A 57,671-nucleotide genomic window follows, 5' to 3' on the forward strand; every position below is an offset into this window, starting at 1 on the left:
TCTTTTATTATGAGGTAGACAGCATGGAGCGCTTGTCCCTAGGGGATGAGCTTGAATTCCGAGGCAAACGGATGGTGGTCGGCGAAGTTACCGGTCGCATGAATCGCGGACAGTTCGTGTACACGTACCGTTTGTCACGGGCAGAGGGGATTCGCAGGAGCCCTATCTACAACGAGAAGTTGACGGGCATCTCGCTGGAAGGGGAAGTGCTGGAGGTCAAGGGCGAGCAGGTGAAGCTGCATCTGAGCGTGGACCGCGAGCAGCCGAAGGACAAGGCGCATTGGTTCCCGTTCGCACCGGCAACCGGCAGCGCCATGTACTGCATGCCGAAGGCGGGGACTCGCGCGAGTCTGTACATTCCCGATGCCGAGGGAAAGCAGGCGATCGTCGTAGGGGCGGTGCGCACCAATGGCGGCAGCTGCGCCAAAACAGGCGACCCGAGCAAACGCTACTTCGGGACGGAGCACGGGAGCGAACTGGAGCTGACACCGACAGCGATCAACCTGACGGGCGGGAGCAAAGAGCCGCTGAAGCTGAGCTTCGACGACGCGGTGGGCGTGACGATGACGAGCCACAAGAAGCTGACGCTAAACGCGAAGGCGGACATCTCGCTTTACACGCCCAAGCGTGTGGTCATCTACGCGCAGAGTCAGCTCATGGCGAAGAAGCTGAGCGCGCAAAGCGGCTTCTCGATCGAGAGCGAGTACCACTTTCTCGGAGCGAACGTAAGAGCGGAAGGAAGAGACCGCACCTCGTATGCGCCGTTTGACGACGAGCCGAAGCAAGGGACGCCTCCTCCACCGCCCCCGCCGCCGGAGAAAAAGAAGTTTAGCTGGGGGAAGCTGGCGGGCAACGTGTTGGGCGCACTCGCTGTTGTGGCCGTGGTAGCGGTAGTTGCGGCGGTTACCGTAGCGACGTTAGGAGCCGGAGCGGTGGTGATCGGAGCCGTGGCAGCCGGCGTGATGGCAGCGGGAGCCGTCGCAGTAGGAGCGAAAGCCGTCTCGGATGTTCAGCGAGGGGAAGTGAGCGACTTTAGCGAGTATTCCCCCGCCGATGCGTTCCGGGAATTGATGAGCGGCGCGGCATCCGGTGCGCTTTTCGGACCCATCAAGAAAGCATGGGAAGCGTACAAGGAATTTGATCCGATGAGCGCTGGCATCCTGGCAGGCATCGGCACGGTTGTAGAGGAAACCGTTCTGGGATTGGCAGACTTGTTATATAAGGAATTGGATTTTGCCGTAAAGAATCCTCTGGAGGCCTTGGAGTTTGTCGCGAACCCCATCGTTTATGTAGGCAAATACTATTCCAACAAGGAGCATCGAGATGAGCTGCTGAGAACACTGGCGGGAGTCTGGGAAGGCGTAAAGCGGGATGTCAAGGAAGACGTCATAAATGGAGATACCTATAGTCGAAGCAAATATGGAACGGAATTGGTACTTACCATAGCCTCCTTTTTCGTCGGTGGCGAGGCAGGAGCAGCATCCAGGGCGATGCAAGCTGAAAAGTTGGTGCTGAGTGGCACGAAGTCGGTGCAGGTGACAGAGGTTGCAAGTATAAGCGCAAAATCCGATCAGTTTGCACAATTGCTGAGTAAAGAGGGCACAACCCTAGGTAAAAGTTACGCAAAGCTTACCCAGGATATGAATAAGATTTTGGATGCAGAATTTATTAACCCGTTTGCGCCGCAGAAGGCAGGAGTGCTTGGAGGTATACCTGAAACAACAACGTTAAGGGAACTCTTCCAGGAAGCAACGGGGAAAATATCGAATTATATGAAAAGCGAGGGAGATTCAGTCAGCCATGGAAAGGGTGGAGGTGGTTCAGGCTCTAGGGGGACGGGTGATGTTGGTTCGAGTACTAATGGGGCTAGACTAGCTAAACCTAATAATTCTCCAGATCCGAATGCTGTTCCAAAGGGAAATCCAGCAAAAATTCGACCTCAGGACGATTTAGAAACTGTAAGAGGACGTACACGAGAAAATGAAGCAGCAAAAACCTTAGCGGAAAATGGATATGACATTGAGCAAAGCCCTAAGATACCTGGACAGACTAAAAACCCAGATTATTTAATTGAGGGGAATGTGTTTGACTGTTTTTCACCGAAAGGGAAAAAGTCGCCGAGAAATATATGGTCAAAAATAGTGGAAGAAAAATTAGCTGAAGGACAAGCAAATCGATTTGTATTAAATTTAGATGATTGGGTTGGAGATGTTGAAGCATTAAAAAAACAATTTTTAGACTGGCCTGCTGAGGGACTTGAAGAAATAATAGCAATAAAAGATGGAAACATAACTCACATATATCCATGATATGAGGGGGACTATATATTGGCAATTGAATGTTCTTTAAAGTTAGAAGAAGCGTTTTTAACTAAAGAGATAATTTTGAACCAACTAGAGGAAATGGGCGTCACTTGTACAAAAGTAACTAATTTGTCAAAAGGATTTCGAGTAGATGAGATATTAAATATACTTGGTTTTTCACTTTCGTTGATTGATACATCAAGTAACCCATTTGGGTATGAGTCAGAGTTTCTTTCTGATGATTTTTACTATAAACAAAATCTAAACCTTCGATTAGGGAATGATTACGATAGTGTTAAGGCAATTACAAACATTCTTGTATTGGTATTTAGTATTATTGACTTAACAAAAGTTAATGTATTGTTTTTGTTTAATGATAATGAATGTTTATATAGAATTAATGGTATTTTAAGCATTAACAATGAAGACGGGTTTTGGGATAGGCAGGATTATAAATTATTGATTACAAACAGGGATTACAAACTAGTGTCAATACACTAGTAATTGACCTCAGTCAAGAAATAGACACAGAATTAATTACGGGGCTGTAAAAATTTATATTTATGTAAGTACATTTACAACGACCGTACCAGTGCCGAATGAACCTATCATTTAACCATGAAGACATCTAACCCATGCAATACCCGTATAAAGATTTCTCTATTTTGTTTGTACGCACATCAACGCTTGAATTTGTAACCTAAATAACGCTATTGCGATACAAGGCGCAGGTTGATTATGGTCAGGTACACCATGATTGACCTGCTTTTTATTAGCTTCGTTTTCTTGCAGTTTTTTGAAATCATTCGCAACTATTGTCAGGGATGCACCGATATTTACTTTGCCAGAAGTCAACTGAGTATTTTCAAAACTAGCAAACGATAGTGTCGCGGCTTGACCCGGAACCTCTGGCGGGCCTGATGCTCCCCGCGATGGGCGAAGTGGCCCAAGGGCCTTTTTCGCTCCCGACATCAGCCTACCAGGCCTGCACCTCCGCCTCAAGCCCCTGGATACGCTCAGGATAAAGCAGCGATTCATCTGTAGGGAAGATGCTTTTGCCCTTGGTGACCTTTCACGAGGGTTTCCGAGAAATTGCCAGTCAAACGGAAAAAGCCATTGCATCGGGCGTCATGAAGATCGAGAGCGAAGCAGCGCAAGCTGCGGCAAAGGCTGCGACCCGCAGTGCGTGGAAGGACCCCGGTAATGGTGAACCTCATTCGGGTAAGGCGACTGAGGGGACGGGTAAAATCGATGATTTTGCTAAAGAGCCGTTTTTACCAGATGAGTACTATCAAAAAATTGATAATTATCTTGCTAAAGCTACAGCGGCTAGAGATGCTGAGGTAGCAAGAATACAAGCATTAAGTAAAACCCAGCAAAGTAAGTTTACAACAGTAGTTGCAGGTGTGGATTTAAGAACAGGAGAAGTAATAGTAGGTTCTAAAAATAGTATAATATATAAAGGGCATGCTATCTGTGCAGAGGATTTAGTAATTAGTAAGTTTATTCCGCCTAGTAATGCGAATATTATAATGACTTCTGCAATTAGACCAAGGACAGGAGAAGTTATTGCAGTATGTACTAGATGCCAGACAAAGTTTCCAGTAAATCAGTTTATAAAAGGGACGGTGTTTGATTAATGCAAGAAGAAGTGAATTATGGTTCAAAGGTGTCTATGCAATTTTCTAATGAAGAACTTTGGAAATATCTTATAACTAAATTTGAAAATAATCCAGCTGTAGCTATAAGAACATTGTCTGATGATGATAGAGAGATTGAAATAACCTCAAGTACACCAATTCAATTTATATGTTTTGATGGAGAGAAACAAGATTTGTTTATTAGTTTCAATGGAAATCAAACATCAATTTTTGTTAACGATGAAGAGATAATGTTTATTGATGAAAATACAAAAGGTACATATACAACAAGTGATACTTTTGGAAATGTTGTATATGAGGGGAATTTACGTAATCTCTCACATGTTGAGATACTATCTTTATTTGCTGATGTTATTTCATGCTTTATTGGTGCAGAAGAAGTTGAAATAATTGAGAAAGAAGCTCCTTACGATGAAGAGAATAAGCAATACAAGTATTATAAACCGCATATTTATAAAATAAATGTAAAAAATAAAAATTTGGACCAAAAGATTAAATCTTTTGAAAATATCACTATAAGTTGTTAATTGAGCATTCTACATGGGTCTGTCAAGGTTTTTGTGTGAACCTATTTACAAGCCCAACAACAAGATTGTACAAAATGACCAATAATGCTACAAAGGAGTTAACCGTCGTATAGAGGTTTTTTGGCGCTTGGCCCTGTCTCGGTTGTTGATGAATATACCCCAACCATTACCGAATGAGTAGGGCGGCTGAGTCTATGAGACCGCACCTCGTATGCGCCATTTGACGACGAGCCGAAGCAAGGAACGCCTCCGCCTCCGCCCCCGCCGCCGGAGAAAAAGAAGTTTAGCTGGGGGAAGCTGGCGGGCAACGTGTTGGGCGCACTGGCGGTTGTGGCCGTAGTAGCGGTAGTTGCGGCAGTTACCGTAGCGACGTTAGGAGCTGGCGCGGTGGTAATCGGAGCCGTGGCAGCCGGCGTGATGGCAGCGGGAGCCGTCGCAGTAGGAGCGAAAGCAGCCTCGGATATCCAGCGAGGGGAAGTGAGCGACTTTAGCGATTATTCCCCCGCCGATGCGTTCCGGGAGTTGATGAGCGGCGCGACATCCGGTGCGCTTTTCGGACCCATCAAGAAAGTATGGGAAGCGTACAAGGAATTTGATCCGATGAGCGCCGGCATCCTGGCAGGCATCGGCACGGTTGTAGAGGAAACCGTCCTGGGGTTAGCAGACTTGTTATATAAGGAATTGGATTTTGCCGTAAAGAATCCTCTAGAGGCCTTGGAGTTTGTCGCGAACCCCATCGTTTATGTAGGCAAATACTATTCCAACAAGGAGCATCGAGATGAGCTGCTGAGAACACTGGCGGGAGTCTGGGAAGGCGTAAAGCGGGATTTCAAGGAAGACGTCATCAATGGAGATACCTATTGCCTGTAACCGATATTCCGTTTCATACTTGCCCACATTGCAATTATATTTTAAAAGGTTTTCCTATCCTTTCTGATTTATAAAAATAGCGGTAATTAGAGGAGGGTATACAAGTGGAAGATATCGACATTTTGCCTGTGGAATTTGTACTATCTAAAGGCATAGAATTCACTGGGGACGTTTGTTTTTCTGGGGTACACGGGCAAGAAGTTTTTGACAAACCCCTAAAAGAAGGGGGGAACCTATATCAGGTCTACTGTATGAAAGGTATAAAAATGGTAATCTATCATATTATGCATACTACAAAAATGGTATATCTGATGGAGATTATATTAATTATTATGAAAATGGTAAAGTTGCGAGTTTTCAACAAATGAGCAATGGGGTTATTTCTGGGAAAAAAATCACTTGGTTTGAGAATGGTAACATAAAATCAAAAGAGGAATACAAATATGGATTTTGTGTAGCATATAGAGAATGGAGTAAAGAAGGAGAATTAGTCACTGAAAAAACAGAGCCTAGTGAATTTGAAAAAAAAATGATTGAAAAGTATGATACAAGGGCTGAAAAGCTGGAGGAAAAAAAATAAAGAATGGAATGCAGGGAACTTTCAAAGCTTTTTTTGTAAGGACGAGTGGGAATTTGAGAATTACTTAGCTGAATTAAATAATAGGCTAGTGTCCCATCAGTTAATATTAACCTGAATTTAGTCACAAAAGCGGGTTAAAGTTGCCTAGATGGGGCACTGGCATCAGATGGGCGACCTTCGCCCATCTTTTATTTAATTAAGTGAATTTTTGTTAAGTGACAAAGTTTTTTTCACGATATGATCTGCTTGTCGAGTCGTTTCTGGCAACCGATATTTCGGTGACAATCTGAGTATCAATTCGCAGGCAGTGTCTAAGGATATACGATGACCGATTGAAACAAAGATGGGTTTAATATTCATCTGTATTCTTAATACATTTCCGATGATTTCATTGTTATCAACTAATGGTGACCGGTCCCCTCTATTTTGATCAGGTTCTATAAAATGACCTAACAGCTTAGTTTTCCCACATCCAATTGTAGGAATATCATAAAGAACCCCTAAATGACAGGCTAAACCAAACCGTCTAGGGTGGGCAAGCCCTTGTCCATCGCAAACGACATTTATCTTTTCAAATGCTTTGATAATTGGAGGAAGTTCTCTGAATGAAAACAATCCCGGGATATATGGGAATTGAACTGTATCTTCAATAACAACTGACTCTACTAATTTCAATGAATCTGATTCTAAAATGACAATTGCTGCAATTAATTTGTCATTGGTTTTGCTATAAGCAACGTCTACTCCCGCAACATAGCGGATTTGATCGAACAAATCTTCTTTAATAACTTTTCGGGCTAATTCCTGTTGTAATTTAATGGCTTCCATTTGACATAAATTCCACCGATGCTGTTTAATTGTTTCCACTTTTAGTTCCTCCGAGTGTTAATAAGCAACATATCTATTTTAACAAATATCTTATTATATTTCAGTCCGTTTTCTTTTTATGGGGACGGGTGAACCTGATGCTAAAATCCTAAAACAAGTTGGGTACGGTGAAACAGATTTAAGTTCCATGGCGAAAAAATATCGAATTGAAAATAAAGCTTTCGATTTGAGAAATCTTGTTGTAGCGGAAATTGAAATAGATGGTGTTACTACTCTGAAAGTTTTTGAAAGCACAAGGCGACCAGTAGTAAGACCGAGTGGAAAAATAGAAGAGAAAAATGTTCATTCCGAAATGGTTTTGATTGAGGATAAAATTGCTGCAGAAAAAAATGGGCAGACATATATAGTCAAACGTGTTTATACTGAGAGAGAACCTTGTGTTCTTGGTGGTCATAATTGTAAAGAACTACTTGCTAATGAACTTCCTGATACTGAAGTAACCTATAGTGTTGAGTATGGGGACAAGGCATCAAGAGATACCGTTAACATGAGGGTGAAGACCCATCGGATTTATATTTCGGACCATAAAAGGATGATGAAAAGTGGAAGTTACAAATCAAATGAAGGAAATTGCAAAATTTTTAGCTGATTTAAACGGTGGTCGCCCAAAAATATCAAGATTTTATGATGATAAAAAAGAAAGCATTATTGATATTGTGATTATGGATAATAACCCTAATGAATATGAAACTACATTTGCTACAATAGGCTTAAATAATTATGATATTGGATACGCAGTAGAAAGCAAGTCATTAAGAGTTGAGTTCATTGGAACATGTATGGATGAATATGTATTATTTGGAAACCTACTTAGTACATGTGCTTTTAATATAATTAATTCAGGATATTCTTGTTCCCCTGGTGCAATTTATCCGAATGTCATAAAAATGTATTACCCTGAGTTAAATATGAAGCATGTTATGTTTGTAAGTCCATTCTTATGGGGCGAAAACCTCACTCCATTTGATTTTGAAGATAAACATGTCTCTTGGTTGCAAGCTATACCGATATCGGAAGAAGAGTATGTTTACGCGGAACAAAACGGGAGCGAGGCATTAGAAGATTTATTGGAAGAATCGGATGTTGACATTTTGAATTTGAATAGGCCATCCGTTATTTGATCGTAGTGATATGACAAGCGGAAGGATTAATTTTCGGATCGTTCTACCAGCAAAAGCCTGCCCAAGCTCTCCGTACCGCGGGGAGACTGTGGACAGGCTTCTTTTGTCAATCAGTCATTCAGTAATTGTAGCGTTTGAAGGTGGCATCACTTTTATCCGTTGCAGTGCTTGATGAACCGATCGGATCGAGCCGCAGCGCATAGTTGTAATGGCGCATGTAATATCCGGGTTGGTTGTAGGATTCGAGCGATATTTGCGAGCTGTCCGCCCAGCCGGCCGCGAGGTTGAAGGTGGCGTCCTGTTTGAATGCGTCGGTGCCGTCGTATTGTTGGAGGACGATTTGGTTGCTCGCGTTTCGTTTGATAAAGTAGCCGGGATAGTTGATCGATTCCAGCGAAACGCTTGACGCATTGGCCAGACCCGGTTCGACGCGGAACTGCGAATCCAGCGCCGGGGATACGTTCTGGTCGATGCGGAGGGCTAAGTTGTAGTGTCTGAAATAATATCCTGCGTAATTGTTCGACTCGAATCTGCTGTAGCCTGTGGCGTCCGGGTTGGAAGGTCCGAACAGGCGGACTTCGTACAACGTCGGGGTGTACCAGTTGTTCGGATTGTTCCACAGGACGGCGTTCACGAGGTTGATCCGCACGTAGCGCGCCGTAAAATGCACAGCATCGGTCGTAAAGCCGTACGTCGTGTTGCTTGTGCGGTCGATGGCCGCGTAGTTGACGCCGTCGTTGCTGACTTCGATTTTGTACTTGTAATAGCCTTCGGAGCCTTTGTACATAAACCATGAAATGTCCACTTCCGTAATCGTTTTGGGCGCTCCGAAATCGACCTGCCACCAGGCCGGCCATGTGCTGCTGGAAGCGGCCCATGAGCTTTGCGCATTTCCGTCGTTGGCATTGCCCGGAGACGAGGAGGAAGCGGTCGAGCTGGCGGTAGCCGTTTTGCCCAACGCGTGGTTGACCAAGGAGGGCAGCGTCACGGTTCCCGTGCCGGCATCCAGGCTCCAGCTGCTGTACCAGTCCAGCGAAGCGGTTCCGCTCGCATCGTTCAGCGAGAGCGGCAGCCAGATGTAGTGATGATCGCTCAGGTTGAGCGGGTTCCAGCGGTCGGCCATATAGATGTAGGAGGTGGAGGAGCTTCCCGTTACCGTCAGGATCGAATGAATTTGCGAGCTGTAAGCAGCGGGATCGCCGAACGGCGAGAGCGCCGACCAGGTTCCGGTCATTGAACTGGCGGTCGAGTAGCCGCCCTGATTCGGGTACCAACCGGAAGCTTGCGAGGTGAACAAATAGTATTTGTTGTTCTTTTTCACGACGGCGGGCGCTTCCCGGTAGCCATTTTCATATACCCATCCGACAAAAGACTGCACGCTCGTATAATCGCTGCTCAGTTGGAAGATAGCCATGGTGTCGTTGGCTCCGCCGTTCTTTTTGGAGGCGGTGATCAGGTAGGCGCTGCCGTCGGTATCGGCAAACACGGTCATATCGCGGGATTCGTAATTCAGCGGCCGAAAGCTTCCCTGATACGTAAAGTTGCCGTCAGGCGTGCTGCTCGTAGCGACGGCCACGCGGGCGAGAGAGTAGTCTGTTCCGTTCTCGTAATGCATCCACAGCACGTATTTGCCGGTCGAAGCATTATAGATGACTTTTGGCCGTTCGATTTTGCTTGAATTTAGTTCCGATGCGGAATTTTTGGTCAGGATGCTGTTGCCGAACGTCCAGTTTTTCAAGTCTGTCGAGGTGTAGACGTTGACTTTGTCGAAAGTGCCGTTGGAGTGCTTTTCGCCGTACCAGTAATAAGTCGAACCTACTTTTAAAATATTGCCGCTGTACGCCTCGATCGGGTTCCCCGACGTATCTTTCCAGTCGATCCCATTGCTGATGCTGACGCTGGCTGCGCTGGCCGGGACAGGTTGAACCCCTGCCCAAAACGCGGTGAGCAGCAAGCAGGCGAGCACTGCGTACAAGCACCTCCAATACAATCTTTTCATCAATCATATTCCTCCTTCATTAAGATGATGGCTCGCTCGAGCCTCAAAGTTTAGTTTAATCGAATAGTAAACGCTTACAACTGTAAAATGTCAAGATTTATGAACATTCATGCGATCGGTTCGGAGCCATATCCGCGGGATTGACGACGATGAGCGCCGCGGCGGCAGCCTTAGCCACACCGCATCGGGAAAGAACGGACGCTACGCTGCCCGAAGTGGGAAAGGGCCGACGGTGCGAGTCCGTGCGCGCCTCCAATGCGCGGAGTTCAATCGTGCCGGAGCCGCCTGAAGCATTGCAGGCAAGAAAATATAAGATTTGGCGCATGTGGCATAGACGCTTTAACTTCCGGGATGGAGGTGCAACTGTTGTGAGTTGAGTAGACTGGAGGGTTTTGAAGAATTCGGAGAAACGCAGTTGCTAGTATATGGTTCCTGTGAAGCGTTAAACCAATTGATTTATACAAACGGTAAACGGTGCTTTAGAGACCGCTTAAACACTAGAAACACTAGCTGTTGCCCATACGCAGAAAACCTGCAAAAGCTCACCATACCGCTGGCGGCATCAAAATAGTGCATCGCTAGCTAGAAAGCCTGCAAAAGTACATGCTTTTGCCTACAGCCCACGCTGGAAAGGAAAAATTCCTGCAAATCTGCAGCTTTTTCGCTGAGATTTGGGGATCGGGCCCGCCGTGATCGGGAATTCCTGCACATTTGCAGGTATTTCCCGAAAATGGACGGCCTATCGCGAAAAAGCCTGCACTTTCGCAGGCTTTCCGACTTCCCGGCCGCCCGCCCACGGCCACCCCGCGCCCGTCCGTCCCGCCACCGGTGGCCGTACGCCACGTGCACCACACGCAGCCAAGGCTGCCCAAGGGAAGCCCTTTCTTTTATTTTCCTAAATGCACTTTTTTCTCATAGATTATATAATAATGGATGGCAGGCCAATCGGAAAACGAAAAAAATGACGAAGGACGGGGCAGCATGAACATCAAACGAATTAGCCGGGAAATGGCGTGGGAGCTAAGACATGCGGTCATGTGGCCGGACAAGGATTTGGATTTCGTCAAATTGAAGGATGATCGGGACGGGGTTCATTACGGTCTTTTCTCGGAAGAACGGCTGCTCTCCGTGATTTCCCTGTTTATCGACCGGAATTCGGCACAATTTCGTAAATTCGCGACGCTTGAGGAAGAACAGGGCAAAGGGTACGGCAGCAAACTGCTGCAATTTTTGATGGATGAAGCGCAAGCGCTGCATGTCCGGAGGATTTGGTGCAATGCCAGAAAAAATAAAGCCGGCTTTTATGCGAAGTTTGGAATGAAAGAGACGGTGGAGGCGTTTGTCAAAGACGGGCTGGAGTATGTCGTGATGGAGAAATACTTCGAGTAGCTTGAAGGGTGGCTTGAAACAGGAGAAACGGCCGGTCTTTTCGTGAAGGAGATTTCATAAAACGATAAGAAGGAGGATATCGAATTTCGTCGAATTTTAGAATGTGCCCATAATTTGATGTCGCTACTCCAAGGGGTGGTTCTAAATGAATCCTGTTCAACGCATTGCTTTTGTCGTATGTCTGATCGTACTACTGCTGTTTGCAAACGGGATCATTGCTTCCGGCATCAAAGCAGCCCAAGTAAAAAACATAGACACAAATACGGAGTGGGCGATTCTATGGGGAGACCCTTCCGGAAGCGCGCAGGAGCAGCCTCCTTCGTCCGAAGCGGCGAACTGGATGACCGTTCCCGTTATGGCGCCGATGCCCATGAAGCCTGACGGCGTCACTTCAGCCTGGATCAAAATTCAGCTTCCGGCGTCGGTCGGGGACCATTCCGGGATCTTGATCGGCGAACTTTACGCGCAGCATCTGACCGTATATGTCGACGGGAACAAAGTTCAAGAGAGCATCCACGATTTTCCATATGACCTTCAGCGGATTTTAGTCCCTCTCAGCCATGAAGACGCCGGCAAAACGGTATACTTAAAAATGGAAACGGGGATGGATCGGATGGGAATCCGTTCAAATATCGAAATCGGCAGCTATTCGGATTTACTGCCCCATTTTGTCGTACGTGATTTGGGGGACGTCATTCTTGGATGCGCTTTGATTTTTATCGCCGCCGTCATGTTCATATGCGCAATTTTTCTGAAAAAAATCCAACTGCCCAGCTGGATTTCGCTCGGTATCGTCATTTTGACGATGGGGACAATTTTTGTCACCTATTCTCCGTTTATGTATGCCATTTTTGGGGAATACGGCGCTGTGCTGGTCGATTTTTTCGATCTTTCGCTAGTCGTTTTTTTGCCTGCACTCAGTTATTTTTTCGAAAAAATATTCGACGACGGCAACCTGAAACTGATCAAAATGTTCAGAAAATTTCAGATCGGCTACTCCGCTTTCTCCGCCCTATGCATGGTCATCAACCAGTTGTCCGGCTACCGGTTCGCAGATGAGTATTTTTTCATATCCGTTACGCTGCTGGGCTGCATCATGCTCGTTCAACTGTCGCTGCTGATCACGTTTTCCGTCAAATACGCGATGAGAGGCAACAAGGATGCCGTTATTTTTACGAGCGGTTTTGCATTCTTCGGACTGTTGGGCGTTATCGATCTGATCTGGTTTTACGCCTCCAATCAAACCCATCAAATTTTCTTGTGGAAATGGGGGATCGTAGGCTTCGTCATTTCGCTGATCACACTGCTGGGACGAAGATTCGCCGCTTATCAGGAGCTGATGGCCAATTACTCCAAAGAGCTCGAATTTTACAACAACCAGCTGCAATTGTCCGAAAAAATGGAAATCATCAGCTCGCTGGCCGCTTCCGTTGCGCATGAAGTGAGAAACCCGCTGCAGGTGACCCGCGGTTTTTTGCAGCTGCTGTCGCATAAATCCGATATGAAGCAAAAGGAATACATGTCGCTGGCCATCGAGGAGCTGGATCGCGCGTCAGGCATTATTACCGATTTTTTAACGTTCGCCAAGCCCCAGTTGGAGGAGGTTACCGTCCTCAACGTCTCCAAGGAGCTGAAGCAAATCGAAGGCATTATCGTTCCGCTGGCCACTTTGCACGGCGGAGGCGTGTTTCTCAGCATCCCTCAGGAACTGTACATTCACGGCAATTCTTCCAAATTGAAGCAGGCACTCATTAACATTATTAAAAATAGCATCGAGGCGTTCCGCGATCAGGGACAGATCAATATTTGGGCTTATGAGGAGAGCGAGGAAGTCGTCATTCACATTAAAGACAACGGCGAAGGCATTGAGCCCGCGACGCTGGCCAAATTGGGCGAACCGTATTTTTCGACGAAAACAAAAGGGACGGGGCTCGGATTGATGGTGACGTTCCGGATTATCGAGGTCATGAAAGGCAGGCTTGAGTTCAAAAGCGAAAAAAACAAAGGCACGGAGGCAATCATACGCTTCCCTTCCGTCATCAATTAAAAAATCCCCCAAAAGCGGAGGAAAGCGGTTGCCTGCTTCCGAAGCTTTCCGGGGGATTTGTCATTTTGCGATTACCAGATGCTGACCGGCCCGGGGGTCCCGTCGAGCACATCGGCAGGATTGGCCGGAATAACGAGCACTAATTGTTTGGAAGTTTCCTCTACCACGTTCAATTCGATGTTGTCAGGAATCACGATGCCAAATGCTTCTTTGAGAGCCGCTTTCGGATCGGCGAGAAGCTGCTGTTTGAAGGATGGATCTTCCCATGCTTTTTGGATAATTTTGGATCTCAGAATTTCTTCAGCTGACAAATCGATCACTCTCCAAACAAATTAGTAGAATAGTTCTACATGAGCATACCATAAACTGACATGTTAATCTATCATTTTTACTTCATATTCGACAAATAATAGTTAAATCCGCCTAGTTCCAAAGACTTTCTCCCGCACTCGATGCGATCCGCCTCCTCCAGCAAATTGCGCACCATCGATTCATGAAAAGAAAGCAGATGAGGTGCGTTCAACTGCAGCTCCTCCAGCCGGACATGATTCGCTGCGGCAATTTGCGCGTACCGGGCAAGAGCATCGTGAACGTACACCTGCCGCTTCACGATTTCGGCGGTCAGGGCGCTGTCAGGCGGCAGCCGCAGCTCTTCCCGAATCATCGCGTGCAGGCAGTTGTAGCTGCCCTCTTCCAAATCTTCCTGCCAGTCGGCCCAATCGTCCGCCATTTGCAGCGTCACGAGCACCTGACAGACCGCTTCGGATACGGCTGCAATGAGCTCGGGGCGGCCGGCTAAAACCATGGCGCCGGTGCTTGCGAACTGAACCGGGCTCGCCTTGGCGGCCACTTTCAACATGTCATGGATGAAATCATTGCGGCGCAGCTCATTGGAGACGGCATCGGACCACTCCCTGACATACCGGTCAAACCATGTCCAGAAGGGGGAATCCGAAGGGAAGAGCTCCCGGTAAATGTCCAGAAACTGCAAATAAAACAAGTTGCCGAGCGGCAGCTTTTCTTTGTGCTGTCCCGACGCGGAATCCATAATATCGTCCTGGATAAAAAAGTACAGCATCACGAAGACGTTCGCGAGCGCCAGCTTGCTCACGGAATTTGCCGGCAGCTCCGCCAGATCCGATACCCAGAACGGCAGCAAATAGCAAATATAATTTTTGGTGCTGTCTTTGCGGTTAGGGTCAAATTTGGCCAAATAGTCCAGGCCGAGCCGGTCCATAGGTTCCGGAAACCGGGAGACGGCCGTTTCGGCTTGCGCAAAGACGTCTTTCAGCTCTTCTTCAAATACATGATGCCAGTTCATCGTTCACCCGCCCTTTTCAGATTGGCCCGGCGCCCCGGGCAAAAGCCGTGCCGAACATATGGACCGCGTGCGTGCTTGCCGGATTCCGCAGCCAGTCGTTCAGCTCGTCCTTCCGTTCGGGAGGGAGCGATTCGCCCAGCAAATATTGCGAAACGAGCCGCATGTACGCATGCAGCCGATGTTTATCATCCTGCCGGGAAGCATCTATGCTATAATTCCGAGTATATAGATGCCGAAGCCCGGCATGTTCGAATTCGAGCTTCAGGCTGTCTTTCGCATCCAGGAGCCTGTTTTTGAGCAGAGCTTGCCGGGAGCTTTCGTACAAGGAGCCGAACAGCGGAAGGCTGCTATTCACATGCAGACGCTCGCTTTCAACTTCCAGAACGACAATGACCGAGCGCTCATGCGTGATCCGCTTCAGCGTGCGGCAGAGGCTTGGCTTGTCGGGGATGTGATGAACGACGAGGCGCAAAATCACAAGGTCGTAGAGCGTGTCCTGCGGCAAATCCTCGAAGCTCATGCAGTGAAATTCGAGCCCGGGCTTCCGGCGCGGCAGCGCTTTTTGGAAAATGCCGGGGCTGATTTCGATGCCTGTCTTCCGGGCCGCCGGAAAGCTGTCGTGCATTTTGGACAAGTAGGCGCCGTTGCCGCAGCCGATATCGAGGATGGAAGCGTCCGCCAAGTCCGCTTCAGACCAAAACAAACGGTGCTCGGCCGGATAAAAAAGGTCTGCCGTAATCGACAGCATGTCGTCAAATATCGCGTCTTTTCCCCGCATGTTTTGGCTCCCCCCGCTTTATAGTTCCTATGAACCAGACTAGCACGATAACGGAGCGGATACAACGATATTTCTTAACGAAAGAGGTGAAACCCCTTTGCGGCTGAGCCTGAGCAAATGGAATACGCTGCGCAATCAAATATTGGTCGGTTTTTTGCTGGTGATGATGATCGTGCTGGTTCTGGTCGGTATTATTACTTTCAATTCGGTGTCGACGCTGCTGAAAAATAATGCGGAAAAGCAGATCCGGCAAACGGCGGTGCAGGCCAACGGCAGATTGGAAGCGCTTATCAAACAGATCGATACGCTGACGACGCAGGCGATCAACGATCCGTACGTGCAGCAGCTGCTTCTGGCGGAAGTGAACGGGAAGCAGGCCAAATTTGACCAGCGGCAAAGTCTGGTTCATATCGCCAACGAAATCCAGGGCTATTCGACCGGCGTCGCATCCGTGGAAGTGTACAACAGCGACTCCGCCAGGCTGTTCCCGCTGGACGACCGATTGCTCTCGAACCGCGTCGATCCGAAATGGATCGGGGAAGCGGAGCGGGAGAAAGGGAAGCTCGTCTGGATCGGAATCGATCCCAGAGACAGCGATTCGGTGCTCGCCATACGGCGCATCAGCCTGCTCGACCGCTGGTTTTCGAACGGCGGCTATTTGCTGGTCCGCATCAGCAGGAGCTATTTCGAGTTCAAGGAGCTGCTTTCCGAAGAGCAGCAGCGCGAAGCGATGCTTCTGGTCGACCGCGAGTCCCGCCCCATAGCTGCGGACGATCAGGCGACCGCCGATATCGAGGCGCTGATGAGCACGGACGGGCAGACCGTCGATATTGCCGGGGAGCGCTACATTTTGGTGAAGCAGCCTTCGGAAGTAACCGGCTGGACGCTGATGATCCTGAACCCGGTCAGCAGTGTTACCGCGGGCATTTTCGTGCTCCGAACGGCGATAATCGCCTCGGGGGCGGTCGGCTTGTTGCTGTTCCTGTTCATGTCGTTCATGCTCTCGACGATGATTACACGGCCGATTCTCAAATTGATCAAGGCGATGCGCAACACCCGCAGCGGCGTGCTGACGCCCAACCCCGAAACTTCGTACACGGCGGAAATCAACGATTTGAACTATACATACAATCAAATGGTGGACAACATGAACCGGCTGATCGAGCTCGTCTATGAAAAGGAAGTTATGCAAAGCCGGACGGAGCTGAAAGCTCTTCAGGCGCAAATTAATCCCCATTTTCTTTACAACACGCTGGAAGCGCTTTACTGGTCTCTGCAGGAAAAGAACGAGGAGCTGGCCGAGTACGTGATCGCGATGTCCGAGTTGTTCCGCTACACCATCGGAAATCCGAGCAAAGACGAGTGGGTTACGGTCGGCGCCGAACTGGAGCATATCGAACGCTACCTGCTCATTATGAAAATGCGGTTCGGCGATCGTTTTGCCTGGAGCATCGATTGCGCTGCGAGGTGGCATCATGTGCCGATGCCGAAGCTGCTGATCCAGCCGCTTGTCGAGAATGCGATCCTGCACGGCCTGGAAGGCCGGACGGGCCAAGGCGCGATAACGGTAAGCGTAAGGCCTGCGGCGGACAGCGACCGCTTGCTGATTACGGTGGCGGACGACGGGCCCGGCATGGAGGAAGCGACGCTGCGGTCGATCCGGCAGAGGGTGGCCGGTGGACAAGCGCTTTCCGGCGAAGTCGGCGGCATGGGGCTTTCGAATGTGGGACGCAGATTAAAGCTGTACTTCGGACATGCCGGCGATGAGCGCGAAAGCCTTGTCGTTCAAAGCAGCCCCGGCGCCGGCACGAGCGTCAGTTTTGAAATTCCGGTGAATGACGGAGGTGCGCAATGATTCATATGCAAAAAACGATCATGATCGTCGACGACGAGCCTTTAACCCGGCAGGGTCTGCAAAAAACGCTGGAATTCTGGTCAGCCGGGCGCTACCGGATTGTGTGCGCGGACAGCGGCGTGCAGGCCATCGATATGCTGCATGACAACCCGGTCCATCTGCTGATCACCGATATCCGGATGCCGGAAGTCAGCGGTCTGCGTCTCGTCGAGCTGCTGAATCGCAGGCCGCACAAGCCGGTTGTGATCATCATCTCGGGCCATCCCGATTTTGATTACGCGCAGACGGCGATCCAATTGGGCGTGGTCAATTATTTGCTGAAGCCGCTGCAAAAGAAAAAGCTGATCGAAGCCGTCGAGCAGGCGATGACGATCGAGGAGGCGCGCGAAAGAGTCGGAGCGATGGAGAAAATGGTGGATACCCGGCTGATGGACGCGCGGGAGGAGCATCCGCACATCAGCGATCCGATTCGCGAAGCGCTGCGCTATGTGGACGAGCACAAGGGAGAGCCGCTCTCCTTACGCGAGGTGGCGGACCGCGTCCATTTGAACCCGAGCTATTTCAGCTCGCTGTTCAAGGAGCAAACGGGCCTTACGTTCAGCGAGTACGTGACCCGCATCCGGCTGCAAAAAGCGAAGGAGCTGCTGATCCGGACCAAGCGGCCTGTTGCGGAAATCGCCGAGCAGGTCGGGTACCGGACGGCGAAATATTTTATCACCCTGTTCAAGGAATACGAAGGCAAGAGCCCCGCGCAATATCGCAAGGAAATGGCCGACCCGGGAAATGAAATCTAAAAAAAGTGGAACTTTTGCTAAACATCGTTGCCTTACCCCCTCTGGAAGATTCTGCTAGAATAAAGTTCGGAAAGCCAAATTGATGAAGGGGGATTCGAAAGATTATGAAAAAAGCGCTTACATTCTCATTACTGCTTACAGTTTCCATGGGAACTGTATTGGCAGGCTGCTCAAGCTCCAAAGAGGCGAACGCCGGACAAAGCCAAAGCGCAAGCCCGCAGGCGTCGGCCAAAGCGGGAGATAGCGGCGGCACGGCCAAGTCCGACAAAAAAGCGACGATCAAATTCATGCATTTGTGGCCCGCAGGCAGCTCGGCTACGCAAAATAAAATCGTCAATCAAATCATTACGGAGTTTCAAACGGCCAATCCGAACATCAAGATCGAGCAGGAAGTGCTGGAAAACGAACAATACAAAAATAAGATGAAAATCCTCTCCACCTCCAATGAACTCCCGGATGTGGGCATGACCTGGGCCGCGGGTTACATGGATCCTTATGTGAAAGGCGGCCTGTTCACACCGCTTGACGATGTGCTGCAGAGCAGCGATTTAAACGGCAAATTCGTCAAGGGAACGACGGAGGCTTACGCTTTCGGCGGCAAGACGTACGCGCTTCCGGTAGAGCTGAACATCGTGCCGGTCTATTATAACAAAGACCTGTTCGCCAAAAACAACGTGCAGGTTCCGAAAACGTACGATGAACTCAAGCAAGCTGTGAAAACGCTTAGCGCGGCAGGCGTCGCGCCGATTGCGCTGGGCAACAAGGACCGCTGGACAGGCTCGCTGTGGTACATGTATTTTGCCGACCGGGTCGGCGGCAAGGAAACGTTGAAAAAAGCGATCGACCGCAGCGGCTCGTTCGAAGATCCGAGCCTGATCGCCGCAGCCAAGGACGTGCAGGAGCTCGTCGGCTTGAACGCTTTTAACAAAGGCTTCAACGGCTTATCCAACGACGAGGGCAAATCCGAGTTCATGAACGGCAAAGCGGCCATGTACCTGATGGGGACATGGGAGCTTCCGAACTACACGACGAACAAAGACGTGCCGCAGGATTTTAAAGACAAGATCGGCTTCTTCAAGTTCCCGACCGTAGAGGGCGGCAAAGGCGATGCGAACAGTTGGGTCGGCGGGCCGGGCGTCGGGATGTTCGTTGGGGAGAACTCCAAAGTGAAAGACGAGGCCAAGGCGTTCATCAAATTTTTCATTACCAAGTGGGGCGAGCATTCGGTTACGGAAGCCGGCGTGATTCCCGCAACCAAAGTGGACACTTCCAAAATCCAGCTGCCGAAGCTGTACATCGACCTGCTGAACGAGCTGAATCAAGCGAGCAACATTACACTGTTCGCCGATGTGCAAATGAAGCCGGGCGCGGCGGAAACCCATCTGAACATGATACAGGCGCTGTTCGGCAAAGCTGCCACTCCGGAGGAGTTCGCCAAGAAGCATGAAGAGGCGCTGGCCAAAGAAGCGGGGAAATAAAGGAATTTCGGAGGAGTCGAGCTGCTATGGATAAAGTCATGTCCGACAAAAGAATCATAGCGCTATACGTGCTGCCTGCGCTCTTCATGATATTGGCGCTGATTTATATCCCGATCGTGCTGACCGGTTATTACGGCTTGATGAAGTGGGACGGCGTTGGAGCTATGACGTTTATCGGTACGAAAAACTATGTACAACTGTTGAAAGACGCGCTGTTTTGGCAGAGCGCGGGCCATTCGTTCCTGCTAGCCGTATTTTCGACGCTAAGCCTGATCGGCTACTTGCTGGTCGCGCTTGTGCTGTCCGGCTCCATTAAAGGAGCGGGCCTGCTGCGCAAAATATATTTGATCCCGATGCTGCTGTCATCGGTCGCCATCGCGCAGCTTTGGCTAAAAATATTTCACCCGTCGAACGGCGTGCTGAACACGGCGCTCGAAGCGGCGGGCATCAAGAATACGCCGGAGTGGCTGGCCGATCCGTCCATCGTGCTGTACGCTATTTTCATCCCGATTCTTTGGCAATATGCGGGCTTTTACATCTTAATTTACTATGCTGCGCTGAAAAATATCCCGTCATCGCTGATCGAAGCCGCCAGAATCGACGGAGCGAATCCGTGGCATATCGCTTTGCGAATCAAGCTGCCGCTGATCGCGGAGGTGGTCAAGGTGACGGTCGTGCTTGCCGTCGTCGGGTCGCTCAAATATTTCGATCTGATCTACGTAATGACGGGCGGCGGCCCTAACCGGGCGAGCGAAGTGATGGCCTCCTACATGTACCAAAAGGCGTTTAAAGGCTACGATTTCGGATACGCCAGCGCAATCGGTTTTTTCCTGCTGCTCATATGCCTGGTCGTTACCTGGCTGATCCGCAAAGCGACCGCAACGAAAGAGGAAATTCAATATTCGTGAGAGAGGAGGGGCTGCACCTGAGTACAGCGACCGCTTTGCGCGCCCGGCCGAAGGCCGAAGGCTCCAAACTGCCGCAGCGGCTCGGATACGGGCTGCTGTATGTGATCCTGATTGCCGTAGCGGCACTGCAAGTGCTGCCGCTCATTTGGCTGCTGCTGTTCTCGCTGAAGAACAGCCAGGAAGTGTTTAATCTGCCGCCGTTCGCCCTGCCTGCGCAGTTGCGCTGGGAAAATTACGCCAAGGTATGGACCGAGGGCCATATCAGCCTGTATTTTTTCAACAGCGTATGGATTACGGTTTTGGCCGTCGTTTTGACGGTTTTGCTGGCAAGCCTGGTCACGTTTGCGATAACGCGGATGAAATGGCGGCTGAAGTCGTTCGTTCTCGGCTTGTTCATGATCGGCCTCATGATCCCGGTTCATTCCACTTTAATTCCGCTGTTCAGCATGTTCAAGAAAATGAATCTGATCGATCATCCGCTATCCATCGTGCTCTCGTATACCGCTTTTAATATGCCGATTACGATTATGATCCTCCTCGGCTTCTACTACACGCTGCCCCGCGAGGTGGAAGAGGCCGCTGTCATGGACGGCTGCTCGATCAACCGGATGTTCGCCCGGATCACGCTGCCGATGACCGCTTCCGTAATGACGACGACCGCCATTATCAACATGATCTACAACTGGAACGAATTTATTTTCGTCAATACGTTCATCAGCTCCGACAAGCTGAAGACGCTGACGGTCGGCGTGCAAAATTTCATCGGCCAGTACACCACCGACTGGGGAGCGATCGGAGCGACGCTGATGATCAGTATTTTGCCGATTTTGGCCGCTTTTATCGTGCTCAGCAATCGGATCGTGGAAGGAATTGCCGCCGGATCGGTCAAGGGTTGAATAGTGACTGCTTTTTGCCGCTTATGCTGCATAAAAGCAGTCATTTTTGCATATAGATATGTTTTGCCGCATTCGTCGGACAGACTTCTTGGCCCTCATGACGCCGGCGGTTTTTTGCGCTGCCGCGGCTCCCATTGACATCCCATGTTATTTTATATACATTTTAAACAAATAGATTGTTTGCAAATCGAATGGACGGAAAGGAATTGTAAGCCATGAGCAGCAGTGAATATTTAAAATTGGAAAACCAGCTATGCTTCAATCTGTATGCCAGTTCCCGCGCGGTCACTCGCCTGTACCGCCCGATGCTGGACGAGTTGGGGCTGACGTACCCGCAGTATCTGGTTTTGCTCGTGCTGTGGGACCAACAGGAAAGCACGGTCAAGGAGCTCAGCGAGAAGCTGGATCTGGACTCCGGCACGCTGACGCCTATGCTCAAGCGCATGGAAGCCCAGAAGCTGATCCAAAGGCAAAGATCGCAGGAAGACGAGCGGATCGTCAACATCAAAATTACGGACAGCGGAATGGCGCTCTACCAAAAAGCGCTGTGCATTCCCCAAACGCTGCATACGATGCTCGCCGAGAGCCGGCTGACGCCGGAAGACATAGCCAAATTCAGCGAGCTGCTCAAGCTGTTCCTGATCGATGTGAATGCGGTCCAGTAATACTCCGACCGGCAACCGAAACTCCCTCATATCCGAAAGTTTGCAAGCGTCGATTTGCAAACTTTTTTTCTGTTTTCGCCTTTTTTGAGGACTAGGACTCTGGTAATATAAAGAGAAAGTCGAATTTTGTATTCTTAAGAAAAGGGAGGATGCCCCTTGAATCACGGCCAGATATACGACATTCATAATATGCTTCAGAGCAAAGGAATACTAATCTGCTTTTCCGGCCGGCTTTCCCAAGGATTAATCGAAGAATACGGGGAAGCGGTCAAAAGGTACATGGAGAACGACAATCGTCCGAAAACGGAAATTTTTAATATTTTCTCCATATTTATCGAACAGACGCAGAACATCAAAAATTATTGCGCGGCCAAAGCATCCGGCAGCAGCGCCGAACGTATCGAGCAATCGGCAATCGTGACGATCGGGAAGTGGGAAGCGGGAAATTACGTTTGCTGCGGCAACCTGATCGAGAACGTGGATCTCGCTCCTCTTGTGGCGCATATCGAACAATTGGCCGCCATGGATAAGGACGGACTGAAAAAGCTTTTCAAAGAGAAGCTCAGGGAGGAGCTTCCGGAAGCGCAATCAAGTGCAGGCATCGGCTTGATCGATATGGCAAGAAAAGCCAGTCTTCCGCTGGAATATTCCATTTCCCCAATTGACGAGCACTTGTCATTTTTTACATTAAAGGCGGTTGTTTAATGGTGGCAGACCTACATCTTATGCGCATAGAAGGATCAAGAAGCACACCGGAAATTCATTTCGATCCGCAACTTCACGTTTTGGCGATCAGAGGCCAGTCGTTTCCCGAAAATGCGTTCAAGTTTTACGAGCCGGTTCTGGCATGGGTGGGCGCGTATTTGGAGCAGTTGCAAGAGGAAGCGATCGTCAAGTTCGAGCTGATGCTGCCTTACATCAACACCAGCAGTACGAAATGCATCATGACGATGCTGGAGAAGCTGGACGAGGCGCACGCAGGCGGCAAAAACATTCAATTATATTGGTATTACGACGCAGACAACGAGAGCGAGCTGGAGTGTGCGCAGGAATTTAAAGAAGATTTGACGCTGCCGTTTCATCTGATCGCCAAGGAAGACCGCGGATAGATGAAACCCGGCGCCCCTATAACCGCAGGCGACAGACAGCAGTCCGGTAGCAGCGATCGCTTCCATGATCGAGACGTGATCCGAGTGGTAGCGCTTGCCAGCGCGCTTATCGTTTTTTCCATGCTGCTCATCGGCTTTTTATCGTATTATTTTACGGAAAAAGAAGTTATCACAAAGCTGAAAAGCAAAGAGCTCGGCTACATCGCCCAATCCGTATCTTCAAAAGTGGAGGGCCGGATCGAGCGGGCCAAGGAAACGTCGAGGCTGCTGGCCGACGACCCTGCCGTCCTCGAATGGATCGGCGGCGGAGAACAGGACGAGCAGCTTACGCGCCTGATCAGGGAAAGGCTCGTGATGAGCAGCCGGCAGTTCGATTACGACAATTCCTTCATCGTCAGCGCGCTTACCGGCCATTATTGGTCGGAAAACGGCTCGATCCTCTCCACAGTGTCCAGGGACAAGCCGGATGACAAATGGTTTTATCAAACGCTCGAATCGGGGGAAAAAACGGCTGTCGTCGTCGACTATAACGTGGAGCGCCGGCAATCGTACGTATTTGTCAACGTGCTGATCGGCGAAACGGACCGTCCGCTCGGCGTAGCCGGCGTGGGCCTCAGCCTCAAAGGGCTGTCCGATGATTTCCAGAAGTATAAATATTCGGAAAAGAGCCAAATGTGGATGATTGACGGGATGGGCGTCATCCATCTGTCGGACCGCTACGATCAGACAGGCAAGCTGATATCCGGCTTTGTTTCTAGTGATACGTATGCCAAAGTGATGGAGCAGTTCAATCAGGATGTGCAGGTTCTGGAGTCGCAAAATCCGAATGGCGAGCTGGTCGACCTCATCAGCTATCCGATCCCGTCGATGAAAATGCGGCTGTTGTTTCAAATTCCGCGGACCGATACCGTATATTTTTTGGACAATATTAAAGTGAATACGGCCGTCGCGATCGTGATCTCCCTGCTGGCGATCGTCTTCCTGTTCTACTATGTATCGCGGAAGCTGGCTAACCCGTACAAGCGCGCCCTGCAGCTCAATCAGCGGCTGGAAGTTCTCGTCGGGCAAAGGACGAGGGAGGTTGAGGAGCGCAGCCGGGAGCTGCTGGACAGCATCGATTATGCCAAGCGGATACAGGAATCCGCGCTTCCCGATCCGGCCCTGCTGGACCGGCTCTGGGAGCAGTATTTCGTCATCTGGCGCCCGCGGGACGGGGTAGGCGGTGATTTTTATTGGCTGAGCGAGACGAAGCGGGGGTATTACGTTGCCGTCGGGGACTGCACCGGCCACGGCGTACCGGGCGCGTTCATGACGATGCTCGGCATATCGCTGTTGAATCAGATCGCCGACCGCAGCGAGGAAGGCGACCCGGCGGGCATCCTGGGCAAGCTCAACCAAGCGGTCAAAGAGATGCTCAGGCAGCAGCACAATGAGGGGCTAGCCGATGACGGTCTGGATCTTGCCTTGTGCTACGTCGGGCAGGATGAAATCGTATTTGCCGGCGGCGGCAGCGCGATCTATGTGCAGGACGGCGATGAGGGCGTACAGCTGTACAAAGGCGACAAGCAGAGCATCGGTTACCGGCGGACTCCAGCCGAATATGCGTACGCCAACCACCGGATCGCGGTGCGGGAGCACACGACCGTATATATGGCTACGGACGGCATTGCAGACCAAAGCGGCGGGGAAAAAGGCTTTTCATTCGGCAAAACCCGGCTGAAGCAGTTTATCGATGCGCATGCACGGCTGCCGCTGAACGAGCAGCAAGAGCTTTTTCGCCGGATGATGGACGAATACATGGGGACAGAAGCCCAGCGGGACGACTGGACTTTGCTTGCGTTCCGGCCTGAGCGGCGGCGAACATCTGACAATAAGGAGCTTGGTAACCGTGATAAGCTATCGGAGTGATCAGCAGAAAGGTTTTGAGAGCGAGTTGAATATGCTGTACGATGCCAAACGACTGGCTGTTCGGGAAGAGCACCAGGGCAACGAGCTTTTGACCGAATACCAAAAGCTGCTGTCCAGCTATGAGAAGCTGCTGCGCGTTACCAAAAAAATATTGTATATCAGCGATTTGCAGGGAATGGCGCTCAAGCGGTGCGAAGACGATATCAAAGCGCTGCTGAACAACGCCAATCAGGGGTTTTTGACGTTTGACGCGAAAGGGATCGTGCAGAAGCAGTACAGCGATGCGTGCCTGCGCATTTTAAACAAGCGGCCGAGCGGCATTCATTTCGCGGAATTGTTGTGGGAGAGCGGGAGCGCGGAGCGGAAAAGCGTGGAACAATGGCTGAGCCGCCTGTTCGGGGAGACGGATGCGGCTGTCAAAAACGCGCTTCTCGCCGAATTGCCGGGGAGAGCGGAAATCGGGAGCCGGCAAATCCAGCTCGAATACAAGTGGATCGAACCGGACCCGGACAGTCCCGCAGGTCAAGTCGTCATGGTCATGATGACGGATATGACGGACCAACTGCAGTCCCGTGCCCGAGCGGAGTATTTAAGCTTCCATGACAACCTTACCGGGTTGTACAACCGGGCCTACGTGGAAGCTGCGGTTCCCGGGCTGCTGACTGCGGAGCATATGCCGGTCAGTATCGTTCTTCTCGACATGAACGGCTTGAAGCTGGCGAATGACGTATTCGGCCATCAGCTAGGGGACCGTCTGCTGTCACAGGCTGCTGAGCTGATCCGGCAATGCTTCGGGGACGAGGCGCTGGCGGCGAGATGGGGCGGCGACGAATTCATCGTCCTGCTCTCCCGGACCGGGACAACCGCCTGCACGGAGAAGATCGAGCGGCTCAAGCAGGCTTGCGCCGAGCAGGAATCTTATCCGATCCAGGTCAGCATGGCGGCCGGCAGCGCGACGATGGTGCAGCCCGGCGATCATTTTCATCTGTTTTTCAACCTCGCCGAAAAAGAAATGTACAAGAACAAGCTGCTGGAAAGCAAGCAGGTGCGCAAGAGCCTGATGGCCAACATCAACGAGGCGATGTATGCAAGAAAGATCGAGGATCCCCGCCATATCGAGAGAATCGAGCGCCTGGCGCTGGGATTGGCGGCCCGAATCGGGATGGACCCACAGTCCGCGGATACGATCAATCTGAAGCTGCTCGTGCGTCTGCATGACGTGGGCAAAGTCGTCATTCCCGAGCAAATTCTCGGCAAGACCGGATCGCTTACGGAAGAAGAGTGGAACGTGATGCGCTCCCACAGCGAGATCGGCTACCGGATGGCCTTGTCGCTCGGCGAGCCGGCTTTGGCCGAGGCGATATTGTCGATGCACGAGCGCTGGGACGGAGGCGGCTATCCGTACGGTCTGAAGGAGATGCAAATACCGAAGCTGTCGCGGCTTTTGGCTATTGTCGACAGTTATGATATTATGACGCATGATCATGTGTACCGCCAGGCGATCGGCAGCGAGCAGGCGCTTCAGGTCATTTTGGAGGAAAGCGGGAGGCAGTTTGATCCGAACCTGGCCGAAGATTTTTTTGCTTATATGACGACGACGGAAAGCGGGTCATCACTCAAAGAGGAGGGAAATCCGTGCCAAGACTAACGATTCGAGGCTTGAGCGCAGAACAAATTTGCCGCATCAGTTCGGGGCTCGCAAGCGAGCTTGCCGGAATTTGCGAATGCCCGGAGGATCATTTCACCCTGGAATGCGTCAACCACACCGCCATATTCGCAGGCAAAATAACGGAGACGTACCCGTTCGTCGAGGTCGCCTGGTTTGACCGGGGCGCGGAAGTCCGCGGCAGAGTCGCCCGGGCGATCACCGACCACGTAATCCGGCTGGGACTGGCCGAAGTCGAGGTGGCGTTTATCGCCTACGAGAAGGACGCCTACTATATAAACGGGACCCCGTGCGGGTAGTGTACGATGTCCGGGGGCTGCTTCGGCAGGCCCCTTCGCGCATGGATGATGCAAGGAGCAGGATTGATCCGGCAGCACTGTCAAAATCCCGCCCGCATAGCCACACGCGCAGCTCCCAACTGCACGACGGCGGTCGGTAGACGAGCGTTGGCAGTGTGCGGAAAGATAGCGCGCAATTGTGTCCGCGAAAGCAGAGCATCTGGTTGGCAAGGCAACGCGCCAGCTCCCAGCGCGCGGTGCTGCGCTCCATGACTGCGATCGGTTGACGTAGGGAAAACCTGCAAAAGTACAGTTTTTGCTCGGTTAATACGCTGGTCACGATAAATTCCTGCAAAAGTGCAGGCTTTCGCCAAAACGAACCATTTTCGGAAAAAACCTGCACTTTCGCAAATGCCCGAAACTCACCCGCCAGAGCCGTTCGCACAATTTGCCAGGTCGCACGAAGAAAACCTGCAAAAGTACAGTTTTTGCTCGGTTGCTGCGCTGGCTACGAAAAATTCCTGCAATAGCGCAGGCTTTTAGCCGCGAACAGGAGCTCAGATTCATTTTCATCGAAAATTCCTGCGAAAGTGCAGGCTTTTCGCCAAAATGAACCATTTATTACGGAAAAGCCTGCACTTTCGCAGGTTTTTTCCATGCCAAGCCGCCTTGTCCCCCACTTCAGCGCCGCACCCAGTGGAAGTAGAGTCGAGGCTCACTTCAGCGCCGCACCCGGTGGAAGTAGAAACGAGTCCCACTTCAGCCCCGCACCCCGGTGCAGGCGAGTCGCGGCTGCGGGTTTTTGGCATGTGCAGGTGGCCCAATCCGAGGTTGCCTTTGGCGAGCTGCGAAGCAGAGAGCGCCGGAACCGAACTGCAAGGGGAATCCTCGCCCGTATCTGCTGTCCGGCGCTTCCAGCGTGTGGGCTTTTTCGTATGCATGTTCGAGGTATATAGTTGCCATGCCGATTAATATGGTACAATAGAAAACAGTGTATTTACGGAGAGAAGTGAGACCGCGATGACTTATTTCTTGTTTATTTTGGTCAACAATATTGTGCCTATCAGCATTATGATCGCTATCGGCGTAGGGATATACAGGGCGTTTCGGATAGACATCAAGACGCTGTCCAAGCTGAATTTTTACGTGTTTTCTCCTGCTTTGGTATTTGTAAAGCTTTATGAATCGGAGATCGATCTGCATGTGCTGATGCAAATACTGCTGTTTTTTGTGTTGTTTTTCAGCATGCTTATCGTGCTCGTCGAAATCGTGATCCGGGTGAAAAAGCTGCAGGGCGGCATGCGCAGCGCGATGCGCAACAGTGTGCTTTTTTACAATAGCGCCAATTACGCCATTCCGCTCAATCAGACGGTGTTTGCCGGGAACGCTTACACGCTGTCCATTCAGATCATCATTATGATTATGCAGTCGTTGATCCCGAACACCTACGGGGTGTACGCGATCAATGCGCACAAATCGAACTTCAAGGCGACGCTCAAAACGATGCTTTCCCTTCCGGTTATATACGCAATTCCTGCCGCCATTATTTTGCGTTACTTTCATTTGGACGTACCGCACCCGATTTATTTGCCGCTTCAATATATTTCGAATGCGTTTATGGCAACCGCGCTGCTCACGCTTGGGGTTCAATTGGGGGCCATGAAATGGAAATTCAAGCTGTCCGATGTGCTTGTCTCCAATATGTTGCGGCTGGCCGCCGGTCCGGCGCTCGGTTTTTTGGCGGTGTGGCTGCTCGGTCTTGAAGGCTTGACGGCCAAAGCGCTCGTCCTCTCCTGCGCGGTGCCCACGTCTTTAAGCAGCGTGCTGCTCGCGATCGAATACGACAATGAGCCGGAATTTTCTTCGCAAGCCGTATTTTCTTCGACATTATTCAGTATGATCACCATACCGGTTATGATCGTTCTGGTGGATTTTTTGTGAATTTAGAACTATTGATCCGGTTTTGAAGGACTTTTGGACGTGTGCAGCGAATTGTTCCCCAACTTTACAAATTTGGGGGGCATCATGCATGCGTTATTTATTTTGCCAGTATGTGACGATTGTCGATATGAATGAAGAGATTTTGTCGGAAGTGCTGTTCGAACACGGGGAATACGAATCGCCTGCGCTTTCCGTCGGCGCGTCGGTTGTTACTTATCAGTTGGGGCTGCAGGAATTCAACGTCGTCTATGACAAGCGGGAAGGCAAAACGGCCCGTGCGAAAATCGTGGACATCGAAATCGACCTGCTCAGGCAGCCCGTCATTACGAGAGTTTTTGTGGAACCGGTCAATCTTATCGTAGGCCAGCACGATATCGGGCAAATTAGCTGAAGCTTCCCGGTCATCTCCGGTTTCCCGGACTCCCCGGTGGATTCCTTTCGCAAAATCGGCTATGATTAGGAAGGAATACGATGACGGATGAAGGAGACTCGCTGCAATGATGAAACTATTTTTGTTCCTCGGCAGCATCAACGCATTTTTGTCGGTTGCCTTGGGAGCGTTCGGCGCGCACTATTTGAAACAGAAGCTGTCAGCCGACATGCTGGACGTCTTTCGTACGGGTGTCCAGTACCATATGATCCATGCGCTGGGACTAATTTTGATTGCCGTGTTGTCGGACAAGCTCGCTAACAGTTCCATGGTCCAGGTATCGGGTTGGGCACTGTTTATCGGAATCGTGCTTTTTTCCGGCAGCCTCTATGCATTAAGCCTGACCGGGATCAAATGGTTCGGACCGATTACGCCTTTGGGCGGAGTAAGCTTTTTGCTGGGATGGGTCCTGCTCGCGATAGCCGCATGGAAATGAGTCAAGAGTCGGATACTTCCGGCTCTTTTTTCATTTATTTGCCCTCCTTGCAGGAAAAAGCTTCTATAATGTAGAAAAGAATTCAATTAAAATGATCATTCTTCCGCACTCGAAAGGATGGGAAGCATGGCTGAATTCACAAGGAATTCATCAAATACCCGCGATCCGATTCAGTTGGAGCTCGGGCTGCCCGCCAGCGATGAGTTATTCCGTTACGTTTTTGGCCATGCAGCGACCGGGATGGCGCTTGTGAGCATGGAAGGCAACATTCTTAAAGTGAATGATTCGTTATGCAGCCTGTTAGGTTACACGGAAGAGGAGCTGCTTGTACGGAGCGTTCCTGAAATCACGCATCCCGAAGATTGGGATACGGATTTGCGGCAGTTCGAACAGATCATTTGCGGGGAAAGCCATTCCTATCAGCTGGAAAAGCGCTATGTGCGCAAAGACGGGGAGCTGATATGGGGCATTTTGACCGTTACGCTCGTGCGGAACCGGGAAGGAAGCCCCGCATGTGTCGTATCCCAAGTACAGGACATTACGGGACGCAAGCTGAACGAGGCGATGATTGAGAAGCTGCATAACAAAAACCAGCTTATTATCAACGCGGTGTCGGATGGCATCTTTGGCGTGGATGAGCATCTCCGTACCATTTTCTGGAATGACGCCGCGGAGCGAATAACAGGCTACTCCGAAGAAGAAATGATCGGAAAAGACGCGTACATGGTTCTCAGCGGTCCGGCCGGGAAAGGGGATTCGGAGGCAAGCGCAGGCTCCTCGTTTTACCGCAGCATGCTTGAGGGCGTGTTCGATCATAATGCCAGCGAGCTGTTCTACAAAAAGACCGGCGAATCGTTCCCGGTCGAGTACATAACCTCTCCGATATGCGAAAGCGGACGAATGATCGGAGTCGTCATTACGTTCAAGGATATTACGGAGCGGCTAAAAACCGAAGAAATGCTGCGCAAATCGGAAAAGCTCTCGGTTGTCGGCCAGCTTGCCGCCGGTGTGGCGCACGAAATCCGCAACCCGCTGACGTCGCTGAAAGGTTTTATCCAGCTGCTGCGGGCGGGCGCGGCGGGCAAAGAGGAATATTACGAAATTATGCTGTCCGAACTCAGCCGCATCGAGCTGATCATTACGGAAATGCTTGTGCTGGCGAAACCGCAGATGCTGCGTTTCCGGCCCGAAAGCGTGGAGAAAATCGTGGGTAATGTCGTTACGCTGCTGGAGAGCCAGGCGATTTTGAGCAACATCCAGTTCGCGACGACGGTCGAACACGGCCTGCCGCTTGTCATGTGCGAAGAAAACCAGTTGAAACAAACGTTCATCAACCTGATTCAAAATGCGATGGAATCGATGCCGGAGGGCGGGCGGATCGATATTCAGGTCAAAGCGGAAGCCGGGGACTGCGTGCGAATCGTCGTGAAGGACAGAGGGTGCGGAATTTCGGAAGAGGTGCTGGCCCGGCTCGGCGAACCTTTTTTTACGACCAAAGAAAAGGGCACAGGACTAGGTATTATGGTCAGCTACAAAATTATTGAAGACCATAAAGGGCATATGCTTGTGGAAAGCAAGGTAGGAGAAGGAACGGTAGTCAGCGTTACGCTTCCAATCACGAAGGATTGAGCAGATGAAGGAGGACAGCCAGTGAGTAAGCGGGTTTATATAGGCGGGTATATCGTTCTCGTCGTAATCGCAAGCCTATACATAAAGCCCTATACAGCATGGATTTGCATACTAGCCTCACTATTGCTGCTCGTCGCGCTGGGCAGAAACGGTTCGAACAAAGCCCTTCAGACAGAGCGCGCGGCATCTTCCTTGCCGGATTCATTGTTTGATTATAACCCGAACGCGATCGGCATTTTCGACCGGCAAGGCCGGTTTGTACGAGTGAATCGGGAGGCGGAAAAAATGCTCGGCTTCACGGCCGAGGAGCTGCTCGGCCGGCCGTTTACGGCGCTGGTCGCCGAAGAGCATGCAACCGCCACGCTGTCTTGCGTGGAGCAGGCCAGGGCGGGGAAGGCGGTAGCGTTTGAAACGGCGGTGATTCACAAGACCGGGTTCCGAATCAATTTGCACGTTACCGCTGCGCCGGCAGAAGCGGGGACTGGCGGTCACGGCAGCGTCCTGATCTGCCAGGACATATCGGAGCGCAAGCGCGGTGATGAGAAGATCCGTTACATGGCCTATTATGACGATATGACCGGATTGCCGAACCGCAGAATGTTCAAGGATCATTTGAACGAAACTTTAGCTTTGGCCCGATCGCTCGGACAAAAGGTTGCCGTCTTTTATCTGGATATCGACCGCTTCAAGCTGGTCAATGACAGCTTTGGGCATGATTACGGCAATATGCTGCTGCTGCAGCTCGCCGAAAGGTTCACGAGATGCGTCACGGAGAACGATTTTCTTGCACGGACCGAGGGCGACGAGTTTGCCTTCTTTTACACCAATGCGGCTGATTCCAATGATGCGATTGCGCTTGTCGCCGGGATTAACCGGGTGCTGGAGAAGCCGTTTGTGCTGGAGCAGTACGAAGTGCACGTTACAGCCAGCATCGGGATCGCGATTTCCTCCGATGAATCCGAGGATGCGGAGATGCTGATGAAGTACGCCGATATTGCCCTGGCCCGGGCGAAGGAGAAGGGGCGCAACGATTTTCAAGTGTTCAATACCGATATGAAGTCCATTTCCATCAACCGGATCAAGCTGGAGAACGACATCCGCAAAGCGATAGCGAACGACGAGTTCATGCTGTTTTACCAGCCGCAGGTGGACATCGAAACCGGGCGCATCGTCGGTGCGGAGGCGCTGATCCGCTGGAATCATCCGGATCGGGGAATGATCCCGCCGAATCAATTCATCCCGTTTGCGGAAGAAACCGGGCTGATCGTCACGATCGGAGAATGGGTGCTGCGCGCCGCCTGCAAGCAAAACAAAGCCTGGCAAAATCAAGGCTTTCCGCCGATTCCGATCTCCGTCAACTTGTCGATGCGACAGTTTTTCCAACATAACCTGAAGGGCAAAATCGGCCATGTTCTGGAACAGACCGGACTGGATCCGCAGTACCTGGAGCTGGAAATTACCGAAAGTATGACGATGGATGTGGACCATGCGACCCAGTCGCTGCTTGAGCTCAAGCAACTGGGCGTCAATGTCAGCATTGACGATTTCGGCACCGGCTACAGCTCGCTTTATTTTTTGAAAAAGTTTCCGATCGATAAGCTGAAGATCGACCGTTCCTTCGTGCGGGACATTATGACGGACCCGAATGATGCCGCGATTGTCGCGACGATCATCGCCATGACGCATCATTTGAATTTGAAGGTGATTGCGGAGGGCGTCGAAACCGAGGATCAGCTCCGCTTTTTGCACCAAAACCGCTGCAACGAAGTGCAGGGCTACTGGTTCAGCCCGCCGATCAGCGCGCACCAGATGGAGGGCATGCTGCAGGGCGGCTCGCAAGCGGCCGAGACGGGCGCTTAAAATAAATAAGAGGGTGCCCCGGGTGGGGCGCCCTCGTTCGCAGTATCAGACAGTAGCCATGTAGTCGTCGATTTCGTTAAGTTTAAAGGAATAAACCTTTTTCTCGTCGACATGATAGACGGTTACATTTTGCGAGCCGCTGTCATAGTTGAGGATGCGGCAAGGCAGATTCAACTTGATTCCTTTCGCCTTAATGACAGTCAGCCGGACAAGCGTGTTGTTATTTTTGAACTGTTCAAGCTGCTCGATCACTTTCTCATTTGCCCGTTGGCTGGACGTGCTCGCAGTCGCCTCCTTCAGCAGGGCGGACGGTTCCGGACTTGAGTGCCCTCTCGCGTTAACCTCGATCAGTTGGCCGAGATCGATTCCTTTCAGGATCTTATAATCCCGTACTTGGTCCGTATTCAACAGATGAAGAAGCTTTTCCAAGGCCAGACCGTTGGTCGTTTCTTCGATCAAAATTTCTACGGTGAATAAGTGCCCGTGGCGGTTCGTGCTCACTTTTCCCTGATTCATAAGGTCTCCTTGCTTGATAATGATAACCGAATTGATAGCCTAGTAAAGTAATAACCTAACTATATCACGATATTGTGTCCAAAAATAGTTGCATTTTCATGTGATTTTGGGAAAAGGAGCTAATAGCGATGATCAGCGTCATTTTAGTGGCCCTCGTGGCAATCGAGCACATATACATCCTTTATCTGGAGATGTTTATGTGGACAAAACCGAGGGGGCTGAAAGCTTTCGGAACGACCAAAGAAGCGGCCGAAGCCTCCAAATCGCTGGCTGCGAATCAAGGGCTTTATAACGGCTTTTTGGCCGCCGGATTGATCTGGGGTTTGTTATATCCGGATGCGGCGGTGGGCCGGCAAATCCAATTATTTTTTCTCATCTGCGTGCTTTGCGCGGCCGTTTTCGGGGGATTGACCGCCAAAAGGTCGATTTTGCTCGTTCAGGGACTTCCCGCCCTGGCCGCTTTATTATTCGTATGTGTGGCGATTTTTTCCGCTTAGCGCCGGTTGAAAAAAAGTACGAAATCCGTTACTACACCGAACTAGCAATGCCCGCATATACTACCCGTAAGACTGCGAAGAGGAGCTGTGCTGAGCATGATGCGGGTAGAACCAATTCTTCTGGACGGACATACGGTAATCGCCATCGAAGTCAAGCTGCCTAAAACGACGCTGCTGGTCGTTACGACGGATAAAGGATACATTATGTGCGGCGCTTTGGACGTGGCGCTGTTAAATGAACGGTTGAGGGAAAGAAACATTGTGGCGGCCAGGGCAACGGGAGTCCGTACGATCCAGGAGCTTCTGGATGCGCCTCTCGAATCGGTGACGCATACGGCGGAAGATTTGGGAATCCGGGTCGGTATGACGGGGCGAGAGGCCATTTTGAAAATGGTATAATAAATAGGGAATGAAGGGCGCCGGCTTCCGGCGTCTTTTTTTCGATGAACACCGCGGTCAGGCGTCATGAAAAAGGTATCGCGCAATTTTTTAACGCCACCAGGACGTTTTTGCAAGCGCCTCTCCCGGCGCGGGTTGCAGTGCTGCACGGCGGGTGGTCATGCGGCGGCTTGGCAGGCTGGTCTGGGGTGAAAACCTGCGAAAGTGCAGGAATTTTTGCTGAAAGTGAGTCTGTGTCCATGTATTTGGTGAAAAGCCTGCACATTTGCAGGAATTGTTCGTGGCCAATGATCAAGGACGCAAATTCATGTATTTTTGCAGGTTTTCTTTGTGCAGCTAGGTAGATTGCGGCAGGGATTTTCGAAAAAAATGAATCTGAACCCATGTTCATGGGAAAAAGCTTGCACAAATGCAATAATGCTTCGTCTTCAGCGTGTCTATGCCGGTCATCCATTTCCGGCGGATGTAATCGTTTGTCACCCGCAGGGTGATTTTTTTTATCGGACAAGCTGTCGGTTTTTGTCAAAGTTTTTGGTAATTTTTAATAAAATTATTGATAAATATACCAATTTAGCATTATAATTGTCATTAAAGTGTTAATCGGGTAACCAAAGTGATAGAGCTTTTTGTCAACATTTACTTATAATGGGCTCACGATGAGGCATTTATGCTGCTTCGGAACCATATCGGAAATATGAGAGGAGGTGATAGTCGGGGCGGTTCGAACGGAAAGGAGGCGGTGCATATGTAAGACCAGCGGAATTTCCTCGAGTTTATTTTAATTTGGAAAGGTTGGGAAAAGATGAATGGAAGAGCAGCGAAGTTCACACTCGGTCTGCTTCTAGCTGCAAGCACTCTGGTATCGGGAATCGGCGCTTCCGCAAGCAGCCCGAATTATTATCATACCAGCGGCAACCGGATCGTGGACTCAGGCGGTACTCCAGCCACCTTTAACGGCATCAATTGGTTCGGATTTGAGACGTCGAACTTTTCGCCGCACGGTTTGTGGACCCGTTCGATGGACAGCATGCTCGATCAAATGAAAACAAAAGGTTACAATTTGCTGAGAATTCCGTATACGAACGAAATGTTTCTGCCCGGGAAAATGCCAAACAGCATCGACTACGTGCAAAATCCCGATCTCCAGGGACTGACGCCGATTCAGATTCTTGACAAATTGATTGAAAAAGCGGGCTCGCGCGGCATGAAAGTGTTCCTGGACCGCCATCGGCCAACGGCAGCCGGCCAATCGGAACAGTGGTATACGTCCACGGTTTCCGAAGCGACCTGGATCGACGATTGGAAAATGCTTGCGCAGCGCTATTTGGGCAACGATACCGTCATCGGTGCCGATCTGCACAACGAGCCGCACGGCAACATTTGCTGGGGCTGCGGGGATCAGTCGCGCGATTGGCGATTGGCGGCGGAGCGCGCCGGCAATGCGATTCTCGGCGTGAACCCGAATTGGCTGATCATTGTCGAGGGCGTAGATGCGAACGTCCAGGGACAAAGCGGCAGCTACTGGTGGGGCGGCAATCTGAAAGGGGTGCAGGATAATCCGGTGCGGCTGAACGTCGCGAACCGAGTCGTCTATTCTCCGCACGATTACGGTCCGGGCGTATCGAACCAACCGTGGTTCTCCGACGCTTCGTTTCCAAGCAACATGCCGGCCATTTGGGACGCCTACTGGGGCTACATCCACAAAAATAACATCGCGCCGATTCTCGCCGGAGAGTTCGGGGGCCGCAGTGTAGATACGGCTTCGGTCGAGGGCAAGTGGCAAAACGCGCTTGTCGATTACCTCAAAGCGAACGATATGTACTGGACTTACTGGTGCGTAAATCCGAATAGCGGCGATACCGGAGGTCTGCTTTTGGACGATTGGACCACATGGAATCAACCGAAGCAAGATATGCTTAATCGGCTGATGAAAGCGCTTCCCGGCGGAGGCGGAGGCAATCCGACCGTTCCGGCGGCTCCGACCGGGCTGGTCGCAACGGCCGGCGATGGGCAAATTACGCTGGGCTGGTCCGCGTCCGCAGGTGCGGCAAGCTACAGCGTGAAGCGCGCGACTGTAAACGGCGGACCGTACACGACGGTTGCGTCCGGCTTGACGTCGCCGGGTTATGCGGACACCGGCTTGACGAACGGCACGGCTTACTACTATGTGGTAAGCGCTTCGAACAGCGCCGGCGAATCGGCGAATTCGTCCCAGCTAAGCGTTTCTCCGTCGGCAGGCGGCGGCACCTCAAGCACGCTGGCGCTTCAGTACAAAGCGGGCGATACGAACCCTGGCGACAATCAGTTCAAGCCGCATTTTCGCATCGTGAACAACGGCACGGCGGCCGTTCCGCTAAGCAGCCTGAAAATCCGCTATTGGTACACGATCGACGGAGTTAAACCGCAAACGTTCAACTGTGATTATGCGAATGTAGGCTGCGCGAATGTGAACGGTCAGCTGGTTCCCATGAGCACGGCGAAGACCGGGGCGGATTATTATCTGGAGATCAGCTTCGGCGCAGGCGCCGGCAGCGTGGCCGCAGGCGGCAACACCGGGGATCTGATGACGCGGATCAACAAGAACGATTGGACAAATTACAATGAGAGCGACGACTATTCGTTTGACGCGACCAAGACGGCGTATACGAACTGGAGCAAAGTCACGCTTTATCAGAACGGCACGCTTGTATGGGGAACGGAGCCCTAAAGCTCCTCTAATTTCTAAAATCAAAGGAGAAGTGATATGGTGATTGGAGTTAAGCCCAAAAAATGGCTAAGCGTATTGACGACGAGCACTCTTGTATTGTCAGCCAGCGTCCAATTGTTCGTCGGATCCCCGCAAACGGCGGCGGCGGCCAGCGTGAATGAAACGCGCTTTTTGCAAATGTACAATCAGATCAAAAATCCGGCTAACGGTTATTTTTCTCCTGAAGGCATCCCATATCATTCGATCGAAACGCTCATCAGCGAGGCGCCTGACTACGGGCATATGAGTACATCGGAAGCTTACAGCTACTGGCTGTGGCTGGAGACGCTCTACGGGCGCTACACTGGCGACTGGTCCAAGCTGGAAGCGGCTTGGGACAATATGGAGAAATATATTATCCCGATAAACGAGGGCGACGGCAAGGAAGAGCAGCCGACGATGAGCAACTACAATCCGAACAGCCCGGCCACTTATGCGGCGGAAAAACCGTATCCCGACCAATATCCTTCACAATTGTCGGGCCAATATCCGGCCGGCCAAGATCCGATCGACAGCGAGCTGAAATCGACTTACGGCAACAACCAGACCTATCTGATGCACTGGCTCATCGACGTGGATAACTGGTACGGATACGGCAACACGCTCAATCCTTCGCATACGTCGACGTATGTGAACACGTTCCAGCGCGGAGAGCAGGAATCCGTCTGGGAGGCGATCGACCACCCGTCCCAGGACAATAAAACATTCGGCAAAACGAACGAAGGTTTCATGTCTCTGTTTACGAAAGAAAATCAGGCCCCAGCCGCCCAGTGGCGCTACACGAATGCAACCGATGCGGACGCCCGGGCCGTTCAGGTTATGTATTGGGCCAAGAAGCTTGGCTATAACAACGCGAACTATCTGAACAAGGCGAAAAAGATGGGCGACTATTTGCGCTATGGCATGTATGATAAGTATTTCCAAAAAATCGGCAGCGCCAGCGGCGGCTCCCCGCAAGCGGGCAGCGGCAAAAACTCCAACATGTATCTGATGGCTTGGTACACGTCTTGGGGCGGCGGCCTTGGCAGCGGAGGCAACTGGGCTTGGCGGATCGGCGCCAGCCATGCGCATCAGGCGTACCAAAACCCGGTCGCGGCGTATGCGCTTTCCGACGCCAACGGCGGATTGATTCCGTCGTCGCCGACAGCTCAAACCGACTGGAACGCTTCGCTGAAGCGGCAGCTGGAGTTTTACAACTGGCTGCTATCTTCGGAAGGGGGCATTGGCGGGGGCGCGACGAACAGCTTTAACGGCAGCTACAGCGCATATCCTGCAGGGGTAAGCACGTTCTATGGCATGGCCTATCAGGAGGCGCCGGTTTATCACGATCCGAATTCGAACACATGGTTCGGGTTCCAGGCTTGGCCGCTTGAGCGCGTTGCGGAATTGTACTACATTCTCGCTTCCAGCGGCGATATTACTTCCGAAAACTTCAAAATGGCCAAAAATGTCATTACCAAATGGATCGATTGGTCGATGGATTATGTGTTTGTCGACAAGAAGCCGGTTACCGACGCGGACGGCTACTATTTGAACGCTTCCGGGCAGCGGGTTACGGGAGGAGCCAATCCGGCGATCGCGACAACTTCGGCGCCGGGCGAGTTCTGGCTTCCGAGCAGCCTCGGTTGGAGCGGTCAACCTGACACATGGAACAACTTCTCCACGTTTACGGGCAACCCGAACTACCATGTTTATTTAACGAGCCCAAGCCAGGACGTCGGAGTGCTTGGAAGCTACGCTAAAGCGCTCTCATTCTTTGCTGCAGGCACAAAAGCGGAGACAGGAAGCTTGACGGCGCTGGGCACCCAGGCCAAAACGCTCGCGGAGCAGCTGTTAGGCGCCGCCTGGAGTTATAACGACGGCGTAGGCATCGCCACAGATGAAAAGCGCGAAGACTATTATCGTTATTTTACGAAAGAAATTTATTTCCCGAACGGTTGGAGCGGCAAGTTCGGTCAAGGCAACACGATTCCGGGCTCGGGCGGCACGGCCTCCGATCCGGCAAAAGGCGGCAACGGCGTATATATCAGCTATCCGGAGCTCCGCCCGAAAATTACGCAAGATCCGAAATGGTCTTATCTGACTAATCTGTACAACTCGTCATGGAACCCGACTACGAAAAAATGGACGAACGGCGCCCCAACGTTCAAATATCACCGCTTCTGGTCGCAAGTCGATGTGGCGACAGCCTATGCCGAATACGATCGTTTGCTTGGCAGCGGCACGACGAATCCGACCGCACCTGCAGCGCCGGCGGGCCTGACCGCAACGGCGGGCAATGCGCAGGCAGCGCTGAGCTGGAGCGCGTCGGCTGGAGCGGCGAGCTACAACGTGAAGCGCGCGACAACGAGCGGCGGTCCGTACACGACGGTCGCGACAGGCGTGACGGCGGCGACGTACACGGACGCTGGCTTGACGAACGGCACGACGTATTACTACGTCGTGAGTGCAGTGAACAGCGTGGGCGAGAGCGTGAACTCCACGCAAGTAAGCGTTACGCCGAGCGCAGGGGCGACCGTACCGGCAGCGCCGACGGGCCTCGTGGCGACAGCGGGCAATGCACAGGCAGCGCTGAGCTGGAGCGCAGTGGCGGGAGCGACGAGCTATAACGTGAAGCGTGCCAGCGTAAGCGGCGGCCCGTACACGACGGTCGCAACGGGCTTGACGGCGACGTCGTATACGAACACCGGCTTGACGAACGGCACGACTTATTATTACGTCGTAAGTGCGGTTAACAGCGCGGGCGAGAGCCCGAATTCCGCGCAAGCGAGCGTTACGCCGCAAGGTACGACGCAGCCTACGGGCAATCTGGTCGTGCAGTACCGTGCAGCGGATACGAACGCAACCGACAATCAGATCAAGCCGTTTTTCAATATCAAGAATACCGGCACGACGCCAGTCAATTTAAGCGATCTGAAGCTGCGCTACTATTTCACCAAAGACGGCTCACCGGCGATGGACTCCTGGATCGACTGGGCGCAGCTCGGCGGCAGCAACATCCAAAGAACGTTCGTCAGCGCCACGGGCACGAATACGGACACTTACGTCGAGCTGAGCTTTACGGCAGCGGCGGGTTCGATTCCGGCCGGCGGGCAGACCGGAGAAATCCAGCTGCGTATGTCCAAAACCGATTGGTCGAACCTCAACGAGGCCAACGATTACTCGTTCGATGCGACCAAAACGTCGTATGCGGACTGGAACAAGGTGACGCTCTACCAAAACGGCACGCTCGTTTGGGGCATTGAGCCTTAGGCAACGGATCGGAGCAGCGGGGCACGCCTGCAATGTGTCCCGTTGTTTTAACTAATTATCAAGGAGATGAACAGATGATAACCGCTTTGTATAAATCGAAACCCGTTTCGATTATTTGTCTGATCATGGCAATGTTAGTAAGCTTCTTCATACCTTTAGGAAACAGCAGTTCTGCGGCCGAGGCGCACGTAGACAATCCGTTTTTGGGCGCAACGTTATACGTGAACCCCGATTATGCGGCATCGGTCGATACGTCGATCGCGCAAGTAAGCGACAGCACGCTGATCGCAAAAATGCAGACGGTCAAATCGTACCCGACAGCCGTCTGGCTTGACCGCATTGCGGCGATTCAGGGCGGCGCAGCAAACGGCGGCCGCAAGAGTTTGACGGAAACGCTGGATAACGTGTTAGCGCAAAAACAAGGCAACACACCGATCACGGCGACGTTCGTTATCTACGATTTGCCGGGACGCGATTGCCATGCGCTGGCGTCCAACGGCGAGCTTCCGTTAACGCAGGCGGGGCTGCAAACGTACAAAACGCAGTATATCGATGCGATTGCAAGTATTTTCTCCAATTCCAAATATCAAGATATCCGGATCGTTACCGTCATCGAACCGGATTCCCTGCCGAATCTGGTGACGAACCTGAGCGATCCTAAGTGTGCCGACGCAAATTCCACGAACATTTACCGCGATGGGACCAGGTACGCGCTCGACAAGCTGCATGCGATTCCGAATGTGTACACGTACATGGATGTGGGGCACTCCGGCTGGCTCGGCTGGGATTCCAACCGCCAGCCTGCGATCGACTTCATCACTTCGGTCGTATCTGGGACCGTGGCCGGACTTGCCAGTGTTGACGGCTTCGTTACGAATACGGCGAATACGACGCCGTTTGAAGAACCGAATTTGCCCAACCCCAATCTGAACATCGGCGGGCAGGAGATCAGGTCCGCCAAGTATTATGAGTGGAATCCGTATTTTGACGAGGCGGACTTTACGGCAGCGCTGTACTCCGGTTTCGTGGCAAAAGGATGGCCGGCAAGCATCGGGTTCCTGGTCGATACTTCTCGCAACGGGTGGGGCGGGCCGAACCGGCCGACCGGAGCGAGTGGAAGCAATATCAACGATTATGTGAATTCAGGCCGGATCGACAAGCGTCTCCACCGGGGCAACTGGTGCAACGCTTCCGGCGCAGGCATGGGCCAAGCGCCGCAGGTGGCGCCAGCCGGTCACCCGGCATCGCACCTTGATGCGTTCGTATGGGTGAAGCCGCCGGGCGAGTCGGACGGTTCGAGCACGCTGATCCCGAACGACGAGGGCAAAGGTCTTGACAGAATGTGCGACCCGACCTACACGAATGCGAACGGTACACTGACAGGCGCGTTGCCGAACGCTCCTTTATCGGGTCATTGGTTCCATGACCAGTTCGTGCAGCTCGTTCAGAACGCTTATCCGGCTATTCCGGGCAGCAATGGCGGCGGCAATCCGACCGTACCTGCAGCGCCGACAGGCCTCGTGGCGACAGCGGGCAACGCGCAGGTGGCGCTGAGCTGGAGCGCAGTAATCGGAGCGACGAGCTACAACGTGAAGCGTGCGACAACAAGCGGCGGTCCGTACACGACGATCGCGACGGGCTTGACAGCGACGTCGTATACGAACGTCGGTTTGACAAACGGCACGACGTACTACTACGTCGTTAGTGCAGTGAACAGCGTGGGCGAGAGCGCGAACTCCGCGCAAGTGAGCGCCACGCCGAGCGCAGGGGCGGCAGTGCCTCATGCAGACAATCCGTTTCTGGGAGCAACGTTATACGTGAACCCCGATTATGCGGCATCGGTCGATACGTCGATCGCGCAAGTAAGCGACAGCACGCTGATCGCAAAAATGCAGACGGTCAAATCGTACCCGACAGCCGTCTGGCTTGACAGCATTGCGTCGATTCAGGGCGGTGCAGCGAACGGCGGCCGTAAAAGCTTGACGGAAACGCTGGATACCGTACTCGCGCAAAAACAAGGCAACACGCCGATCACGGCGACATTCGTTATCTACGATTTGCCGGGACGCGATTGCCATGCGCTGGCATCGAACGGCGAGCTTCCGTTAACGCAGGAAGCGCTGCAAACGTACAAAACGCAATATATTGATGTGATTGCAAGCATTTTCGCCAATCCTAAGTATAAGGACATCCGGATTGCTACCGTAATCGAGCCGGATTCCTTGCCGAATCTGGTGACGAACCTGAGCGATCCAAAATGCGCCCAGGCGAACTCCACGAACATCTATCGCGATGGGACCAGGTACGCGCTCGATAAGCTGCATGCGATCCCGAATGTATACACATACATGGATATGGGACACTCCGGTTGGCTCGGATGGGATTCCAACCGCCAGCCTGCGATCGATCTCATCACTTCGGTCGTATCCGGTACAGCAGCCGGACTTGCCAGCGTCGACGGTTTCATTACGGATACGGCGAATACAACGCCTCTTGAAGAGCCTAATTTGCCCGACCCCAATCTGAATATCGGCGGGCAGCAGATCAAGTCCGCTAATTACTATGAGTGGAATCCGTATTTTGACGAGGCGGACTTTACAGCAGCTCTGTACTCCGGTTTCGTGGCAAAAGGCTGGCCGGCAAGCATCGGCTTCCTGGTTGATACTTCGCGCAACGGGTGGGGCGGACCGAATCGCCCGACCGGAGCAAGCGGAAGCAATATTAACGATTATGTGAATTCAGGCCGGGTCGACAAGCGTCTCCACCGGGGCAACTGGTGCAACGCTTCCGGAGCAGGCATGGGCCAGCCGCCTCAGGCAGCGCCAGCGGGCTATCCGGCATCGCACCTTGATGCGTTCCTATGGGTGAAGCCGCCGGGCGAATCGGACGGTTCGAGCTCACTGATCCCGAATAACGAGGGCAAAGGCTTTGACAGAATGTGCGACCCGACCTACACGAATGCGAACGGTACGCTGACAGGCGCATTGCCGAACGCTCCTTTATCGGGGCACTGGTTCCATGATCAGTTCGTGCAGCTCCTTCAGAACGCTTATCCGGCCATTCCGGGCAGCGGCGGCAATCCGACCGTACCTGCAGCGCCGACGGGCCTTGTGGCGACAGCAGGCAACGCGCAAGTGGCGCTGAGCTGGAGCGCAGTAAGCGGAGCGACGAGCTACAACGTGAAGCGCGCGACAACGAGCGGCGGTCCGTACACGACGATCGCGACGGGCTTGACGGCGACATCGTATACGAATGTCGGCTTGACAAACGGCACGACGTACTACTACGTCGTGAGTGCAGTAAACAGCGTGGGTGAGAGCGCGAACTCCGCGCAAGTGAGCGCCACGCCGAGCACGGGAGTGACCGTACCTGCAGCGCCGACGGGCCTCGTGGCGACAGCGGGTAATGCGCAGGCAGCGCTGAGCTGGAGCGCGTCGGCGGGAGCGGCGAGCTACAATGTGAAGCGCGCGACGACAAGCGGCGGCCCGTACACGACGGTCGCGACAGGCGTGACGGCGACGACGTACACGAACGTCGGCTTGACGAACGGCACGACGTATTACTACGTCGTGAGTGCAGTGAACAGCGCGGGCGAAAGTGCGAACTCCGCGCAAGTGAGCGCCACGCCGAGCACGGGAGTGACCGTACCGGCAGCGCCGACAGGTCTCGTGGCGACAGCGGGCAATGCGCAGGCAGCGCTGAGCTGGAGCGCGTCGACGGGAGCGGCGAGCTATAACGTGAAGCGCGCGACGACAAGCGGCGGCCCTTACACGACGGTCGCGACGGGCTTGACGGCGACAACGTACACGGACGCCGGCTTGACGAACGGCACGACGTATTACTACGTCGTGAGTGCAGTGAACAGCGCGGGCGAGAGCGCGAATTCCGCGCAAGTGAGCGTTACGCCGCAAGGTACGACGCAGCCTACGGGCAATCTGGTCGTGCAGTACCGTGCAGCGGATACGAACGCAACCGATAACCAGATCAAGCCGTTTTTCAATATCAAGAATACCGGCACGACGCCAGTCAATTTAAGCGATCTGAAGCTGCGCTACTATTTCACCAAAGACGGCTCGCAGGCGATGGATTCTTGGATCGACTGGGCGCAGATCGGCGGCAGCAACATCCAAAGAACGTTCGTCAGCGCCACGGGCACGAATACGGACACTTACGTCGAGCTGAGCTTTACGGCAGCGGCGGGTTCGATTCCGGCCGGCGGACAGACCGGCGAGATCCAACTGCGGATGTCCAAAGCCGACTGGTCGAACTTCAACGAGGCCAACGATTACTCGTTCGATCCGACCAAAACGTCGTACGCGGACTGGAACAAAGTGACGCTCTACCAGAACGGCACACTCGTGTGGGGAATCGAACCTTAGGTTCGATTTCCCTGCATAAACGGTAATGTGTCAATTCTGATTTTATGGAGGGTTGATTGTGAAACTGAAAAAGACCCGTAAGTTGTGGCATAAAAGCTTATCGATCCTGACGTCCGGAGCTATCGCCGGAGTTTTCTTAGCCGGTATTCAACCGCCCGCACCGGTTTATGCGGCGGAGTCCTCTTACAATTACGCAGAAGCCTTGCAGAAGGCGATCTTCTTCTATGAAGCTCAGCGTTCCGGCAAGCTGCCCGCGAACAACCGCGTCAGTTGGCGGGGCGACTCGGGGCTAAGCGACGGCGCGGATGTCGGTCATGATCTGACGGGCGGCTGGTACGATGCCGGCGACCATGTGAAATTCGGCCTTCCGATGGCATACAGCGCAGCCATGCTGGCCTGGTCGGTCTATGAATACCGTGACGCTTACGAACAAACCGGGCAATTGGACGCCATGCTCGATAACATCAAATGGGCGACGGATTATTTCATCAAAGCCCATACCGCTCCCAATGAGCTTTACGGTCAGGTGGGGGCGGGCAATACCGACCATGCCTGGTGGGGACCTGCGGAAGTCATGCAAATGAGCAGGCCCGCTTACAAGATTGACGCCCAGAATCCCGGTTCGGATCTGGCCGGCGAGACGGCAGCGGCGCTGGCGGCCGCCTCCATCCTCTTCCAGACGAAGGACCCGCAATATTCGGCCACTCTTTTGACTCATGCGAAGCAGCTGTATTCGTTTGCCGACACCTATCGCGGGAAATACTCCGACAGCATTACCGACGCCCAGTCGTTCTACAAGTCCTGGACCGGGTATCAGGATGAGTTGACGTGGGGCGCGGTGTGGCTGTACCTGGCGACCAAAGACCAGACTTATCTGGATAAGGCCAAAGCTTCCGTCAACGATTGGGGCAAGGAAGGCCAGACCAATTACTGGGCATATAAATGGACCCAAGGCTGGGACGACGTTCATTACGGAGCCCAACTGCTTTTGGCCCGCATTACCGGCGAATCGAAGTACATCGAGTCCGTCGAACGAAACCTGGACTACTGGACGACCGGCACAGCCAGCGGGGAGCGCATCAAATATACGCCCGGCGGTTTGGCCTGGCTGGATTCATGGGGTTCCTTGCGCTATGCCTCAAACGCAGCCTTTCTCGCGTTCGTTTATTCGGATTGGGTGACGGATACGGCGAAAAAAGCGAAGTACCGGGATTTCGCGACGAAACAAATCAAGTACGCTCTCGGCGACAATCCGCGCCAGGGCAGTTACGTAGTCGGCTTCGGCCAGAACGCTCCGAAGCATCCGCACCACCGGACCGCCCATGGATCGTATGCCGACAGTCTGAGCGTTCCTGCGGAGCACCGCCATACGCTGTACGGCGCGCTTGTGGGCGGACCCGACGCAAGCGACGGCTATGCCGACGACGTTACGAACTATGTGACGAATGAAGTGGCGACCGATTACAACGCAGGCTTCACAGGCTCTCTGGCCAAGATGTACTTGCTGTATGGAAGTGGTCAAAAGCCGCTCGCCGATTTTCCGGTGGCAGAGAAGGCAACCGAGGATGAGATGTTTGTGGAAGCGGGTTTGAATCAGTCGAGTGACAATTTTACCGAAATCAAGGCGCTGCTGAACAATCGTTCCGGTTGGCCGGCCCGGATGGGCGACAAGTTGTCGTTCAAGTATTTTGTCGATCTGAGCGAGCTGTATCAAGCGGGATATTCGGTCAAAGACACAACCGTGGCATCGGCCTACAATCAGGGTGCTTCCGTCTCGCAGCTGCTGCCTTGGGATGAAGCCAAGCATATTTATTACGTGAATGCCGATTTTACCGGCGTCAAGATTTACCCGGGCGGTCAGCCTTATTACAAGAAGGAAGTTCAATTCCGGATAACAGGCCCGGCGAATACGAAAATTTGGAATCCGGCCAATGACTTCTCGTATCAAGGCATTACCGCTTCAGTCGCGAAAACGGCCAACATTCCCGTGTACAGCGCGGGAGTTAAAGTATTCGGCAGCGAGCCGGGCGCAGGCGGCACTCCTGTAGTTCCGGCTGCGCCGACGGGCCTCGTGGCGACAGCGGGCAATGCGCAGACAGCGCTGAGCTGGGGCGCAGTGGCCGGAGCGGCGAGCTACAACGTGAAGCGCGCTGTCGTAAACGGCGGCCCGTACACGACGGTCGCGACGGGTGTAACGGCGACGACGTACACGGACGCCGGCTTGACGAACGGCACGACGTATTACTACGTCGTCAGTGCAGTGAACAGCGCGGGCGAGAGCGTGAACTCCGCGCAAGTTAGCGCCACGCCGAGCGCGGGAGTGACCGTACCTACAGCGCCTGCGGGCCTCGTGGCGGCTGCTGGCAATGCGCAGGCAGCGCTGAGCTGGGGCGCAGTGGCTGGAGCGGCGAGCTACAACGTGAAGCGCGCTAGTGTAAGCGGCGGCCCGTACACGACGGTCGCGACGGGTGTGACGGCGACATCGTATACGGATGCCGGTTTGACGAACGGCACGACGTATTACTACGTCGTTAGTGCAGTGAACAGCGCAGGAGAAAGCGCCAACTCCGCGCAAGCGAGCGTTACGCCGCAAGGCACGACGCAGCCTACGGGCAATCTGGTCGTGCAGTACCGTGCAGCGGATACGAACGCAACCGATAACCAGATCAAGCCGTTTTTCAATATCAAGAATACCGGCACGACGCCAGTCAATTTAAGCGATCTGAAGCTGCGCTACTATTTCACCAAAGACGGTACGCAGGCGATGGATTCGTGGATCGACTGGGCACAGATCGGCGGCAGCAGCATCCAAAGAACGTTCGTCAGCGCCACGGGCTCGAATACGGACACTTATGTCGAGCTGAGCTTTACGGCGGCGGCGGGTTCGATCCCGGCCGGCGGGCAGACCGGCGAGATCCAACTGCGGATGGCCAAAACCGACTGGTCGAACTTCAACGAGGCCAACGATTACTCGTTCGATCCGACCAAGACGGCGTACACGGACTGGAACAAAGTGACGCTCTACCGGAACGGCACGCTCGTTTGGGGCATCGAGCCTTAAGCACGACCCGGGAGCAAGGGGATGCAGCACATCGTCAGCATCGTTCGTCGACGCCCGAAAAGCAGCGGCTCCCATTGACGTTCGCACCTTGCACAGCTCCCAGTGCGCAATGTTGCGATGCATGACGGCGGTTGGTCGACCACATTCAGCCCAAGAACCTGCAAAAGTGCAGCAATTTTACCATGCAGCGGTCTGATTGGGGGAAAGCCTGCAATAGTGCAGGAATAATCGACTTTGCCGGCTCTAAGCTGGAGTTTGGCGCGAAAATCCTGCACATTTGCAGGAATGATTCGCAGCTTGAACCGACATAGAGCAAAAAGATGCATTTTCGCAGGTTTTCTGCGTTTGCCCGTGATGTCTTAGCCGGCAAGCGTTTGGATGATCTCGGCAGCATCGTTGCAGCACGGGGGAACGAGCGAATGTGGGAATTTTTTGCGCCGGGTTAGATGCGGGCCCAGGCGCCAGCCAGACTCCCGGGGCGAACACTTGATGCTTAACATTAAGCGTCAAGCGTATAAACTAAAAAAGCGTCCTGCCAGGTGTTCATGCCCTGGCAGGACGCTTCCGTTATTTACCACCCGCGCACATACGGCTTGGGCGGCGTAATCTCCGCTTTGAGCTTATGGGCGGCCGTTCTGGGCCAATAAGGTTCGCGCAGCAGCACCCTGCCCAAAAAGATCAAATCCGCCCGCTCATTGCGCAAAATGTCTTCGGCATGCTCAGCTTCGGTAATTAATCCTACGGCGCCTACAGGGATGCCGGCTTTGGCGCGAATCGTTTCTGCATAAGGGACTTGGTAGCCCGGGAATGCATTAGGCACAACGGGAACAAGCCCTCCCGAGCTGACATCGATGAGATCGACGCCTTTTTCCTTCAACCGGGCTGCGATGTATACGTAATCCTCAGGAGTGTAGCCGCCGTCAGCGTATTCATGAGCAGATACCCGAACGAACAGCGGGCCATCCCAGCTTTGCCGGGTGCGGTCGATGATTTCGGCGAGGAAGCGGAAGCGCCGGTCGCGGTCGCCGCCGTATTCGTCGCTGCGCAGGTTGGTGAGCGGCGATAAAAATTCGTGAATCAAATATCCGTGGGCGGCATGGATTTCCACAACGTCAAAACCGGCTTGCTTGGCCCTGGCAGCGGCTTCCTCGAAGGCGTCGACCGTTTCCCCGATTTGCTGGAGGGTCAAAGCGTCGGGAGTTTTGGACTGCTCGTTGAAGGGCAGCGCCGACGGTGCGATAATCGGCCCGTCGAGCACCGCTTTTCTGCCCGCATGGGCAAGCTGGATGCCGATATGAGAGCCTTGCTCGTGAACGGAGTCGGCCAGTTCCTTAAGGCCCTCAATCTGCGCGTCGCTCCATATCCCGAGATCTTGCGGGGAGATGCGGCCCTGCGCCGTAACCGCGGAAGCTTCCACAACGATGAGGCCGGCCTGTCCGACCGCGCGGGAACCGTAATGCAGGCGATGCCAGTTTTTCACGGTTCCGGAGTTGTCCGAAGCGTACATGCACATGGGCGACATGACGATCCGATTTTTTAACGTCACATTTTTTATCGGATAAGGTGAAAATAGCATGGTCCCTCACATCCTTTTCTATGTTTTATATGGGTAAAATATGTAGATGTCACTATTGTATATTAATCCAATTGGAATTATCAAATAATTAGTCGCACGAAAACTTGAATCGCGGCGGCCAAAGGCATAAAATATGAGAAGGCTGCGAATCGGGCGCAATCCCTGATTTGCAGTTTTCGTATTCTATGAAACTTTTATGCTGCAATAACAGTCTATGTTTTATATGATTTTTTTTCTATTTTAAGGAGGCTTTGCGAAAATGAATTTCAAAGCGACAGGCATATTGGCGCTGATCATGGCGTTTGCCATCGTGACCGGGTGCAGCAGCGACAAGCAGGAGGCGGCTTCATCCCCGTCCGCGGGCGTGACCCCGGCTGCCGGCTCTGCAGCGAGTCCGGCGTCGCCCCAGGGGGCAACTCCGGCCGCGTCAGGGAAGGCGGGCGCCTCTGCCGAGACTACTGCGTCTGCAGCGCCTACTGCATCCCCGTCTGCGACGTCTGCCGCATCCCAGAAACCGACCCCGGCAAGCACGGCTAGTTCGGCGGGAAAAGCGGGAAGCACGAAAGTCATAGACAAGCCGGAAAGCATTTCCGTGCTGGTGAACAAGCAATTTTCGCTACCGTCCGATTACGAACCGAGCGATTTGGTTTACCCGGACGTGCCTTTTACGTTCAAGGAAAAGATTGAAAAGCGAAAAATGCGCAAGGAAGCGGCGGCGGCGCTGGAGAAGCTTTTTGCCGGGGCCGACAAGGACGGCGTCAAGCTGGCCGGAGTTTCCGCATACCGTTCGTATGCAACGCAAAAAGCGGTCTTTCAGCGGTATGTCATCAAGGATGGCGAAGAAAAAGCAAAGATGTACAGCGCAGTGCCGGGTACGAGCGAGCACGAGACAGGACTTGCTATCGATGTGACCGGCAGCGACGGCAAATGCGCGGCTGAAGACTGCTTCGGCGGCACGAAAGAAGCAAAATGGCTTGAAAAGCACGCGTACGAATACGGCTACATAATCCGCTATCCCAAAGGCAAAGAGAACATTACAGGGTACCAATACGAGCCTTGGCATATCCGTTACATCGGTACGGCGGAGGCTAAAGAATTAACCGACAAAGGTTTGACGCTGGAAGAATACTTGAATGCTGTACCCGTTTCAAAATAAAAAACCGCCGTACCTCCCTGAATCGCAATTCAGGAATGGTACGGCGTTTTTTATTACCACATTAGTTCTTTACAGCGCTAAACTGGCGTAGAACAGCATTCTTATTGGCGAATAAACCTACCGTTAAAACGTGGCCCTCACATCTACGAAAGACCTCGATAGAGGCTTATCTCAACATATTATATTCTCGGGTCTTGGCATGTGTAGATTTGATGAATACCGCTGCCCAGCGTCATGAAAGAGGTATCGCGCACTTTTCTACAGCCAACAGGACGTTTTTGCAAGACATGTTCTTTTGCCATCCAAAGACGGTGGTGCTGGCGCTGTGCAATGGCTCTTTCCTAATGAGTGCCTCTCCCGACGCGGGTTGCAGCCTGCACGGCGGGTGACTATGCGACGGCTTGCAGGCTGGTTTGGATTGAAAACCTAAGAAAGTCGAGACGCTTTGTTAGGACTAGGGGAATCAGTGGGGCTCCCATGCGCGCCTCTCCCGGTGCAGGTCGCGGAACTACATAATTGGGCAGGAAGCGTTCTGGTAGGGAGAAAACCTGCAAAAGTGCAGGAATTTCTTGCGAAAGTGGCTTGTTTTGGCGAAAAACCTGCAGAAGTGCAGGAATTTTTGCTGAAAGTGAGTCTGTGTCCATGTATTCGGTGAATAGCCTGCACTTTTACAGGAATTCTTTGTAGCCTAATGATCTAGGACGCAAATTCATGTATTTTTGCAGGTTTTCTTCGTGCAGGTAGGCAGGTTGTGGCAGGGATTTTCGATAATGGCAAAAAGCCTGCACAAATGCATGAATGTTTCGCCTTCAGCGTATGAACGAACGAAAATCTGCACTTTGCAGGCTGCCTTTCTCCGCGCAGCCAGACAGCAAGACGTCCAAGCCGTCCGGGCCATCCGGCTCTGCGCGCGAGTTCCACTGCCTGACTTTCGCAGATTTTACGTGCTCAACTGACAGCGGGCAAGTTTTTAGAAAGTCTCTTTTTTACAGGTCATCTGCGAACGACTGGTGATGTTGGTCATTCGCAGGTTTTTCATGCTATGCCGGTGATGCCGGTCATCCATTTCCGGTGGATGTATTCGTTTGTCACCCGCAGGGTGATTTTTTTATTCAAACAGGCGGCGCAAGTTTTCTGCGTAAGGCGCCCGCACGATGCCTTTTTCCGTTATGATCGCTGTTACGTACTCGTTTGGCGTCACGTCGAACGCCGGATTGTAAACTTTGACGCCCTGCGGCGCCGTGCGCTTGCCGAAGCCCTGCGTAATTTCGTCTTCGTGCCGCTCTTCGATCGGGATATCCGCCCCGGTCGGCGTGCCGAGGTCGATCGTGGACAGCGGGCATGCCACATAGAACGGAATGCCGTGCGCTTTGGCGAGCACAGCTACGCTGTACGTGCCGATCTTGTTGGCGACGTCGCCGTTCGCGGCAACGCGGTCGGTCCCGACGATGACCGCCTGGATCCAGCCCTTCGACATGACCGCGCCGGCCATGTTGTCGCAGATCAGCGTCACGTCGACGCCGGCCTGCTGCAGTTCAAAAGCGGTCAGCCGCGCGCCCTGCAGCACCGGCCTGGTTTCGTCCGCGAACACTTTGATGTTCACGCCTTTTTCCTGGGCCAAGTAGAACGGCGCTAACGCCGTGCCGTACTTGGCCGTTGCCAACCCGCCGGCGTTGCAGTGCGTCAGCACGCCGAAGCCGTCTTCGAACAGCGTCAGCGCATGTTCGCCGATCAGACGATTCGTCTCCTCGTCCTCGGCTTGAATGCTCTGCGCCTCCTCAAGGAGCGACTGCTTGAAGGCGTCCGGGCTCGTGCCGGACGCCGCCAGCGCCTGGGCCCGATTGCGCATGCGATCGAGCGCCCAGAACAAATTGACGGCCGTCGGGCGTGACGTCGCCAAATAATCGGCCTGCTTCCGGACCTCCGCCAGAAGCTCCTCTACGCCTGCATCCAGTCCGCGGATGCCGAGGTACACGCCATACGCGGCGGCGATGCCAATCGCAGGAGCGCCGCGCACTTTCAAATGCCGGATCGCTTCCCACACCTCGACAGGCGTCTCCAGCGGCAGGTATACGATCTCTTCCGGCAGCAGCCGTTGATCCAGCAGATCAAGCTGCTGGCCGTTCCAGCGCAATGATTGCAAAGCGCCTTGTTCAGTCTGATGGCCTAACGGTTGATTTGTCATCGTTAAAATCCTCTTTCTTGTATAAAATGTCGGCGAGGTGCCGCAGCGATTCCCCTGCCGGTTACAGCACGGATTTGCCGGCAATTTCGATCATCTCGTCGAAGGAAGCGGCTTTTCGATTGAAGCGGATAAGCGCAGTTCCGATGGACAAGGCAAGCCGCTGAGCGCGCTCTCTGGCTGCGGCGTCATCAATTTTATCGATATCGGCGACATGAGCCAAACCATAGACGCGGCGGACCATTTTGGCTCCTGTGAATCCGAAAGTGTCCTGCAGCAAATTTGCAAAGAAATAGTTTTGGTAAGCTTCCGTGTTCAGAACGGGATCGACGCCATGCTCTTTCCATAAAGCGCGGAAATTGGTTTCGAAATGGGTCCATACCTCTTTGACCGTTTGCAGCAAATAGCTGCGGTAGTCGGCGCGGTTGTCAGCATCTGGGCTCCAGCCTTCCTGGGCGGCAAAATTCAGCAGCAGATTGGCCAGCACCGCTCCGATATCGAAGCCCATCGGGCCGTAGTACGCGAACTCGGGATCGATGACTTTGGTCGAATCAGGCTTAATAAAAATGCTGCCCGTATGCAGATCGCCATGCAGCAGCGCTTGCGATTTCGTCAAAAACTTCTCGCGGAGAATCGCGACTTCCAAATGAAGCTCGCTGTCCTGCCAAATTTGCTCGGCGGCATCGCGGATGTGCGCTTCGATATTGTTCGTATCCGCATCCCGGTAAGGATCGGCGAATATCAAGTCCTCGGTTATTTTGCATAAGTCGGGATTAATGAACCGGCCCTGCTGATTTTTTTTGGCCTGCTGGTTCATGCCCAGATCGGACGTGAAAAATAGCGTATGGGCGAGAAAACGGCCGATATGCCCGGCAAACAGCGGATAACGGTTGTGTTCGATAAGGCCTTTGCGCATAATGACATGATCGCTCAAATCTTCCATCACCGTCAAAGCCAGATCCTGCTCGTACGCATACACGTGCGGAACGAGGTCAGGGCAGAGCGATTCCTCGATTTGCAGCGCTTCGCTTTCGATGCGGGCGCGATCCAGCGTCAGCGGCCATGATTCGCCCACAACTTTGGCATAGGGAAGAGCTTGCTTAAGAATAATGCTTTTTCCGGTCGCAGGCTCCGAAATATGAAAAACGAGATTTAAATTGCCGTCCCCGATTTCTCTGCTGGCGAGCTCGGCTCCTTGGGCGAAAAGATCGGGAATTTGACGGGCGTATTCTATAGCTTCTGCTTCACTAAGCGGGCGATAGCTTGTCATGTACATATCCTCCTGTATGTAAAATTCAATTCCAACCAATTTACTGTGTATTATTCGTCATTCCTTAGTATAAGACAAATCGTTCGCGTATGAAATAGCTTTTTCAATCTGTCCTCTATTTTACATAAAAACATGCTTTTTTGCACAAAGTAGCTGAAGTGCATGTTCACTTACACGTAAAAAGGAGGAAATTTCCGTATGGTTACAGCGACAGCTTTATCCGTCCATACCGTATTGAACAAGCAGGTAGCCAATTGGAGTCTGCTGTTTGTCAAACTTCACAATTTCCACTGGTTTGTGAAAGGAAATCAGTTTTTTACGCTCCATGTGAAATTTGAGGAGCTTTATAATGAAGCGGCTGCTCACATTGACGAGCTCGCCGAGCGTTTGCTGGCCATCGGCGGCAAGCCCGTCGCAACAATGCAGGCCTGCCTGGAGCAGTCATCGCTGAAGGAAGCGTCAGGGGCCGAGACGGCAACCAAAATGGTTGAAGCCGTCATCGAGGATTTCAGCATCCTGATCAGCGAGCTTAAGGAAGGCATGGATGTATGCGCGGGAGAAAACGACGAGACGACTTCCGATATGCTGCTTGCCATTCATACGGCGCTTGAAAAGCACCGCTGGATGCTCCAATCGTTTCTCGGCTAATTTTACAAAACGTTTATACAGACAAGACATCTGCCTAACAGTCGGCGGTTACACTGAAAGGACTAAGAGATTCGGAGGGTTAGCATGAGAATTCTGAATTTGCTCCTTGTAGCCGCTGCCTGCTCGGTTTTGCTTCTGATTGCTTACTTTGCGGAACCCGCCGATTCCAAGTGGGAACCCAACCCGATGAAAAGCAATCAGGCCCAGCTTACCCGCGTACAACAAGAAGTCCGTGGACTGGATTCGAAATAAATGATAAGGGATGGCGCCCAAGGCGGCCATCCCTTTATATTTTTCTAAGGATTTGGCAAGCCATCCAAGACGGTGGTTCCGATGTCGGCACAGCGGCTCTTTCCTCAAGTGTGCCTCTCCCGGCGCGGGCTTCAGCGCTGCACGGCAGGTGGTCATGAGGCGGCAGGCAGGCCGGTCTGGTGAGAAAACCTGCGAAAGTACAGCAATTTTCGACGAAAATGAATCTGAGCCCATGTGTGTGGCAAAAAGCCTGCACAAATCAGGCTGTTGAGAAAGTCTAACGGGTTTCCTCTCAGATCAATTTTTATGTGGGGGCACTCATCTCGAAGAGAAAAAATTGATTTAAAACGATCTGAGAGGGGTATTTGGCTCATGCTTTTGGTGCTTTTTTTGAGCAGCCGGGAAAAAAGGGGGTTTCTCAACAGCCTGACAAATGCAGGAATGTTTCGTTTTCAACGTATGAACGAGCAAAAGCCTGCACTTTTGCAGGAATTCTCCGCGTAACCGCGCAACCGTGCAGACAGGCAGACAGGCAGTTAGGCGCAGGGTGATCCGGTTCTGCCTTGCGGGTTTCTCAACTGCCTTTGTCGGGCGGAGTATTTGCATTGTTTTGCCTGCCGGAATTCCTTTATAATAGAGAGCATCAAAAGTGTTAATCGAGGTGATCGTGTAATGAGTACCCAACCCATTGCGCTCAAAGAATGGGCTTCGGCCGTGAAAGCGTTGGAAGACGGCACACAGATTATTATTATGCGCAAGGGTGGAATCGCCGAGGAGACGCGGGATTTTCAAGTCGAAACCGGCTCTTTTTATTTATATCCCACCTACGAGCACCAGAAGCAATCATTGTTAAAACAATCCTGCCAATCCTTGATCGACGCCACGTTGGAAGGCTGGAGCATCGACGACCCGTTCGTAAATATTACGGCTTATGCCCGGTTAGTTGAAGATATCGAAATATTGGATCAGGAGAAGCTGGACCGCTTGCTTCCTTTTCATATTTGGACGGAAAGCTTCACAGAGGAAAGATTGAAATGGAAGCGGAAAAATCCTCTGCATGTTATGCTGCTGCGCGTGTATAAGCTGGAAGAGCCTGTACGGGCGGAGATTTCATCGGCCTATTTGGGCTGCAAATCGTGGATCCAGCTCCAAGGCGAGTGGGGGAACGCAAGCATGTCCCCTGTATTGGACGACGCCGATTTCGAGGCGCAGGCAGCTGCGCTCAGAGCGGCATTAGGCTGATTGAACGGCAGCGGACAAAATCCCGGGAGGCTTCTCAAGCCCCCCGGGATTTTATGCGTTACAGCAGCAGCTCGTTCAAGTTTAAAATGCCGACAAGCTGACCTTCGCTATGCCCGATTCCTGTGAAATGGGCGCCTCTGACGCTGCCGACCCAGTCGGGGGGAGCGTGGATGTCGTCGTAGGAAGACACTTTGTTGGCCTGATCGACGATGATGCCGATAAAAGTTTCCCTATGCTTGATGACGACGATGCGCGTAGCTTTGGTCAAAACCAAATCCGCATAACCGAACAGGCTGCCCAGATGAACGACAGGGATAATGCTGCCTCGCAAATTAATTACGCCTTTGATGTACGGAAGGGTGACCGGTATTTCCGTAATCGGCTGCATTTTAATAATTTCTTGAATATCCCTAATTCCTATCGCATAGGTTTCATTTCCTGCAACCATCTCTATGTATAAATCCCGCGGGGCAGAAGACATGCAATCACATCCAGATCAAATTATTGAATCTTGAAGACGGACACCGAAGTATGGAGATCGTCTGCTAAAGTGGCTAATGATTGGCATGTCGCGGCCGTTTCTTGAGATGCGGCTGCCGCTTCCTGACTGGCTGCCGCTATAAGTTCCACAGACTGCATGACCTCCGAGGCTTGAGCCGCTTCTTCCTGACAGGCTGCGGCAATTTCGTTCACTTTATTGGAAGAGCTGTCGACCATCTTGACAATTTTTTTAAACGCTTCGCTCGTTTGTTCCGATTGGGACACGCTGTCCAGAACGGCGGCAACGGTTTGCTTCGTATTTTCCTGAATGACCTTGATGATGGCGGAAATTTCTTTCGTGGCGGTGCTGCTTCGTTCCGCGAGCTTTCTCACTTCATCGGCCACGACGGCAAAGCCCCTGCCTTGATCGCCCGCCCTTGCCGCTTCGATCGCGGCGTTCAAGGCGAGCAGGTTGGTTTGGTCCGCGATATCGTCGATCACTTCGATGATTTCCCCGATTTTGTTGGAGTCGTCCTCCAACCGGGCCATACTGGTGTTGACCTTTTGCATGCCTGCTATGGAAGTTTCTACGACTTGGCCGCCTTCATTCGCTGTTAGTACCGTCGTATTCGACATCTCCGCGGCTTGTTCCGCGCTTTTGGCAACAAAATTAATTGC

General features: G+C 52.4%; 50 protein-coding genes (1 of these 50 running past the window's edge). 37 read left to right on the forward strand and 13 right to left on the reverse strand.

All coding sequences use genetic code 11. The features are described 5' to 3' along the window. Both AC6RNO_RS32770 and AC6RNO_RS32775 read left to right on the forward strand, forming a co-directional pair. On the forward strand, nucleotides 1–2,309 hold a 2,309-nt coding region (locus tag AC6RNO_RS32770; protein WP_497107996.1), incomplete at its 5' end, for a CdiA C-terminal domain-containing protein. Nucleotides 2,310–2,327: 18 nt separating this feature from the next. Beyond that, complete coding sequence (locus AC6RNO_RS32775; protein ID WP_474687335.1) at nucleotides 2,328–2,804, forward strand: SitI3 family protein; 477 nt, start codon at nucleotides 2,328–2,330, stop codon at nucleotides 2,802–2,804. A gap of 159 nt (nucleotides 2,805–2,963) precedes the next feature. Here the strand turns inward: AC6RNO_RS32775 and AC6RNO_RS32780 are convergent, their stop codons facing one another. Next, entirely contained in the window at nucleotides 2,964–3,275 is a 312-nt protein-coding gene (locus AC6RNO_RS32780) for a hypothetical protein (protein ID WP_474687337.1), read from the reverse strand. An 83-nt stretch (nucleotides 3,276–3,358) separates the two neighbouring features. Between AC6RNO_RS32780 and AC6RNO_RS32785 the strand changes: the two genes are divergently transcribed. The 5 genes from AC6RNO_RS32785 (at nucleotide 3,359) to AC6RNO_RS32805 (ending at nucleotide 5,941) form a co-directional block, all read left to right on the forward strand. Beyond that, nucleotides 3,359–3,943 (forward strand): hypothetical protein, encoded by a 585-nt coding sequence (locus AC6RNO_RS32785; RefSeq protein ID WP_497107997.1) that lies wholly within the window; start codon nucleotides 3,359–3,361, stop codon nucleotides 3,941–3,943. Next, nucleotides 3,943–4,491: a hypothetical protein gene (locus tag AC6RNO_RS32790; protein WP_497107998.1), complete on the forward strand. Its 549-nt coding sequence runs from the start codon at nucleotides 3,943–3,945 to the stop codon at nucleotides 4,489–4,491. Before AC6RNO_RS32785 ends, AC6RNO_RS32790 begins: the two co-directional genes overlap by 1 nt. Before the next feature lie 309 nt (nucleotides 4,492–4,800). Beyond that, nucleotides 4,801–5,361, forward strand: a complete 561-nt coding sequence (locus AC6RNO_RS32795; protein WP_497107999.1) for a hypothetical protein — start codon at nucleotides 4,801–4,803, stop codon at nucleotides 5,359–5,361. Between the two features lie 104 nt (nucleotides 5,362–5,465). After that, on the forward strand, nucleotides 5,466–5,729 hold the full coding sequence (locus AC6RNO_RS32800) for a hypothetical protein (RefSeq protein ID WP_497108000.1): 264 nt from the start codon (nucleotides 5,466–5,468) through the stop codon (nucleotides 5,727–5,729). Continuing rightward, on the forward strand, nucleotides 5,726–5,941 hold the full coding sequence (locus tag AC6RNO_RS32805) for a hypothetical protein (RefSeq protein WP_497108001.1): 216 nt from the start codon (nucleotides 5,726–5,728) through the stop codon (nucleotides 5,939–5,941). Before AC6RNO_RS32800 ends, AC6RNO_RS32805 begins: the two co-directional genes overlap by 4 nt. 192 nt (nucleotides 5,942–6,133) lie before the next feature. On the opposite strand, the gene nfi is transcribed toward AC6RNO_RS32805, so the two are convergent. Next, nucleotides 6,134–6,769 carry a deoxyribonuclease V gene (gene nfi, locus AC6RNO_RS32810; protein WP_488437689.1) on the reverse strand — a complete coding sequence of 212 codons (636 nt, stop codon included), beginning with the start codon at nucleotides 6,767–6,769 and terminating at the stop codon, nucleotides 6,134–6,136. A 118-nt stretch (nucleotides 6,770–6,887) separates the two neighbouring features. On the opposite strand from nfi, the gene AC6RNO_RS32815 reads away from it, so the two are divergent. Further along, entirely contained in the window at nucleotides 6,888–7,418 is a 531-nt protein-coding gene (locus AC6RNO_RS32815) for a nucleic acid/nucleotide deaminase domain-containing protein (protein ID WP_488437683.1), read from the forward strand. Continuing rightward, nucleotides 7,372–7,950, forward strand: coding sequence for a suppressor of fused domain protein (locus AC6RNO_RS32820; protein WP_488437682.1), 579 nt, complete (start codon nucleotides 7,372–7,374; stop codon nucleotides 7,948–7,950). The genes AC6RNO_RS32815 and AC6RNO_RS32820 overlap by 47 nt, the downstream gene beginning before the upstream one ends. A 118-nt stretch (nucleotides 7,951–8,068) precedes the next feature. Here AC6RNO_RS32820 and AC6RNO_RS32825 read toward each other — a convergent pair whose 3' ends face one another. Continuing rightward, the gene (locus AC6RNO_RS32825) at nucleotides 8,069–9,949 is read right to left on the reverse strand and encodes an AbfB domain-containing protein (RefSeq protein WP_488437681.1); all 1,881 of its coding nucleotides are present in this window, start codon (nucleotides 9,947–9,949) and stop codon (nucleotides 8,069–8,071) included. 981 nt (nucleotides 9,950–10,930) lie between these two features. Between AC6RNO_RS32825 and AC6RNO_RS32830 the strand changes: the two genes are divergently transcribed. Further along, nucleotides 10,931–11,338 (forward strand): GNAT family N-acetyltransferase, encoded by a 408-nt coding sequence (locus AC6RNO_RS32830; RefSeq protein WP_474679815.1) that lies wholly within the window; start codon nucleotides 10,931–10,933, stop codon nucleotides 11,336–11,338. A 145-nt stretch (nucleotides 11,339–11,483) separates the two neighbouring features. Then, nucleotides 11,484–13,385 (forward strand): ATP-binding protein, encoded by a 1,902-nt coding sequence (locus AC6RNO_RS32835; protein ID WP_474679814.1) that lies wholly within the window; start codon nucleotides 11,484–11,486, stop codon nucleotides 13,383–13,385. A 71-nt stretch (nucleotides 13,386–13,456) separates the two neighbouring features. Here the strand turns inward: AC6RNO_RS32835 and AC6RNO_RS32840 are convergent, their stop codons facing one another. The 3 genes from AC6RNO_RS32840 to AC6RNO_RS32850 all read right to left on the reverse strand — a co-directional run bounded on the left by AC6RNO_RS32840 (nucleotide 13,457) and on the right by AC6RNO_RS32850 (nucleotide 15,484). Continuing rightward, entirely contained in the window at nucleotides 13,457–13,705 is a 249-nt protein-coding gene (locus tag AC6RNO_RS32840) for an NHLP leader peptide family RiPP precursor (RefSeq protein WP_474679813.1), read from the reverse strand. Between the two features lie 68 nt (nucleotides 13,706–13,773). Next, on the reverse strand, nucleotides 13,774–14,706 hold the full coding sequence (locus tag AC6RNO_RS32845) for a class 1 isoprenoid biosynthesis enzyme (RefSeq protein WP_497108002.1): 933 nt from the start codon (nucleotides 14,704–14,706) through the stop codon (nucleotides 13,774–13,776). A 16-nt stretch (nucleotides 14,707–14,722) separates the two neighbouring features. Further along, nucleotides 14,723–15,484, reverse strand: coding sequence for a class I SAM-dependent methyltransferase (locus AC6RNO_RS32850; RefSeq protein WP_474679811.1), 762 nt, complete (start codon nucleotides 15,482–15,484; stop codon nucleotides 14,723–14,725). 97 nt (nucleotides 15,485–15,581) lie between these two features. Here AC6RNO_RS32850 and AC6RNO_RS32855 point away from each other — a divergent pair, with 97 nt between their 5' ends. The 16 genes from AC6RNO_RS32855 (at nucleotide 15,582) to AC6RNO_RS32930 (ending at nucleotide 33,337) form a co-directional block, all read left to right on the forward strand. Beyond that, nucleotides 15,582–17,339, forward strand: coding sequence for a histidine kinase (locus tag AC6RNO_RS32855; protein ID WP_497108003.1), 1,758 nt, complete (start codon nucleotides 15,582–15,584; stop codon nucleotides 17,337–17,339). Next, a complete protein-coding gene (locus tag AC6RNO_RS32860; protein ID WP_497108004.1) occupies nucleotides 17,336–18,133 on the forward strand; it encodes a response regulator in 798 nt (265 codons plus the stop codon). The genes AC6RNO_RS32855 and AC6RNO_RS32860 overlap by 4 nt, the downstream gene beginning before the upstream one ends. Before the next feature lie 104 nt (nucleotides 18,134–18,237). Then, nucleotides 18,238–19,611 (forward strand): extracellular solute-binding protein, encoded by a 1,374-nt coding sequence (locus AC6RNO_RS32865; RefSeq protein WP_488437675.1) that lies wholly within the window; start codon nucleotides 18,238–18,240, stop codon nucleotides 19,609–19,611. Between the two features lie 26 nt (nucleotides 19,612–19,637). Further along, nucleotides 19,638–20,519, forward strand: coding sequence for an ABC transporter permease subunit (locus AC6RNO_RS32870; protein WP_497108005.1), 882 nt, complete (start codon nucleotides 19,638–19,640; stop codon nucleotides 20,517–20,519). Between the two features lie 17 nt (nucleotides 20,520–20,536). Continuing rightward, nucleotides 20,537–21,415: a carbohydrate ABC transporter permease gene (locus AC6RNO_RS32875; protein ID WP_474679861.1), complete on the forward strand. Its 879-nt coding sequence runs from the start codon at nucleotides 20,537–20,539 to the stop codon at nucleotides 21,413–21,415. A gap of 215 nt (nucleotides 21,416–21,630) precedes the next feature. Next, a complete protein-coding gene (locus tag AC6RNO_RS32880) occupies nucleotides 21,631–22,080 on the forward strand; it encodes a MarR family winged helix-turn-helix transcriptional regulator (RefSeq protein ID WP_474679806.1) in 450 nt (149 codons plus the stop codon). A gap of 156 nt (nucleotides 22,081–22,236) precedes the next feature. Beyond that, a complete protein-coding gene (locus AC6RNO_RS32885; RefSeq protein WP_474679805.1) occupies nucleotides 22,237–22,785 on the forward strand; it encodes a SiaB family protein kinase in 549 nt (182 codons plus the stop codon). Beyond that, complete coding sequence (locus tag AC6RNO_RS32890; protein WP_474679804.1) at nucleotides 22,785–23,189, forward strand: DUF1987 domain-containing protein; 405 nt, start codon at nucleotides 22,785–22,787, stop codon at nucleotides 23,187–23,189. Before AC6RNO_RS32885 ends, AC6RNO_RS32890 begins: the two co-directional genes overlap by 1 nt. Further along, nucleotides 23,190–25,097, forward strand: coding sequence for a SpoIIE family protein phosphatase (locus AC6RNO_RS32895; protein ID WP_497108006.1), 1,908 nt, complete (start codon nucleotides 23,190–23,192; stop codon nucleotides 25,095–25,097). Beyond that, a complete protein-coding gene (locus tag AC6RNO_RS32900) occupies nucleotides 25,078–26,745 on the forward strand; it encodes a bifunctional diguanylate cyclase/phosphohydrolase (RefSeq protein WP_488437665.1) in 1,668 nt (555 codons plus the stop codon). Before AC6RNO_RS32895 ends, AC6RNO_RS32900 begins: the two co-directional genes overlap by 20 nt. Then, the gene (locus tag AC6RNO_RS32905; protein WP_497108007.1) at nucleotides 26,733–27,062 is read left to right on the forward strand and encodes a DUF1904 family protein; all 330 of its coding nucleotides are present in this window, start codon (nucleotides 26,733–26,735) and stop codon (nucleotides 27,060–27,062) included. The genes AC6RNO_RS32900 and AC6RNO_RS32905 overlap by 13 nt, the downstream gene beginning before the upstream one ends. 999 nt (nucleotides 27,063–28,061) lie before the next feature. After that, complete coding sequence (locus AC6RNO_RS32910; RefSeq protein ID WP_497108008.1) at nucleotides 28,062–28,982, forward strand: AEC family transporter; 921 nt, start codon at nucleotides 28,062–28,064, stop codon at nucleotides 28,980–28,982. A gap of 88 nt (nucleotides 28,983–29,070) precedes the next feature. Beyond that, complete coding sequence (locus AC6RNO_RS32915) at nucleotides 29,071–29,373, forward strand: hypothetical protein (RefSeq protein ID WP_474679799.1); 303 nt, start codon at nucleotides 29,071–29,073, stop codon at nucleotides 29,371–29,373. Between the two features lie 109 nt (nucleotides 29,374–29,482). Beyond that, on the forward strand, nucleotides 29,483–29,848 hold the full coding sequence (locus tag AC6RNO_RS32920) for a DUF423 domain-containing protein (protein WP_474679860.1): 366 nt from the start codon (nucleotides 29,483–29,485) through the stop codon (nucleotides 29,846–29,848). Nucleotides 29,849–29,974: 126 nt separating this feature from the next. Then, entirely contained in the window at nucleotides 29,975–31,477 is a 1,503-nt protein-coding gene (locus AC6RNO_RS32925) for a PAS domain S-box protein (protein WP_497108009.1), read from the forward strand. A 21-nt stretch (nucleotides 31,478–31,498) separates the two neighbouring features. Then, entirely contained in the window at nucleotides 31,499–33,337 is a 1,839-nt protein-coding gene (locus AC6RNO_RS32930) for an EAL domain-containing protein (RefSeq protein WP_497108010.1), read from the forward strand. Nucleotides 33,338–33,382: 45 nt separating this feature from the next. Here the strand turns inward: AC6RNO_RS32930 and AC6RNO_RS32935 are convergent, their stop codons facing one another. Continuing rightward, nucleotides 33,383–33,853 carry a hypothetical protein gene (locus AC6RNO_RS32935; protein WP_474679796.1) on the reverse strand — a complete coding sequence of 157 codons (471 nt, stop codon included), beginning with the start codon at nucleotides 33,851–33,853 and terminating at the stop codon, nucleotides 33,383–33,385. Between the two features lie 122 nt (nucleotides 33,854–33,975). Between AC6RNO_RS32935 and AC6RNO_RS32940 the strand changes: the two genes are divergently transcribed. Both AC6RNO_RS32940 and AC6RNO_RS32945 read left to right on the forward strand, forming a co-directional pair. Then, complete coding sequence (locus AC6RNO_RS32940; protein ID WP_474679859.1) at nucleotides 33,976–34,350, forward strand: DUF1304 domain-containing protein; 375 nt, start codon at nucleotides 33,976–33,978, stop codon at nucleotides 34,348–34,350. A 96-nt stretch (nucleotides 34,351–34,446) separates the two neighbouring features. Then, nucleotides 34,447–34,749 (forward strand): YunC family protein, encoded by a 303-nt coding sequence (locus tag AC6RNO_RS32945; RefSeq protein ID WP_474679795.1) that lies wholly within the window; start codon nucleotides 34,447–34,449, stop codon nucleotides 34,747–34,749. Between the two features lie 64 nt (nucleotides 34,750–34,813). Here the strand turns inward: AC6RNO_RS32945 and AC6RNO_RS32950 are convergent, their stop codons facing one another. Then, nucleotides 34,814–35,275: a hypothetical protein gene (locus AC6RNO_RS32950; protein WP_497108011.1), complete on the reverse strand. Its 462-nt coding sequence runs from the start codon at nucleotides 35,273–35,275 to the stop codon at nucleotides 34,814–34,816. A 276-nt stretch (nucleotides 35,276–35,551) separates the two neighbouring features. Here AC6RNO_RS32950 and AC6RNO_RS32955 point away from each other — a divergent pair, with 276 nt between their 5' ends. The 4 genes from AC6RNO_RS32955 to AC6RNO_RS32970 all read left to right on the forward strand — a co-directional run bounded on the left by AC6RNO_RS32955 (nucleotide 35,552) and on the right by AC6RNO_RS32970 (nucleotide 48,187). Further along, on the forward strand, nucleotides 35,552–37,456 hold the full coding sequence (locus AC6RNO_RS32955; protein WP_497108012.1) for a cellulase family glycosylhydrolase: 1,905 nt from the start codon (nucleotides 35,552–35,554) through the stop codon (nucleotides 37,454–37,456). A 36-nt stretch (nucleotides 37,457–37,492) separates the two neighbouring features. Next, nucleotides 37,493–40,747 (forward strand): glycoside hydrolase family 48 protein, encoded by a 3,255-nt coding sequence (locus AC6RNO_RS32960; RefSeq protein WP_497108013.1) that lies wholly within the window; start codon nucleotides 37,493–37,495, stop codon nucleotides 40,745–40,747. A gap of 125 nt (nucleotides 40,748–40,872) precedes the next feature. Further along, on the forward strand, nucleotides 40,873–45,126 hold the full coding sequence (locus tag AC6RNO_RS32965; RefSeq protein ID WP_497108021.1) for a glycoside hydrolase family 6 protein: 4,254 nt from the start codon (nucleotides 40,873–40,875) through the stop codon (nucleotides 45,124–45,126). A 121-nt stretch (nucleotides 45,127–45,247) separates the two neighbouring features. Next, nucleotides 45,248–48,187 carry a glycoside hydrolase family 9 protein gene (locus AC6RNO_RS32970; protein ID WP_497108022.1) on the forward strand — a complete coding sequence of 980 codons (2,940 nt, stop codon included), beginning with the start codon at nucleotides 45,248–45,250 and terminating at the stop codon, nucleotides 48,185–48,187. A 571-nt stretch (nucleotides 48,188–48,758) separates the two neighbouring features. On the opposite strand, the gene namA is transcribed toward AC6RNO_RS32970, so the two are convergent. After that, nucleotides 48,759–49,763, reverse strand: a complete 1,005-nt coding sequence (namA, locus tag AC6RNO_RS32975; RefSeq protein WP_497108014.1) for an NADPH dehydrogenase NamA — start codon at nucleotides 49,761–49,763, stop codon at nucleotides 48,759–48,761. Between the two features lie 259 nt (nucleotides 49,764–50,022). On the opposite strand from namA, the gene AC6RNO_RS32980 reads away from it, so the two are divergent. Further along, nucleotides 50,023–50,919: a D-alanyl-D-alanine carboxypeptidase family protein gene (locus AC6RNO_RS32980; RefSeq protein WP_497108015.1), complete on the forward strand. Its 897-nt coding sequence runs from the start codon at nucleotides 50,023–50,025 to the stop codon at nucleotides 50,917–50,919. A gap of 1,108 nt (nucleotides 50,920–52,027) precedes the next feature. Here AC6RNO_RS32980 and mtnA read toward each other — a convergent pair. Together mtnA and mtnK are read right to left on the reverse strand one after the other, a co-directional pair. After that, the gene (gene mtnA, locus AC6RNO_RS32985; protein ID WP_497108016.1) at nucleotides 52,028–53,104 is read right to left on the reverse strand and encodes an S-methyl-5-thioribose-1-phosphate isomerase; all 1,077 of its coding nucleotides are present in this window, start codon (nucleotides 53,102–53,104) and stop codon (nucleotides 52,028–52,030) included. Nucleotides 53,105–53,165: 61 nt separating this feature from the next. Next, nucleotides 53,166–54,371, reverse strand: coding sequence for an S-methyl-5-thioribose kinase (mtnK, locus tag AC6RNO_RS32990; protein ID WP_497108017.1), 1,206 nt, complete (start codon nucleotides 54,369–54,371; stop codon nucleotides 53,166–53,168). A gap of 198 nt (nucleotides 54,372–54,569) precedes the next feature. Between mtnK and AC6RNO_RS32995 the strand changes: the two genes are divergently transcribed. The 3 genes from AC6RNO_RS32995 to AC6RNO_RS33005 all read left to right on the forward strand — a co-directional run bounded on the left by AC6RNO_RS32995 (nucleotide 54,570) and on the right by AC6RNO_RS33005 (nucleotide 56,513). Then, nucleotides 54,570–55,019 (forward strand): ferritin-like domain-containing protein, encoded by a 450-nt coding sequence (locus AC6RNO_RS32995; protein ID WP_497108018.1) that lies wholly within the window; start codon nucleotides 54,570–54,572, stop codon nucleotides 55,017–55,019. Nucleotides 55,020–55,103: 84 nt separating this feature from the next. Next, entirely contained in the window at nucleotides 55,104–55,271 is a 168-nt protein-coding gene (locus AC6RNO_RS33000) for a hypothetical protein (RefSeq protein WP_474679785.1), read from the forward strand. 672 nt (nucleotides 55,272–55,943) lie between these two features. Next, a complete protein-coding gene (locus AC6RNO_RS33005; protein ID WP_474679783.1) occupies nucleotides 55,944–56,513 on the forward strand; it encodes a DUF1802 family protein in 570 nt (189 codons plus the stop codon). Nucleotides 56,514–56,571: 58 nt separating this feature from the next. Here the strand turns inward: AC6RNO_RS33005 and AC6RNO_RS33010 are convergent, their stop codons facing one another. Then, nucleotides 56,572–56,994: a chemotaxis protein CheW gene (locus tag AC6RNO_RS33010; RefSeq protein WP_488437658.1), complete on the reverse strand. Its 423-nt coding sequence runs from the start codon at nucleotides 56,992–56,994 to the stop codon at nucleotides 56,572–56,574. A gap of 20 nt (nucleotides 56,995–57,014) precedes the next feature. Beyond that, nucleotides 57,015–57,671, reverse strand: the 3' portion of a protein-coding gene (locus tag AC6RNO_RS33015) for a methyl-accepting chemotaxis protein (protein ID WP_497108019.1). It continues 933 nt past the right edge of the window; only the last 657 of its 1,590 coding nucleotides appear in the window; the start codon falls outside the window, past its right edge — the gene reads right to left on this strand; it ends in the stop codon at nucleotides 57,015–57,017.

It is taken from the genome of Paenibacillus sp. sgz302190 (assembly GCF_059820445.1).

Bases quoted from the DNA above. Each gene is read 5' to 3' on its own strand.
- AC6RNO_RS32870 (WP_497108005.1), top strand. From the start codon at position 19,638: ATGGATAAAGTCATGTCCGACAAAAGAATCATAGCGCTATACGTGCTG.
- AC6RNO_RS32910 (WP_497108008.1), top strand. From the start codon at position 28,062: ATGACTTATTTCTTGTTTATTTTGGTCAACAATATTGTGCCTATCAGC.
- AC6RNO_RS32945 (WP_474679795.1), top strand. From the start codon at position 34,447: ATGATGCGGGTAGAACCAATTCTTCTGGACGGACATACGGTAATCGCC.
- AC6RNO_RS32835 (WP_474679814.1), top strand. From the start codon at position 11,484: ATGAATCCTGTTCAACGCATTGCTTTTGTCGTATGTCTGATCGTACTA.
- mtnK (WP_497108017.1), bottom strand. From the start codon at position 54,371: ATGACAAGCTATCGCCCGCTTAGTGAAGCAGAAGCTATAGAATACGCC.
- AC6RNO_RS32845 (WP_497108002.1), bottom strand. From the start codon at position 14,706: ATGAACTGGCATCATGTATTTGAAGAAGAGCTGAAAGACGTCTTTGCG.
- AC6RNO_RS32890 (WP_474679804.1), top strand. From the start codon at position 22,785: ATGGTGGCAGACCTACATCTTATGCGCATAGAAGGATCAAGAAGCACA.
- AC6RNO_RS32920 (WP_474679860.1), top strand. From the start codon at position 29,483: ATGAAACTATTTTTGTTCCTCGGCAGCATCAACGCATTTTTGTCGGTT.
- AC6RNO_RS32865 (WP_488437675.1), top strand. From the start codon at position 18,238: ATGAAAAAAGCGCTTACATTCTCATTACTGCTTACAGTTTCCATGGGA.
- AC6RNO_RS32830 (WP_474679815.1), top strand. From the start codon at position 10,931: ATGAACATCAAACGAATTAGCCGGGAAATGGCGTGGGAGCTAAGACAT.
- AC6RNO_RS33010 (WP_488437658.1), bottom strand. From the start codon at position 56,994: ATGTCTTCTGCCCCGCGGGATTTATACATAGAGATGGTTGCAGGAAAT.
- AC6RNO_RS33005 (WP_474679783.1), top strand. From the start codon at position 55,944: ATGAGTACCCAACCCATTGCGCTCAAAGAATGGGCTTCGGCCGTGAAA.
- namA (WP_497108014.1), bottom strand. From the start codon at position 49,763: ATGCTATTTTCACCTTATCCGATAAAAAATGTGACGTTAAAAAATCGG.
- AC6RNO_RS33000 (WP_474679785.1), top strand. From the start codon at position 55,104: ATGAGAATTCTGAATTTGCTCCTTGTAGCCGCTGCCTGCTCGGTTTTG.
- AC6RNO_RS32955 (WP_497108012.1), top strand. From the start codon at position 35,552: ATGAATGGAAGAGCAGCGAAGTTCACACTCGGTCTGCTTCTAGCTGCA.
- AC6RNO_RS32925 (WP_497108009.1), top strand. From the start codon at position 29,975: ATGGCTGAATTCACAAGGAATTCATCAAATACCCGCGATCCGATTCAG.
- AC6RNO_RS32915 (WP_474679799.1), top strand. From the start codon at position 29,071: ATGCGTTATTTATTTTGCCAGTATGTGACGATTGTCGATATGAATGAA.
- AC6RNO_RS32780 (WP_474687337.1), bottom strand. From the start codon at position 3,275: ATGTCGGGAGCGAAAAAGGCCCTTGGGCCACTTCGCCCATCGCGGGGA.
- AC6RNO_RS32860 (WP_497108004.1), top strand. From the start codon at position 17,336: ATGATTCATATGCAAAAAACGATCATGATCGTCGACGACGAGCCTTTA.
- AC6RNO_RS32880 (WP_474679806.1), top strand. From the start codon at position 21,631: ATGAGCAGCAGTGAATATTTAAAATTGGAAAACCAGCTATGCTTCAAT.
- AC6RNO_RS32995 (WP_497108018.1), top strand. From the start codon at position 54,570: ATGGTTACAGCGACAGCTTTATCCGTCCATACCGTATTGAACAAGCAG.
- AC6RNO_RS32805 (WP_497108001.1), top strand. From the start codon at position 5,726: ATGAGCAATGGGGTTATTTCTGGGAAAAAAATCACTTGGTTTGAGAAT.
- AC6RNO_RS32825 (WP_488437681.1), bottom strand. From the start codon at position 9,949: ATGAAAAGATTGTATTGGAGGTGCTTGTACGCAGTGCTCGCCTGCTTG.
- AC6RNO_RS32850 (WP_474679811.1), bottom strand. From the start codon at position 15,484: ATGCGGGGAAAAGACGCGATATTTGACGACATGCTGTCGATTACGGCA.
- mtnA (WP_497108016.1), bottom strand. From the start codon at position 53,104: ATGACAAATCAACCGTTAGGCCATCAGACTGAACAAGGCGCTTTGCAA.
- nfi (WP_488437689.1), bottom strand. From the start codon at position 6,769: ATGGAAGCCATTAAATTACAACAGGAATTAGCCCGAAAAGTTATTAAA.
- AC6RNO_RS32895 (WP_497108006.1), top strand. From the start codon at position 23,190: ATGAAACCCGGCGCCCCTATAACCGCAGGCGACAGACAGCAGTCCGGT.
- AC6RNO_RS32960 (WP_497108013.1), top strand. From the start codon at position 37,493: ATGGTGATTGGAGTTAAGCCCAAAAAATGGCTAAGCGTATTGACGACG.
- AC6RNO_RS32790 (WP_497107998.1), top strand. From the start codon at position 3,943: ATGCAAGAAGAAGTGAATTATGGTTCAAAGGTGTCTATGCAATTTTCT.
- AC6RNO_RS32815 (WP_488437683.1), top strand. From the start codon at position 6,888: ATGGGGACGGGTGAACCTGATGCTAAAATCCTAAAACAAGTTGGGTAC.
- AC6RNO_RS32980 (WP_497108015.1), top strand. From the start codon at position 50,023: ATGAATTTCAAAGCGACAGGCATATTGGCGCTGATCATGGCGTTTGCC.
- AC6RNO_RS32965 (WP_497108021.1), top strand. From the start codon at position 40,873: ATGGCAATGTTAGTAAGCTTCTTCATACCTTTAGGAAACAGCAGTTCT.
- AC6RNO_RS32935 (WP_474679796.1), bottom strand. From the start codon at position 33,853: ATGAATCAGGGAAAAGTGAGCACGAACCGCCACGGGCACTTATTCACC.